The organism is Acinetobacter sp. V89_4 (genome assembly GCF_029967875.1).
GTDB classification, from domain to species: Bacteria; Pseudomonadota; Gammaproteobacteria; order Pseudomonadales; family Moraxellaceae; genus Acinetobacter; species Acinetobacter oleivorans.
Window position 1 is genome coordinate 1 of sequence record NZ_JASCAI010000030.1, and the last position, 57,671, is coordinate 57,671.

Below are 57,671 nucleotides of genomic sequence, written 5' to 3' on the forward strand. Positions count from 1 at the left end.
CGTCGTCATCACGGCTGCGACCTCGGCCTCGTCCGCCTGAACGGCCTCCGCGATCGTCATCATCATCATCGTCATCACGGCTGCGACCTCGGCCTCGACCACCTGAGCGACCACCGCGATCATCATCATCGTCGTCATCACGGCTGCGACCACGACCTCGTCCGCCTGAGCGGCCACCGCGATCGTCATCATCATCGTCATCATCGCGACTACGGCCACGACCTCGTCCGCCTGAGCGGCCACCGCGATCGTCATCATCATCGTCATCATCGCGACTACGGCCACGACCTCGTCCGCCTGAGCGGCCACCGCGATCGTCATCATCATCGTCATCACGGCTGCGGCCACGACCTCGTCCGCCTGAGCGACCACCACGATCATCATCATCGTCATCATCACGGCTGCGGCCACGACCTCGACCACCTGAGCGGCCACCGCGATCGTCATCATCATCGTCATCATCACGGCTACGACCTCGGCCTCGGCCACCTGAACGGCCACCGCGATCGTCATCATCATCGTCGTCATCACGGCTACGACCTCGGCCTCGTCCGCTTGAACGGCCACCGCGATCATCGTCATCATCGTCGTCGTAACGGCTTCGGCCTCGACCACCTGAGCGGCTACCGCGATCGTCATCATCGTCGTCATCATCACGACCGCGGCCACGACCATTACGGCCATCATTTTTATGGCTTAATGCACCCGCTTCACGCGCTTCTTCAGACGTAAATTCATGAGCGTTACCACTTGCATGGGCTGCTCGGCCAGCTTCACGAGCCTCTTCAGAGGTAAACTCATGTGCATTACCACTCGCGTGAGCAGCTCGCCCACCTTTGCTGGCTATTTCTCGTACTCTTTCAGGATCCATACTTGCAAATCCACGATTTGAAGTACCTGTTCTATTGTTATCATCATCTTCATATCTAGTATTAGCCATAGTTATATCTTCCTATATTTAATTATAGTCACTACCGCTTTTAGTTAACGGATTTAATAACAATAGAATATCTATAATATTTTCCCACCCAAGTGATGTATCAATCCTTTTAAATGTATATCAATCAAAAAATGAAATTTCTTATAAACATATTATTTTTAAAATATTTTAAAAATTTTAATTATTAATAATTTTACTCTTTAAATATTGGATATACTCATTATTACCTAAGAGCACACTACAATATATTTTTACAAACACAGTTAAAATATTTTAACTGATAACAAAAAATTTCAAAATGTACAAAACAGTAAACTAACACAACACCAGATCTATTGAGAAAATAACAAGCAAACAATTATTTTAATTAAAAACAATAACATATATCATTACATTTTCAGAATTAATTTACTTGAGAGATTAATATGAATATTTAAAACTAATTTTAATAAGATGGTTTGAGTAACTTAACTATGCAATTAAAAAATCAACAGTCAACTCTACAATATATCCATATTTCTATCCCTGAAATTTTACTAGGACATATTAAGTCCAAAAACTCATGGCAGGACTATGACAAAGAATGGAGCTATAGATTAGATCCTCCGCATGCGAGCCATCCCTTCCAAAGAGATTTACATATTATTAAGTCAAAGAATATAGAGCAAGAAGATATAAAGTTATTGCTTGACAATATCATTATTAAAAATAATAAAGAAACACAAAATATTGAAGGCGCCAAAAAAATTATTAAAGAAATTTTAGACTTATCCAATAATATATCTATTGAAAACTGGTTAGAAGATACTGGAAATAGATCCATTATTGAAAGTATGATTGATAAGAACAAAATCAAATTAATAGATATTATTTAACTTTTAAATATAAAATATTTTTTTTACATCCTTATAAATAAAATAACAAAGACAACTTATTAAAAAATTCATTTTACTCATATTTACGTAGTAACAGCGCACTATTTATAAATTAGATATTTAACCGAGGTATTTGAAGTATGGAAAACACAACAAATCAGTATCCAACATCTGCACCAGCACAAGTTCAATCTCATCAACCAGGCGATCAGGAAAAAATGCATCCTGAACCTGAGATTATAAAAAGCTCCCATAAAGGTAGCGATAAGTTAAAAGATAAAGTTGCCGTTATTAGTGGTGGCGATAGCGGTATAGGTCGTTCTGTCGCAGTATTGTTTGCCCGTGAAGGTGCGGATATTGCCATCCTTTATCTTGAAGAAGATAAGGATGCCGAAATCACTAAACAACTTGTTGAAAGAGAAGGACAACATTGTCTTTTATTAAAAGGTGATATTTCTGACCCAGATGTTGCAAAACTCGATATTGATAAAGTTCTACAACATTATGGAAAAATTAATATTTTAGTGAATAATGCTGGCGTGCAATATCAACAAAAGGAAATTGAAAGTATTAGTAATGAGCAATTAGAAAAAACATTTAAAACTAATATTTTTCCAATGTTTTATCTTACTAAAGAAGCTATTCCATATATGGAAGAAGGCGACAGTATTATTAATACGACCAGTATTACTAGCTATCAAGGCCATGATGAGCTTATTGATTATGCAAGTACCAAAGGTGCGATTACGACTTTTACACGTAGCTTATCGAACAATTTAATGAAACAGAAAAAAGGAATTCGGGTAAATGGTGTTGCACCAGGTCCGATCTGGACCCCATTAATCCCAAGCAGTTTCGATGCAGAAACCGTTAAGGAATTTGGTAAAGACACACCAATGGGAAGAATGGGACAACCAAGTGAAGTTGCACCTGCTTACCTATTCCTTGCCTCAGATGATGCAAGTTATATTACAGGTCAGGTGATTCATGTAAACGGTGGTCAAATCATAAATGGTTAATCACTAAGATATAAAAAAGCCCTGAAAGATAAATCTTTCAGGGCTTTTTTTTGTTTATTAAGCTGGTACCTGAGCGGCTATTTGTTCTCGTGACCAAACACGATGAGCCATAATCAGTTTTTTGAATTTTTCAGCAATAGGCTGGAATTCATCTTCAACTAAAGTACCCTCATCGGCAACTAAACCTAGTGGTTCAAGCAAATCAGATTTATTACCTAAAAACGCAATTGGTTTTAAATGCTTGTAAGCTTCGAGTACATAATGGCGTGCTACGCCATCTTGCAGCACGGCATTTAAGTTATCGCCATCAGGAATAATCACCGCATCATAAGCAATTGAAGGTTCAGCCATTTGCATACCATCAGCCACAATAATGTTGTCTTTATGGTCTTTTACTGGAGCCAAGCTCGGCGCTAGTAAATGAACAACCGCACCTTCTTTAATCGCCCAATTTTTAATAGCTTCAAGTGTATCTGACTTCACAAGGTTATGAATAAGCACAGCAACTTTTCGGCCTTGAATATCTTCTGGTGGGAAAGCCAAGAAAGATAATTTAGCCGATTTTTCAACTGCGGTTTTCTTATAATCTAGAGTCAAATCAGGAACTTCAATTCCTAAGTTAGCACCTACTTGTCGAGCTAAGTCGAGATCGATATTTGCCAAAATTTGTTGAACTTGGCGCTCACGAATGTGTTTTCGTTGCACTTTACTTAATTCAAAAGTATAGGCATCGACCACATGCTTTTGCTCATGAGGGGCAAGGCTCTTGTAGTAAAGGCGCGGTTGTGAAAAATGATCGGAAAAGGTTTCACTTCTTTGACGAAGTTTGTGTCCACTAATTTGTTCAGGATAGCTTTCAAAACCACCATTTGAAGCAGCAGGTGGCGTTTCTGCTGGCCAATCATTATCAATTGAGTTTGGTTGATATGAAGCCTGCCCTTTATGAATCGTATGTTGGTGGATACCATCACGTTGATTGTTATGGAATGGGCATACTGGTTTATTGATCGGAATTTGGTGGAAGTTCGGTCCACCCAAACGACTTAACTGTGTATCGGTGTACGAAAATAAACGTGCTTGTAGAAGTGGGTCATTTGTAAAATCGATCCCTGGCACGATGTGTCCCGGACAGAAAGCCACCTGCTCTGTTTCTGCAAAGAAATTATCTACATTTCTATTTAAAACAAATCGGCCGATTGGAGTCACTGGAACCAACTCTTCAGGAATAATTTTGGTTGGGTCTAATAAATCGAAGTCAAAGTTCATTTCATCTTCTTCTTCGACAATTTGTACACCCAATTCCCATTCAGGATAAACCCCATTCTCAATCGCTTCATAAAGATCTCGACGATGGAAATCTGGGTCTTTACCTGCAAGTTTTTGAGCCTCATCCCACACTAAAGCACTTAAACCTTGTTTAGGGGTCCAGTGGAATTTCACAAAATGAGATTTTCCTTGGGCATTAATAAGACGGAATGTATGAACACCAAAGCCTTGAATTGAGCGTAGATTACGTGGAATAGCACGGTCTGACATTGCCCAAATTACTGCATGAGCTGACTCAGGGACTAAAGACACAAAATCCCAGAAAGTATCATGGGCAGTTGCTCCTGTTGGCATTTCTGTATCTGGTTCAGGTTTTACCGCATGAACAAAATCAGGAAACTTAATACCATCTTGTACAAAAAACACTGGTGCATTGTTGCCGACTAAATCGAAATTACCTTCTTGGGTATAAAATTTAAGCGCAAAACCACGAATATCACGAACGGTGTCAGCAGAGCCACGTGGTCCCTGCACTGTTGAGAAACGTACAAAAATTGGAGTTTGAATGGTTGGGTCAGTCAAAAAACCGGCTTTTGTTAAGCGTTCATTTCCTTCATAAGCCTGAAAGTAACCATGAGCACCCACGCCACGTGCATGCACAATACGCTCAGGAATACGTTCATGGTCAAAATGAGTAATCTTTTCTCGTAAAATAAAATCTTCTAATAGTGTCGAACCGCGAATACCTGCTCTTAAACTATTCTGGTTATCAGCAATTTTAACCCCTTGATTTGTGGTTAATGCTTCATTAGTTGCATCATCTCTGACTGAGTCTAATTGTTCAGTTTTTTGGGTAGTATTGGCTTTATTTGCAGCGTCAGCACCAGCCATTTCACTTGTTTTATTTGTTGATTTAACATTATCAGTCATGTTCATTACCTATGTTTTTAAAGTTAAACGTGGGGTGAATTAAAAAACTTCAAGAGTTAGTTTTGTTAAAGGAACTTAAATATGGAAAAAGGAGTTCGACGTATTTACGAGTACTCCAAAGTCCAATGCTTTTATGATGTGAATCGGGGGCCAAAAACGGAGTTAGCTTGCATATTTTTATGGCAAGATCATGTGATTTCTGAACACGCTCTTGGAGTGCATCCAGTTCGCCATCGGAAATATAGCTAAAGAGATAATCTTGAATACGCTGGCTATTCTTTAATTCCCTGCTATAGGCCAAGAAGTTAGAAGAATGATCACTACCAGCAATCCAATCATGAATAATTTGACGTTCTACAGGGTTAAATACCCCAAACATTTTTCCATTTTCTTCATTAATCATTCGCCAGAACACACTCTGTTCAGGGTCGGTATTAAATTTAATCCACTTGTGATCAATAAGATGTGTAACCAGCCCTTTAACGTCTTCTGGATTTGATAACCATTGGTTAATCGTTTTACATCCAAACTGTCTAGTTTCGTTATGAATGAGCTGCCCCACGAGCGCTTTTCTTTTTAAAATTTTAAGGACTAAATCTTCAAGATTTAAATTTTTAATAATTTTTGAAGACGAAACCCCATGGCCATTAAGCGCAAAACCGCGCTTCAATTTATTAAAGAAAAGTTCTTTATCTCTGTATTTATCGTAAATATTTTCTATAACTTTAATTGCTTTATCTGCATGCCCGTTATCAATGTTATCGATAGTGATGTGCAAATTAAAATATTTAGAATCAATACCCAGTTCAGCAAGCTCATAATTACTAATGAGTAGATGTAGTGGCAGTTGCTCATAACCCAAATTAAAGCCGACAATTTCAGGAATGAACTCAGGTGGAGCATAACCAAGCGCCAGCTGAATCACGGCATTATGATAATATTCATCTTCTAATAGCAGATCAAAACTATCGAGTCCTAAGCTACGTAGCAAGTCATCATAGATACAGACATGGTTTGCTTTCGGCTCACCTAACCCCAGCTCTTCCAAATAAGTAATAATGAGGTCATGAAAAACCGGATCGTTCCAGTAGTGAACTGAACTATATAGCCATGCACCATCTACTTTTTTAGTTGGGGAAACCTTAATTAAAAATTCGAATGCCTGACCAACATTCTTAAAATACTCTCTCTCACCCCCGTTTTGTCTACGGTTTAGGTAAGTCTGAAATAATTCACAATTTTGTTTATTATCGTTTTCACACCATTGTTTAACCGTATTTATAGTTGCAGGAAAATCAATTTTCTTTTGATCTATTTTATCAATTTCTTTATTAAGAAAATCTCGTGCCTTCTTTTCTTTTTCAAAACTAGAAATATCAGGATCAAGGAAAAAAACAAATAATTCGTAATAGTTTTGTTGATTATCTTGTAATAAGTCTAATAATCTTTCTTTCACTACAACAGGCATTTCTATTCTCCTTTAGTGAGATATAAATTACCATACTTCAGCTAAACTATAATCCCAGCCTATCTTTGTTATATTATGTTATTAAGAAATAACCTATAATTTTAAAAGCGTTAAATTTCAATTAGATAAAAAATAACACAAAATTACATTCTCACCTTTAGAATTATTTAAACATCTGTTTTTATAAAAAATATATAAATAATAAATTTTAATTACATTTAAGTTACTTTAAAAATCATAAAGTTTAAAAACTTAACAAAAATAAATTAAAAATAATCTTATAACTAAATTAAAAAGAGTTTTAAGGAGAAAACCAATGTTTAATTCATGTTGCAAATTACTCGCACAAGAAAAAATTAAAATTGCACTTTTTGAAAGTGCTTCTGCGGGCTATTTAGCTTATCGCTTCTCTTTAAGTCCCTATTCAGGTGATATTCTTATTGGAAGCTTAGTCAGCTATGACTTACGTGTCAAAGAAAATACACTTCATATCTCACGTGAACTCATTGAAAAATATACACCTGAATCGATGCAAGTCACTGTGGAGATGATCAAAAAAGGCAAAGAACTCCTACATGCCGATCTTTATATTGCCTGCACAGGCCTCTTAAAAAAAGGAGGTTCTGAGACTAAAGAAAAACCTGTAGGCACCTTTTTTTATTCTATTTATTATAAAAATAATTTTTATAACTTTAGACGGCTATTTAAAGGACCAGCATGCCTTAAAATTAGACAACTTATTTATTGCATTTCTAAAGATATAGAATACATAATATTAGATAATAAAAAATAAATTCATTTTAATAAAAGATAACATATACACATTTAGAAATGACCATTGCATTTATTTAACACCACTTTACTCAAATGTAATTTTGTCTATCTTCATATTAATTATGTTTACTGATAAAAGTTACATTTTATAGAAATCAAGGTTTTATTTATTTTTCAGAGTTACAGTTAAATATAGGGTAACACCCCAAGGCTACACATTAAAAAATTTCATGTTTTAATAAAACTATCTGAAGCTCTCAGATAAAACACACATCATAAATGATATGAGGTAATTAAAGATGAGCACTACTAATAATCAAAGCAATCAACGCGATAATCAACAGCAACAACAACAGCAAAATGACAACCGCAACAATCAGCAACAGCCAAACGGCAATCAACAGCAACAAAACAATCAGCAACAACAGCAAAATGACAATCGCCGCCAACAACAAGGCTCGAATCAAAAAGATTCAGGCCAACAAAACTCAAATAACAATAATCAGCAACGCTAATCCGATGCTGACTTAAATGTCATTTGATGCGGTCATTCATTTTATTTAGGAAGGTGCCCTCACCTTCCTAAATTTACCATAAGCATAAAATTAAATAATAGATGAGGAAAAACTGATGACAGATCAAAATAGCGATCACGCACGACTGCCAGCCGGCGACCATAATTATTCTGACACTTATTGGCGCGAAAGTTACCTTACTCGTCCTTATTATCAAGAAGCTCAGCTTACTACTCCCGATCTCGATTATGACCGAGACTTTTCGACAGCCTATGAATTAGGTCATCGTGCACGTGCTGAATCGGAACAAGGCACTCAGTTTGAAGATGTCGAAGGCGGCTTGGAACAAAAATGGGAAGAACTCAAAGCTGAATCTCGCTTAAAATGGGAACATGCTAAACAAGCAATTAAAGATGCATGGAATGGAAGATAAGTTGTTTTTATAACATTCTCTTTTGGTCCAAAAACTAAGAGCCTATTTCCGATTGGCCCTCGGAAATAGGCTTTTTTATATGCCACTATTTAACTTTCTTTTTTCTTAAAATATTCAATAATTTCTTCTCCATTATTGACTGGTTTTACTGGAGAAGAATGTGTTTCTTCATAGGCGTAGTCAGGTAAAGCAACTTTAGTCTGAATTGGCGGTAATTTTTCTTGTCCACCTGTAGTAATTCTTTCAATAAAACCTGCAAGCCACAGCACAAATTCTTGTGTATTTTTACTCTTTGGAATAAGGCTTAAATCCAATTTAATTTTAGATTCCTGTAAGGGTTTAATCAGTAAGTCAGCAAAATCAATGTAATTGTATAAAAGCTTAAGCTTTGTCCCCTTAAGCTCATGTCTGAGTTCAATCATCAAATTGTTAAGGTCCTCCATAGGCTCATCTGTAAAGCCTTTTTTCTCTTTAACATTTTGATAGATTTTCTCAGCTATTCTTAAGTACTGGGGCATATCCTTACCTTTATAAAACTCTCATCATTAAAATGAATTTTGGATGAATATAAGTAATTTATTGTGTTTATTTTATTAATTTTTTGAAACTATAATTTAATAGCGAAACAATTCAGTAACAACAAATTATTCAAAAGATAATATCAACCTAATTCATTGATTAATTTTATCTTTTTATATAATTATCTTTTTTATTGTGTTACATATTTTATAGAAATTAACGATAAGAAAACTCACGTAAAAGTAAGTTTTCTTTGATGAAATAATTATGAGTTTTTATCCATTTGTTGAGGAACGGTTGGATCATTAGAGCCATGTGTTCCATCATCATCTGTTGAATGTCGATCTTGGCAAGCACTCATACCCATCGCGATTGCAAATACCATACTCACTGCACAAAAAATTCTTAACATTGAGATCACCCTGATTAATCTTAAGATGTAAGCTTATGAATAACATTATCTTCTGTTGCCTACCGCAGTGGTTCTCTTAACTTTTGTAGATTATGCAAGCTTTTGTAAAAATCAAAATTAAATAAATGATCAAAAAATATCATTCTTGCAATTGATATTTTAATTAAATTTTGGCACTAGCTAATTAATTCAGATTGTCATATTCATGAAAGTAAAATTATTCATCCTTTCCGAGTTTGTGTCTTATTAAGTCAATGATTACAAACAATATATAAATTAACAATTAATAAATATTTGATATATAAACATTAAAACTCAATTATAAAGATTAGGTATAATAATTAATCAAACCTTTAAATACCAAATAATCAGTTATTTTATTAATCAGAATTTAAAAATATTAATATTTGTTTATATAAACCAATCTTTTATTTTTGCAATTGACCGGCTTTAACACTCAGCTTATGATGCTCCCGCTGACCTATTTTGTCAGTCGGTTTTAGCAGATCGTCTACCTAAGTGCACTAAAAACACGTTTTTTGGTGTGGAGCCCCTCGTGCCTTTGACGGAGGAACGGGAGTGGGACACCTTCGGGTGTGCTGGTTTCTTAGGTATCAGTCTGCTAACCCTCTTTCGTTTCACCACCATAATTAATAGCAGTGATTGGGCGTAACTTCTTTTATCAAGGAGTCTCTAATGACTATTATTTTATATCATTTTATTTTTCTTAAAATTTATTATCTTATCGTTCAGCTTAAAACACTTTTAAAGAATTCCTACCATCTTTTTACCTATCCAAACTTTTATCTTTATACGGAAAAAATCTCAAGATTTAACGCCAACTAAAGATTAGAACATCTCTATACCAAATCGAACGATAACAACAACCAACTAAGAGCAATTATGATGTTTTTTTTATATCGTATTGTTTTAATGAGCATCCTATTAATAAGTTCTATAAGTTTATTAGGTTGCAGATCTATCAGTAAAAATGAATTTAACAGACATTGTGTGTGGGCAGGACGCGCACTTTCGCAATGCAATTGTATATATAACTCTTTAGAAGAACATTATTCGCCACAATTTGTAGAAAACTTACCTAAAGTAAGCTTACAAAATATTGATGCGGATATGCACTTTGTGGAAACGATGAATGAAACCATGCACCAATGTCAGTTAAGTGCCAGAAAAAACTTAATTAACTAATCTTTGCCTGCTCTACCAAGAAATCTAAAAATGCCCTTACACGTTTAGGGACATATTTGTCATGTCCTATCCAAACAGCATGAAATTCTTCAGAAGCATTGATATTCCAGTCTTCAAGAACTTTAACCAATAGTTTTTGCTCTAGCGCTTTTCTAACTTGGAATTCATTAAGCTGTGCAACCCCAAGACCCGCAAGTGCTAACTGTAAGATTGCTTCTCCATGATTTACTCTCAGCACTTTAGTAGGTGCAAGCGTGATTTCTTGCTCATTTTTTTTAAAAAACCATGTTTTATTCTGACGCTGATAACTTACATCTAAAAGCTGATGTGCATAAAGCTCTTCTGGGTGCTGCGGACAACCATACTTTTCAATATATGCAGGTGAACAGACATAATGTTTCTGTGTGCTTCCGAGTGAGCGAGCAACCAAATTTGAGCTTTTTAAAGGCCCTGTCCGGATTGCAACATCAATCCGTTGCTCAACTAAATTAATGACTTCATCACTCAAATGTGCCTCTAATTCAATTTGTGGATAGCACTCGTTAAATAGAGAAATACAAGGCAATAAAAAATGCGTCCAATATGAAAGACTGGTATGAATTCTAATTCGCCCTTGCGGCATGTGATTTGCAGTAACTGATTGCTCTAGTTCATCTAAGTTATTGAGTATGTGAATGCCTTGCTCATAAAACTGACATCCTTCACTGGTAAGCTGAAACTGGCGTGTTGAACGGTTAAGCAATCTAACGCCAAGTCTTTTTTCCAACCGAGAAATTAACTTACTGACCGCAGACGGCGTAATGTCACAAGCTCTTGCAACGGCAGAGAAACTCCCAAGCTCGACCACTCGAATAAAAATTGCCAACTCGCCAGACCGATTAATATCAAAATATGACATAACAAAAGCTATTTATGAATTTCATTCACAAATCTTATTCCGCTTATGTCGCTATAACAAGCCAGCAATTTGTTTCAAGATAACTTTAATTCGTTTTAAAGAGTTCACGAGATGAAACTTTATCAACCCGCCCTATTCTCTCTCGTTTTATTTACGAGCTTTGCACAAGCAGAAGTACAAAAGAGCCAATGGATTACCACTTGGGCAGCCAGCCCCCAAAAAGTCTGGAATAAAGATTTCGTTTTCCCGACCAATATTCCAGAGCAAATATCTAATCAGACCATCAAACAAATCAGTCAAATTAGTTTAGGTGGTGACGCTGTTAGGCTCATTTTTACCAATCAATATGGGGATCAACCGTTATATATTGATAAAATAACTGTGGGGCTAGTCAAAGGACAAAGTCTAAAAGCTACGAGTGCTTATCCTGTTTATTTTTCTGGGAAACTTAAAGCACAAATTTTACCTGGCAAACAACTGATTAGTGATCCAATCCAGCTACCTGTTCCCGATCATGCGCAGTTAATGGTAAATAGCTTTATTGAAAAGCCCACTACATTTAAAACTTTTCATTGGGATGCGAAACAAACCAGTTGGCTCATTACGGGCAATCAGACCGCGAACTTAAATACGCCTAGCAGTGCCAAAACAACAACTGCACGGTTATTATTATCGGCTATTGAAGTAAAACCGAAGCATAAAGCACATGTTGTTGCAGTCATTGGAGACTCAATTACCGATGGAGCAACTGCAACTTTAGATGCAAATACTCGATGGACCGACTTTTTAGCTAAGCGCTTATCGCCACATCAAGTCGCGGTCATTAATAGTGGAATTTCAGGAAATCGACTACTCACAGACGGTATGGGTGACAGTGCTTTAGATCGTTTGAAAAAAGAAGTATTTCAATATTCAGGTGTGAAAACATTAATTGTTCTGCTTGGTATTAATGATATTTCATGGCCCGGTACTGCTTTTGCACCTAAACAAAAAATACCAACTTTTGAAGCACTCACCCAAGGTTATAAACGTGTTGTAGATGAAGCACACCGCCAAGGTATTCAAGTGATTGGGGCAACTTTACTTCCATTTTCAGGTGCCTTACCCAATACACCGTTAGATAATTATTACCAACCGAATAAAGACCAATTACGTCAGCGCATTAATCACTGGATCAGAACCAGTCATACATTTGATGGAGTACTTGATCTTGAGCAAGGTTTAAAAGACCCTAAACATCCTGATCGATTAAATCCAATTTATGATTCGGGTGATCATTTACATCCGAATGACCGTGGTAATCAACAAATGGCAAATCTGGTTGATGTAAACCAGTTACTCCATAATTAATGTCTAGATACAGGTAGGAATTTGCTTCCTACCCGTATTCATATTGATTAATTACCCTCTAACTCGACATTAAGTTTTGGTGTAATAGGCTGTTTTTCAGCTGCATATCGTCTTAAAACCATGACGGCGAAAAGCGCTAAAATTGCAGGAATTGCGATCATCACAAAGTTCATCTTATGTGGTAACTCTAAACCCAATAACAGGCCCGTTAAGATAGGTCCAACAATAGCCCCAATTCGACCTACACCAGAGGCACAGCCAATCCCAGTAGAACGCACACTTAGTGGATAATATTGTGCAACATAACTATAAAGAAGAATTGAAGTACCAATTGTTGCTGCTCCTGCAACAGTCACTAAACCATATAAAACATAGGCTGGTGAGTTAAAACCTAAACCGACTAAAGCGACAACACCTGCCAGTAGCATTCCCATAATTACAGGTTTTAAATGGAATTTATCAGATAAAATACCGCCACCGATTGAACCGATCATTGCCCCCACATTTAAGGCAAGCAAGAATAAAATACTCTTTCCGAGCGAATAGCCTGCTGCCAGCATGAGTTTTGGTAACCAGCTACTTAAGGCATACACCATGAGTAAGCACATAAAGAATACGAGCCAAAACATGAGTGTATTGAAAGCACGGCCTTGCTGAAATAATCCCTTTACAGAACTACCTGTGGGTACATTATCCTCATTAAGCACTAAGTGCGTAGTGATCGTTAGGTTTTGTTCAGGTGAAATCTTTTGAATAATGCGCTGTGCTTGCTCAGTCTTACCCGTCTTAACTAAAAAGGTTAAAGACTCAGGTAAAAACTTCCAAATGACAGGTAATAAAAATAGTGGGATACCGGCAATTAAAAACATAATTTGCCATCCTTGACTTTCAACCAAATAACTACCAATTAATGCTGAAAGAATCCCGCCAATTGCATAACCACTAAACATACTCCCCACCAGCGTACTTCTTATACGTTTAGGTGCATATTCGGATGTAAGTGCAACTAAATTTGGCATGACCCCACCAATACCTAGTCCCGCCAAGAACCGAAGTACCCCAAACTCAAGTGGGCTTGATGCAAAAGCACCTAAAAAGGTGAAACCACTAAAAAAAGTCACACAGATTAAAATTACCTTTTTACGGCCTATTTTATCTGCCAATGTTCCAAAGAACATCGCCCCAAACATCATTCCGCATAGTGCCGTACTTGCTAACATCCCCGCCTGTACAGCTGTTAACGACCACTCTTGCATTAGCAAAGGCAATACAACGCCATAAATCACCAGATCGTAACCATCAAAAATAATAATTAATAAACACCAAAGTAAAATACTCCAGTGAAAAGGGGTAAATCTGGCCTGATCAATAACTTCATTTACATTTAATTTAGATGTTGTCATTTACTCACCTCCTTTGTGAGATAAATTCATATTCAATTTTTTAAAACGACATATTGCACCCTAAAGAAAAAACAAATTATTCAAGGTCTTATTGAATAAATTAAAAGTCATAACTCGCCATCATATTGAAGCGGTTATCAATCCCGTTACGTCCATCAAAAGTTTCTCGTTCGCCATACACATATTCGACGCCCAAGGTAATGGGTTTGTATGGGTTATACAGTGCATTCACCCAGCCCTGCCAAAGCTCTTTATTTTGAGTGGTGCTATTACGTTGTAATTCAGCAAAACGGTTATCATCTTTGGCTTTCATATAGCCGTAGCCTACAGTCGAGCGAATTTGCGGTGTAAATTGATGAGTAATACCGAAAGAAACAGTATCAAATTCATTGCTATGCATATTGTTTTGATCATCTATTGCATAGCCGCTGTTACTCCATAGTAGGAAACGCCCATCTCCTTTGACATGGTAATAATCGGCTTTGATTAATGTATCAGGTGTAATTTGGTATTTACCGCCCAAGCCTACGCCCCAAGCGACTTCCTCATCATGATTAGTTCTCTTTTCGGCAACAAAACTACGTCCCGATAACATCGATCCATTAGTAAATTTATGATTTAAGCGCCCTACCAAGGCTGGTAAGCGCATTTTATTGTCAGGATCTGAGGTCGCAGTATATTTCGGATCTTCAACCGATATTGCAAAGCTTGTATTTGCCGTTAAGTTATCGCTATAGCGAACTAGCGGTGATCTTAATAATGCACTGCCTACAAATGTGCCCGCATCAATCGTTTCCGGATAATATTCAGGTGCAATAAATGTTGACCACGTTTGACCGATAAGCCATTTATCAAACGTTAAATAAGCATGGCGTATTCGAAACTGATCACGAGTGGCTGCCCCAAAGAAGTCCATTTCTAACTTTCCACCCACATCACCCACAGCAGTTGGGGTTTTAAAATTCAACCCGAAACGTGTCACATTAACCGTACTGTGCAACTGGTCTTTTTGTGCAGATTCTTCTGGCGTGTTCTCAAGTGGAACACCGCTAATATTGTTATACATCGTAGATGCCCCTTTCATTTGATAAGAAGCATCTGCTCGTATATAACCATATAAGTTAAATTCTGCACCAGACTTGGTTAAACCTTGCCGTATTGGTGGTACGGGTACGGCTTGAGAAGTCGCTGAATTTGCTAGTTCCACTCGTCCTTGCGATAAAGATTTTTGCGCCTGCATATTGGCTTGTAACATAGCCCGAAGTTCTTTTACTTCTTGGCGAAGTTGTGCTATTTCAGGATCTGTTTGACCTGCAAAAGCAGAAGACACAAACAGGGTCACAGAAACAGCCAATAGGCTTTTGGGAACCGTTGTATTTAAAACTTTCATCATGAAATTTTCCTTTTGATCTTTAATTCGACTTAAAGATCTCGACATCCTTTTTGTTATGTACCTATCTAAAATAGGTGCTTAAAATTTGCTTTTCTTTCACAAGAAAGACCTTCAATCATATTTTTTAGACAAAACCTCCCTAAAGCGGCCTGAAAACCACTTTTAATTTGTTTTTAAGTAAAGCTAAATCTTCTAATTTTTTTCAGTTTTTATATTCTCTTCCTCATTGAGAATATGCAGGTTTTATATCCGTATTAATGCTTCCTCAAATCCATTATTTTTTCGCAATAAACCCTTGATAGGTCAAAATTTGTGTATAAGGCTGTACACTTTCAAAACCAGTTTTTTCTAAAAGTTTTATATATCCTTCAGTGGTTAGGCTAAAAAAGTCTTGCGCCATACGCTCTAACATTTTTTGACATTGTTCTTCTGTTAAGCCTTGTGCCAAGCATAAATAACGTAAAGCTTGAAGATGCTGTGGATTTACACACGTCATTAAATCGTAGGTCAGCAAAACAGCTTTTTCTTTTAAGCGATCATAAATATCTTTAAAGAAAACAGGTTTTATATCATCTGCAATAAAATGAGCCACAAGAATAGAAAGTGCAGCATCAAAGCAATTCTCAAGAGGTAAAGCTGACGTTTCACCGTGAACAAAGGTGACTTGAGAAGATTTATCTAAAAGTTCAACCTGTTCCTGAGCTTTTTGCAGCATAGTCAAAGATGGATCAACTGCTGTAAATTTCCAGTTCGGATGACGTTTAAGTAAATATTCGAGTTCATACCCCGTGCCACAACCCACAATTAAAATATGAGCATTTGGTGGTAACACTGATTGCAAAATGGCATCCACCTGTTGATGGATCACCTCATAACCCGGAATTAATTTACGAATATGTTCGTCATATCCTTCGACTACCTTTGGGCTATTAAAGTCTTTTGCCATTTTGCTTATCCTCTATTTAAGCTGCCTTTCAACTTATAGTTTGCTGCACTTTGACCAAACTTTTAACCTCTTTAGTCAAAGACATTTCCAGTTAAGTTAAGTTCAGCTCGCATAATTTCCTGCAATTTAAACTTCTGCGCTTTGCCTGAAGCTGTCATTGGAAACTCATTAAAGAATCGGACATAGCGCGGCACTTTATTATGAGAAATATGCTCTTTGCAGAATTGGCGAATGCTGTCTTCATCAATTTGATGATGCTCATGCAAAATAATACAAGCACAGAGTTCTTCGCCATATCTGGCATCTGGCAAGCCAATGACTTGGACATCGCTTACATCTGGATGAGTGTATAAGAAGTCTTCAATTTCTTTTGGAAAGAGATTTTCCCCACCACGAATCACCACATCTTTAATACGGCCTTTAATTTTAATAAAACCGTCTTGATCCATTTCGGCAATATCACCTGTATGCATCCAGCCAGCAGCATCAATCACTTCACGGGTCTTTTCTTCTTCGCCCCAATAACCCGCCATCACTGAATAACCGCGAACGCATAGCTCACCCAAAGTGCCTTGCGGAACAATCTGCCCTTCTAAATCGACAATTTTAATTTCAACATGCGGATGAACATGCCCAACTGTGCTTACTCGTTTATCAATCGAATCATTTACCGAACTTTGTACACTCACTGGCGAGGTTTCAGTCATACCATAACAGATGGTGATTTCAGACATATGCATTCGGTCTATAACACGTTGCATAATTTCTCTTGGACAAGGACTACCTGCCATAATGCCCGTTCTTAAGCTCGACAGGTCAAACTCATTAAACTGTTCATGTTCTAAGGTGGCAATGAACATGGTGGGCACGCCATAAGCTGCCGTACAACGCTCTTGATGAATCGCTTTTAAAGTTTCTAAAGGATTAAATACCGCCGATGGATAGACCATGGTTGAACCATGCGTAACGCAGGCTAAATTCCCCATCACCATGCCAAAACAATGAAACAATGGCACAGAAATACACACTTTATCTTGAGGGGTTAAACGAATGCCTTCACCGACAAAATAGCCATTATTTAAAATATTATGGTGAGTCAACATGGTCCCTTTAGGATTACCAGTCGTACCTGAGGTAAATTGAATATTAATGGTTTCATCAAACTGGAGCTGTCTGGCTAATTGTTTTAATTCTTCTAGCTGTTCAGGAGTTGGTGTAGTGACTAAATCACTAAAGCGATGAATACCCGTATGATGCTGGTCATCAATTTTAATGACAAATTTTAAATGTGGTAGTCGAGCTGAACTCAGCACTTTATCTGGACTGATAGTTAACTCAGGGGCAATTTTTGTAAGTAACTCTTGATAATCAGTCGTTTTGAATTGAGAAGCAATAATCAATCCTTTACATGAGACTTTATTCAACACATATTCAAGTTCATGGCTTTTATAAGCTGTATTTAGATTGACTAAAATAATCCCTGCTTTAAAGGCTGCAAATTGGGTTACTGTCCATTCCACACAATTAGGTGACCAGATCGCTAATCGATCTCCTTTTCTTAATCCCAATTTTAAAAGGCTACAAGCAAAAGCATTTACTTCATCTTGTAAAGCTTTATAGGTTAATCGTCTGTTTTGATGAAAACTAACGATTGCTTCCTTTTCAGCATATTGCCGACAGGCCTGATCAAATTGTTCACCAATGGTCATACCCAATAAGGGCTGTGTGCTTGGTCCCGAGGCGTAGCTTAACCGTTCTTGTTGCATTGAATCATTCTCCTTGATTCTTCTAATTCTCTTCTTACCTGATCTAATTGTTGTTACTGCAACTATTTTTCTAAACCGCCTTCTTTGTGTTGTTTTATCCTTTATATGCTCTATTTCCTCTGCACAGCATCTACACAAAAATCAGCAATCTGTTTTGAAAAATAGTCTTTATGCGCATGATCAAACTTTGTATTTTGAGCTGGGTCTAGAGGTTCAACCACCACATAGGTCATGGCACCGACAACACAGAGTGCTGCTGTATTTAAATCATCCAAGACAAACTCACCACTTGCATTTCCATCCGCAAGTATTTTTTTAATACTTTGTTTAATCAATTGCTTCACACGAAAACGCTCATGTTCAACCGTTGAATCGACAGGTTCAAACATGAGTGAATATGCAAGCTGAGGGCTATTCAGTGCCCGTTTTACAAAGGTTGCCACAGCCTTATGTAATTTCTGCTTTGCCGATAAGTCACTTTCAGTAATCGAATCAATCACCAATAGTTCCGTATTAATGGCTTCGGACAAAACCTCAATCAGCACTTGGCTTTTATTATCAAAGTAGCGATAAACCAGACCACTTGATACGCCCGCTTGCTCTGCAATTGTTTGTATTTGCGCGTCTTTGAACCCTCCCTCTGAAATTAACTTTCTGGCTGAACTCAAAATCGACTTACGATTTTGTTCCATCCGCTCTTGCATTAAAGATGATCGTTTATAGCTCATAATTTATTCTCTAACAAATAAAATGAATTGTAAATCATTTTATGAATCAGTATTCACTTTTTTAAAAAATCATTGTATGGTAATTATCAAATACCCACAAAATATTTTATGGACAACAAATATAACCAATAGGATGAAGATATCATGAACCTACGCAGCTTGAATTTCGGTCTAGATGAAACTTTAATTGCGCTTCAAGATTCGGTAGCCGCATTTTGTGCAAAGGAAATTGCACCAATTGCCCAACAAGTTGATCAAGACAACAAATTCCCTGCACATCTCTGGAAAAAATTCGGAGATATGGGCCTTTTAGGCATGACGGTTTCTGAAGAATATGGCGGTGCCAATATGGGTTATTTAGCTCATATTATTGCTATGCAAGAAATTTCTCGTGCTTCGGCAGCCATTGGCCTTTCTTATGGAGCTCATTCTAATTTATGTGTAAACCAAATTAACCGTAACGGTAACGAGCAGCAAAAACAGAAATATTTACCTAAACTGATTTCCGGTGAATATGTGGGTGCCCTTGCGATGTCTGAACCGAATGCGGGTTCTGATGTCGTCAGCATGAAATTACGTGCCGAACAGAAAGGTGATCACTTCGTTTTAAACGGTTCAAAAATGTGGATCACTAACGGCGGTGATGCAGATGTACTCGTGGTTTACGCTAAAACTGATCCGCAAGCTGGCGCGAAAGGTATGACTGCTTTTTTAATTGAAAAAGGCATGAAAGGCTTTAGTCACGGCAACCATTTAGACAAACTCGGTATGCGTGGCTCTAACACTTACCCACTGTTCTTTGACAATGTAGAAGTCCCTGCTGAAAACGTACTCGGCGGTGTCGGTAACGGTACAAAAGTACTCATGAGTGGTTTGGACTATGAACGTGCAGTTTTAAGTGCCGGACCTTTAGGTATTATGGATGCCTGTTTAGATGTGGTAATTCCATACTTGCACCAACGTGAACAGTTTGGCCAAGCTTTAGGTGAATTCCAGCTTATGCAAGGCAAACTTGCCGATATGTATTCAACATGGTTGGCATGTAAAGCCCTCGTCTACGCTGTTGGTGCTGCGTGTGACAAAGCTGACCATGACCGCAGCCTACGTAAAGATGCTGCAAGTGCCATTTTATATGCTGCTGAAAAAGCAACATGGATGGCTGGAGAAGCAATTCAAAGTTTAGGCGGCAACGGTTATATCAATGAATTCCCAGCTGGCCGTTTATGGCGCGATGCAAAACTTTATGAAATTGGTGCCGGAACTTCTGAAATTCGCCGCATGCTGATTGGTCGCGAACTCTTCAATGAAACCAAATAATAATTATAAATAAGGACACATCTTATGAACCAATTACAAAGCAAGATTAATGTTCGAAGTGAAGACTTCAAAACAAACCAGCAAGCCATGCAAACATTGGTCACAGATCTCAAACAAGTTGCCCAGCGTATTGCTTTAGGCGGCGGTGAAAATGCCCGTCAAAAACATTTGGCTCGAGGCAAGCTTTTACCTCGTGAACGTATTGATCAACTGATTGACGTCGGCACGGCATTTTTAGAAATTGGTCAATTGGCAGCGTACAACGTTTATGAAGATGATGTTCCTGCTGCTGGGGTGATTGCTGGTATTGGTCAGGTCAACGGCATCACTTGCATGATCGTTGCTAACGATGCAACGGTTAAAGGTGGAACGTATTACCCACTTACGGTTAAAAAGCATTTACGCGCACAAGAAATTGCCGAACAAAATCACTTGCCTTGTATTTATTTGGTGGACTCAGGTGGTGCCTATTTACCAATGCAAGATGAAGTCTTCCCAGACCGTGATCACTTCGGACGCATTTTCTATAATCAGGCACGCATGTCGAGCTTAGGTATTGCCCAAATTGCTGTGGTGATGGGTAGCTGCACCGCAGGCGGTGCTTATGTACCAGCCATGTCTGATGAAACCATTATTGTTCGTAATCAAGGTACGATTTTCTTAGGTGGCCCTCCTCTTGTAAAAGCTGCAACGGGCGAAGTGGTGAGCAGTGAAGATTTAGGTGGTGGTGATGTTCACACACGTCTTTCAGGTGTGGCAGACCATTTAGCCGAAAATGATGAACATGCAATTGCGATTGCACGAAACATTGTCGCTAACTTAAATAAAAAGCCAAATGAGTTAAACAAGCAAATTGATGAGCCTCTGTTTGATGCATCGGAACTCTATGGTGTGGTGCCAAGTGATGCGCGTAAACCTTTTGATGTACGTGAAGTGATTGCCCGTATTGTAGACGGCTCGCGTTTTGATGAGTTTAAAGCACGTTTTGGTTCAACATTAATTACGGGTTTTGCTTCACTCTATGGTATGCCAGTCGGCATTATTGCCAATAACGGGATTTTATTTTCCGAGTCTGCACAAAAAGGTGCACACTTTATTGAGCTATGTACTCAGCGCAATATTCCATTGTTATTTCTACAAAACATTACGGGCTTTATGGTTGGTCGCCAGTATGAAAATGAAGGGATTGCAAAAAACGGCGCCAAATTGGTGATGGCAGTTGCCACCGCAAATGTACCTAAACTTACCTTGATTATTGGTGGTTCGTTTGGTGCAGGTAACTACGGTATGTGCGGCCGCGCTTATTCACCACGCTTTTTATGGACTTGGCCGAACTCTCGTATTTCAGTGATGGGCGGCGAACAAGCAGCGAGCGTACTCTCGACTTTAAAACGTGATCAGATTGAGCAAAAAGGTGCCCAGTGGTCAGCACAAGAAGAAGATGAATTTAAACAACCGATTCGTGAACAATATGAACGTCAAGGCCATCCATACTATGCTTCTGCCCGACTTTGGGATGACGGTGTAATCGACCCAGCTCAAACTCGTCAGGTACTTGGTTTAAGTTTGGCTGCGGCAATGAATGCCCCAATCCAGCCAACCAAATTTGGCGTGTTCCGCATGTAAGAGGTGTATATGAGCTATCAATTTTTACAACTCGAACAACAAGGTCAGGTTGCCTACGTTTGGCTGAACCGCCCTGAATTGCACAATGCTTTTAATACAATCGTCATTGAAGAACTACATGCCTGCTTTAAGCAAATTAATACCCGTGATGACATTCGTGTTGTGGTTTTAGCTGGTCGCGGTAAAAGCTTTTCGGCAGGTGCCGACCTCAACTGGATGAAACAGGCAGGTCAGGCATCTTCAGCTGAAAATGAAGCAGATGCATTAAAACTTGCACAAATGTTAGATGCACTTGCAACGCTTAAACAACCGACTATTGCTCGTGTGCATGGCATTGCTTTTGGTGGTGGCATGGGTTTGGCATCGGCATGTGATATTTGTATTGCCAGCACCGACGCCAAGTTTGCAACTTCTGAGGTTCGTTTAGGGCTTGCTCCATCTACCATTAGTCCTTATGTAATTCGTGCGATTGGTGCAAGACAAGCTTCTCGTTACTTCTTAACTGCCGAGCGGATTTCAGCACGTGAAGCCAAACAGATTGGCTTAGCCCACGAAGTGGCAGACGCTGAAGACTTAGACAGAAAAGTTCAAGAAATGATTGATGCGCTATTACTCGGTGGCCCGCACGCTCAAGCGGCATCAAAACAACTCATTCAAATGGTGAGCAACCAGACCATGAGCAATGATTTGCTGCAACAGACAGCACATCATATTGCTCAAGTTCGTCAAGGCAGCGAGGCAAAAGAAGGTCTGAGTGCCTTTTTAAATAAACAGCAGCCTGCTTGGGTTTCTAACTCGAATAACAACAATTAAGGACGATCATCATGTTTGAAAAGATTTTAATTGCGAACCGTGGCGAAATTGCCTGCCGTGTAATTCGTACAGCTAAAAAATTAGGTATTGCAACGGTTGCCGTTTACTCAGATGCAGACGCAAATGCACAACATGTCAAACTTGCAGATGAAGCGGTTTATATTGGTCAGTCCCCTGCAACTCAAAGTTATTTGCAAGCCGACCGCATTATTCAAGCAGCGATTGATACAGGTAGCCAAGCGGTTCACCCAGGCTACGGCTTCCTTTCTGAAAATGACCAGTTTGCACTCGCTTGCCAACAACACAACATTTGCTTTATTGGCCCGCCAGTGGATGCCATTTTAGCGATGGGCTTAAAAGCAACCTCTAAAGCTTTAATGGAAAAAGCAGGCGTTCCTTTAACACCGGGTTATCACGGAACCAACCAAGATGCCGACTTTTTAAAACAACAGGCAGACCGAATTGGCTATCCTGTTTTAATTAAAGCCAGTGCTGGCGGTGGTGGTAAAGGCATGAGTCTGGTGGAACGCAGTGAAGATTTTCTGCATGCCTTAGCCTCTTGTAAACGTGAAGCCAAATCGAGCTTTGGTAATGATGATGTCTTGATTGAGCGTTATGTGATTCAACCTCGCCATATTGAAGTTCAAGTGTTTGGCGATACACATGGCAACTATGTACATTTGTTTGAACGCGACTGTTCTGTACAACGCCGACACCAAAAAGTGTTAGAAGAAGCCCCTGCTCCACAAATGCCAAGCGAAAAGTTAGATGCAATGCGCCAAGCTGCAATTGATGCTGCACGAGCGGTAAATTATGTTGGTGCAGGTACGGTTGAGTTTATTGTGGAACAAGACGGTACGGCGTATTTCATGGAAATGAATACCCGTCTACAAGTCGAGCACCCAGTGACTGAAATGATTACAGGTGAAGACTTGGTCGAGTGGCAACTTCGTGTGGCGTATGGTGAACCTTTACCTAAATTACAAAACCAACTCCAAATTAACGGACATGCGCTCGAAGCACGTATTTACGCCGAAGAACCAGAAAAAGGCTTTTTACCTGCCATTGGTAAAATTGACTATTTGCGTTACCCAACTCAAAACCAATATGTGCGTGTAGACAGCGGTATTATTGAAGGCGATGAAATCACGACCTATTACGACCCAATGATTGCCAAACTCATTGTATGGGGTAAAAACCGTGAAGCTGCGCTCATTCAAATGCGAAATGCTTTAAGCCAATTCCATGTGGATGGCTTAGGCAACAACATTGCTTTTCTTGAAAAAATTGTACGCAGTGAGTCTTTTAAACAAGCCAAGCTTGATACCAACCTGATTCAACGTGAACAAAACTTCTTGTTTAGTCCTGAAGAGATCAAACCTGAACTAATAGTAGCAGCGGCATTTATTGAGTTTCTAAGTAAACTTAATAACAACAGCTCAAGTCAAAAACAGCTTTGGCAGGCTCAACCACTTTGGCGTTTAAATATTGCTTATCAGCACAGTATTAAACTGAATTATTTAAATCAGAATATCCAAATCAAATTTGCCTCAAATGAAGATGGCTTCACCGCAGAATATAACGGTCAAAGCTACCCGATTTCAGGTCAATTGATTGATGCGCATACGGCGTCTGTTCAAATTGGTGGGTCTAAGCAAAAGCTGTCTTTTAACCAAAGTCAGCAAGGCATTACCTTATTCCAAAATGGACAGAGCTATAAGTTTGCTTATATTCGCCAAGACTTTAATCAAGCAGATAGCCAAGCCGATGAAGGCCACCTAAAAGCACCAATGCCGGGTGTGGTCACGCAAGTACTGGTGAGTGCAAATCATAGCGTGAAGAAAGACGATATTTTAATGACGCTTGAAGCAATGAAAATGGAATATACCATCCGCGCCCCTAAAGACGGCGTGATTGTAGACTCCTATTTCCAAGTCGGTGATCAGGTCAAAGCTGGCGATGAGCTTGTGGAATTTCAGCCTGCACAGGAGGAAGTTGCATGAGTGAGTTTGTCAAAATCGTGGAGGTCGGTCCCAGAGATGGCCTGCAAAATGAAAAGCAGGCTTTGACTGTCGAACAACGCTTAAACTTTATTAATGACCTAATTAATGCAGGCCTAAAATCAATTGAAGTGGGTTCATGCGTTTCGGCAAAATGGGTGCCGCAAATGGCTCAAAGTGACGAGCTATTTAAGTTATTACCCCAAACAAGCGATGTGCAATTTAGCTTGCTTACCCCCAATATCAAAGGTTTTGAAACTGCTCAAGCGGTAGGATGCAAAGAAGTTGCGGTATTTACCGCAGCTTCTGAAAGCTTTACACGTAAAAATATTAACTGCTCAATTGATGAAAGCTTTGAAAAATTTAGCGATGTCATGACTGCTGCAAAAACACATAACATCCGTGTACGCGGTTATGTCTCTTGTATTGTCGACTGTCCTTATGAAGGCGCAATTGCCCCTGAACAAGTCGTAAAAGTGGTTAAACGACTCTATGACATGGGCTGCTATGAAGTATCTTTAGGTGAAACTATTGGTACCGCAACGCCTGATCGCGTTCAAAAGGTTTGGCAAGCATGCCTTGCTGAACTCGATAGCAAGGTTTTAGCTGGGCATTTCCACAATACTTACGGCATGGCAATTGCCAATATTTATCAGTCTTTACAGCAAGGTATTCGTGTTTTTGACTCGTCCCTTGCAGGACTTGGTGGTTGCCCTTATGCCAAAGGTGCCTCAGGTAATGTATCGACTGAAGATTTGTTTTATTTGCTGTCACACATGGGCTTTGAAACTGGCATTGACTTAGAGAAACTGATGCAAGCCAGCCAAAATATTAGCAATGTATTAAACCGAAAAAGCTTGTCGAATTATGCAAATGCTTATTGGCAAACCAAGTGTGCCTAGTCATAAATTAAAATAGGTCAGCATCTGGTATAAGGCTTAATACCAGATCATCCTATCTCATCTTTATCTCATTTCATTCAGGAATTGGGACTAAATCCCTCATGCAATTTTTTTAAAATCTATTATTTATCTCTGTATTAAATGCCTCTTTTAAAAGAAGCATTCTCTACCCTATTTTTGTTCTAAATCCGTATTATTCTTCATCCTTTTCTATCTTAGTCCTTAAAAAATTTATCTCATTATTTATAAAAATAAGATGCATCCATTTCAATTCTTGGGGAAATATATTCTTCCACCCAATCTAACCATGCACGTGTTTTGGCATCGATAAAATGGCGTGAAGGCAACAAGGTATAAACTCCGATGTCGGGTGAACGCCACTCAGGCAAGATATGACATAATCTTCCATTTTGAACCGCATCTAAAGCTGAAAACATCGGCAATAATGCGATGCCCATATCCTGTTGCACCACATCTAATAATAACTCAGGATTATCTGCAATGAGTTGTCCGCCAATGTCGATTTGGTAAGACTCACCACTTGTATTTAATAAGTGCCAATCTGGTGTAATAGACGGGTTTACCAAGCGTAAACAGGCATGATCTTTTAAGTCTTCTGGAGACTTCGGCATACCATGCTTTTCTAAATAAGCAGGTGAAGCACATAAAACAGAAAAGATAGTGCCAATTCTGCGTGCGACAAAACGAGAATCTGTTAATGATTCAGTGAGATAAAGACTGACATCGACCCCTTTTGCCAATAGATCTGGAACGTACTGTGAAGTCGTATATTCCACTGTTAATTCGGGATAATGCTTACAAAACTCGGCCATCACTGGAAAAACATAATGATGCCCAAAGCTTCCCATGCTTAATACGCGTAAACGCCCTTTGGGTTTAGATGCCGTTCCTGTGACTTCTGATTCTGCTTCATCCACCATTGAAATGACTTGGCGACAGCGCTCTGCATAAGTCGCACCAATATCGGTCAGTGCCTGCTGGCGCGTTGAGCGTTGTATTAATTTTGTACCTAAGCGTGTTTCTAGCTCGCTGATAAGACGTGAAACCTGTGCTGTGGTCAGATCCATCTGCTCAGCTGCTGCTGTGAAACTCCCGCTATCAATCACTTTCAGGAATGCATGCATTGCATGCAATAGTCCACCATCGAGATTTTTGCGCATAACGTAAATATGTTTTCCTAAATTACGGATTGTTGCACCAGTTTAGTTCAACCACAATGACTAAATGTACATACATTGGCACTAATTCTTTTTAAGAAGAGGAACCGATCTTTTTTTATTTCGTATGTCACTTGCTCCAAATATTCAACTGGATGTTGAAAAAAGAAAGTAGTCCGAGCTACTAAAAATTCTAAGGAGATATAAATGAATATAGCTACAAAAGTCACTCCAAATATTATTGCAACAAAGGATGTGTCACTTGAAGATAAATATGTAAGTGATAACGGTACAGCATATATGACTGGCATTCAGGCACTTGTTCGGTTGCCTCTTGCCCAAACTCGCCGTGACGCGATCAATGGTTATCATACTGCTGGTTTTATTTCTGGTTATCGCGGTTCTCCTGTTGGTAACTATGATAGTTTCCTTTGGCAAGTTCAAGGATTACTTAAATCCCATAATGTTGTATTTCAACCTGGTGTAAACGAAGACTTAGCTGCTACCGCAATTTGGGGTACGCAACAAGTTAACCTTTCAGGCCAAGGCAAATATGATGGAGTGTCTTCATGGTGGTATGGTAAAGGCCCGGGTGTTGACCGTTCAGGCGATGTACTCCGCCATGCTAACTTAGCTGGTACCTCTGAACGTGGTGGTGTCGTTGCTTTATTTGGTGATGACCACTCATGTAAATCTTCTACAATCCCTCACCAGTCTGAACATGTCATGATTGGTTGCGGTATTCCAATTTTCTACCCAACATCCGTTCAACAAATTTTAGACTTTGGTGTTCACGCCATTGCAGTTTCACGTTTTTCTGGCCTTTGGTCTTCAATGAAGCTGGTTAGTGAAATTGTAGAAACTTCTGCTTCTGTACATGTTGACCTAGACCGTGTTACTCCGGTTATACCAGAAGATGTCAATTTCCCAGAGGGTGGCGTCAATATTCGTTGGCCAGATCATGGCATTCAGCAAGAAGAACGCCTTTATAAATATCGCTTACCTGCTGTTTTGGCTTATGCCCGCGCGAATAAAATCAACACCGTTACATGGCCTTGTGAAAATGCCCGTATTGGTATTGCCGCAAGTGGTAAAGGTTATTTAGATACGATTGAAGCCTTACGCATTTTAGGTATTGAAGATGAAACTGCCCAACAACTTGGGCTACGTGTTTATCAAGTTGGTCTGATTTGGCCTTTAGAACCACAAGGTGTTCGTGAGTTTGCCGAAGGTTTACAAGAACTGATCGTTATTGAAGAAAAACGTCCAATTATTGAAACACAAATTAAAGATGAGCTGTACTCACTGCCTGATGGCAAACGCCCACATGTGATTGGTAAAGCAACTGATGGCAAAGGTGAATGGAGTACCTCTATTGAAGAAGCACCGCTCATCGGTCACTATGAGTACCAGCCTGAACCTATTGCAAAAATGCTGGCTGCTCGCTTCTTAAAACTCGATATTCCAGAAAGCTTAAAAACACAAATCCAAAGCAGAATCGACTTACTGCTAAAAGCAGAGCAAGAATCAAAACGTGTTATTGATCTTGCTGAACGTAAACCGTATTTCTGTAGTGGTTGCCCACATAACTCTTCAACAGTCGTTCCTGAAGGTAGCCGTGCATTAGGCGGTATCGGTTGTCACTATATTGCAGTTTCACTTGACCGTGGTACCGAAACATTCTCGCAAATGGGCGGTGAAGGTGTAAGTTGGGTGGGTGCATCACCATTTACCAATGAAAAACATATTTTTGCGAACCTTGGTGACGGAACTTACTTCCACTCTGGTTACTTAGCAATCCGTCAGTCCATCGCTGCAAAAACTAATATTACCTATAAAATCCTCTACAACGATGCCGTCGCTATGACAGGCGGTCAGCATGTAGATGGTCATTTGAGCGTTGCACAGTTAACTCGTCAGCTCGCTGCTGAAGGTATTAAAAAACAAGTCATCGTGACTGATGAAGTTAAATTATTAAATGAAGAAGACGCCATTGCACCAGGTGTAGAAATTCGCCACCGTAATGAGCTCGACGCAGTTCAACGCGAGCTTCGCGAGGTTTCTGGCGTAACCGCTTTAATTTATGTACAAACCTGTGCCAGTGAAAAACGCCGTCGCCGTAAACGTGATGCCTACCCTGATCCAGCTGAGCGTTTATACATTAATAGTGATATCTGTGAAGGCTGTGGCGACTGCTCGAAAAAATCAAACTGCTTATCTATTGAGCCAGTAGAGACAGCTTTAGGTACTAAACGTCAAATTAACCAAAGTAGCTGCAATAAAGACTTCACTTGTGCCGAAGGGTTCTGCCCTAGTTTTGTGACTGTTCATACACGTGATATGAAACGTCCAGCTAAATTTGAAGGAATTGGTGCAGGCTGGCCAACATCACCAATTATTCCTCAGTTATATGATGTTCCAAGTCGTATCATGGTTGGTGGTATTGGCGGTACAGGTGTTGTGACTATTGGTGCACTTCTTGGTATGGCAGCTCACCTAGAAGGTAAGGCAACTCGTGTTATGGACATGGCTGGACTTGCCCAAAAAGGTGGTACGGTTTATTCATATGTACAACTTGCAGCAAGTGATGAACAGATTTCTTCTACCAAAATTCCAGCGGGCCAATGTGAATTACTGATTGGTGCCGATGCGGTAGTCGCTGGTGGTAGCGCTGCTCTATCTCGCTTAAAAGATGATGCTTTAGTTATTGTGAATGAAGACAGCACCCCTACTTCTGAATTTATTAAATCTCGTGATTGGTATGCGCCTATTAGCGATTTAATTGATCGTCTTCGTGGTCGTGTTCGTCAAGGTCAACTGGTTTCTTTGCCAGCAGCTCGTATTGCAACACAACTGTTAGGTGATTCAATTTATACCAACCAGTTATTACTCGGTATGGCATGGCAGTCTGGTCGCATTCCGCTATTACGTGAAAGTATTGAAAAAGCAATTCACTTAAATGGTACTGCTGTTGAAAAGAATATCGAAGCTTTCCGCGTGGGTTGTCATCTTGCAAGTGACCCAACTTTAGCTGCTCGTTTACTTGCAGCAATGCCAAAAACCAAAACTCCGCAAACTTTGGCTGAACTTGTTGAAGACCGTTCTGCTCGTTTAACAGACTACTGGAATGAAGCGTATGCAGCTAAATACCGCACACTTGTAGAACTGGCAGCTAAAAAATTACCTGAAGAGTTAACAGGTACGATTGCAACTCAGCTATACAGAGTCATGGCGTATAAAGATGAATATGAAGTTGCACGTCTTTTAACAGGTAAGAGCTTCAAAGAATCGATTGAAACCCAGTTCGGTAAAGGCTTACGTTTAACGTATCACCTTGCTCCTCCAGCGTTACTTGGTGGCCTGAAAAATGTTCGTAAACGTGCGTTTGGTTACTGGATGCGCTTCCCAATGATGATGCTTGCTCGCTTACAATGGCTTCGTGAAACTTTCCTTGACCCATTTGCACGTCAAGAAGAACGTCAACACGAACAAGCATGGCGTGACCGTTACATCACATTTGTTGAAGCACTTGTTGAAGCACCAGACAATCATAACTTGGCAGTTGCTGAGCAAATTGCAAAATTACCAGCAGAAGTTCGTGGTTATGGTCACATCAAAATGAAAGCAATGGACGCTGCAAAACAACGTTGGGATGAACTTACCCCAACACTGCTCAAAGTCCGTAACTAAAAATTAAATCTCAAAATAAAAAAGTCATCCTTAGGGATGACTTTTTTTAGCTCAAATATTTATTTAGCCATTTTACGTAAAGTCAAAATCTGCTCACTGCGTCCAAATGGACCATACACGTCATGTAAAACCGCACTGGTTAAACCAATACCATCCGAACCATATTGCTGAACGGTTTCCAGCCCCAACCATTTACCTTTCGGATAACGGTGCATGTGAATCTGTAAATCAAGATTTGGAAAACCCCAAGTAAATTCGCCTTCTTGTCTAGGCACAATTCCATTTGCGGTATCTATCATGCCAATCAAATGGGCAAAATCTGTCGTCGACTGCCCTTCAACCATTTCGTTATCATTATTGAGCCAAACAATGCCTTTGCCTGCGCGATGCTGATCATCAGTTTTAGTGACGAGTGTCTGGATAAAACCACCCGGCCATCTTTTCATACCTGTCCATTCTGTAAAGGTATCTGGATGATGAACTGGCTGATCTTCAAGCCCCGCAATCTCGGAACTGTCTTGAGTACACATGCGCCATGCTCTAGCCACAATACAGGTTTTACCTTGTGCTTGCATTTCGGCTTCAATCAATTCAATGGTTTTACCGGCACGAATCACATGTGTCTTAATCGTAAATTCACCAAATGCAATCAATCCAAAAATATCAAAACTAATTCGACCAATTCGCATATCTTGTCGTGGTGAAAATTGCTCTAACTCTGCTGCGATGACACCACTTGCAGGCGCCATGTGTTGTTCATGAGGATTCCAAGCACCTTGCGCATGAACAGTTGAGCAATAATGAGCAATGACTTCACCTTGAGGACCAATTGTTCTATTCAGTAATTGATAATAAGCATTCATGATTTTCTTTCCGTAGTCCTTATCCAACATCAATATTTGATGAAAATTCACGTTTTAATGCTTATGTTAACCCTCTATTTCTTTGGCTCAACTGGTTTTTCCTACCAAAAACTCATGAGTCTAAAATTACAAATTTAATCACTAGGTAAAATTCCGCATATCAATTTCACCCAGTGATTCTAGATATTACGATTCATTAAAATGCAAAAGCATCTTGATCGAGCTCCATCACAGATTCAGCTCCAGACTCAATAGAAGCAGCGTGGCTCTGTGTACGATGTAAAAGCTTTTGATAGAAAAACTTAGCTGTCGTTAACTTCGCTTTATAAAAAGCTTCTTCTTGTGTACCCGGTTCTAATTTTTCATGGGCAACTTGTGCCATTCGAGCCCACAAATAAGCGAACACAACATAACTAGAAAAATAAAGATAATCCACCGAAGCGACCCCTATTTCCTCTGGGTTGTGCTTGGCTTTCTCTGCAATCGTTTTGGTCAGTGACAACCATTGTTGCTTAAGCTCAGCTAATTTTTCTAAATAAGGTTTTAAGACTTCATTTGATTGCTGTTGATTAATAAATTGATCAATTAGATCGGTCATATTTTTTAGAAGTTTACCTTCCGACTTGAGGACTTTACGTGCAAGTAGATCTAAAGACTGGATTTCTGTCGTTCCCTCATACAATGTTGAGATACGCGCATCACGTACAATTTGCTCCATACCATGCTCAACAATGAAGCCATGCCCACCAAATACTTGAATGCCATGCTTTGCAGATTCATTGCCTGATTCTGTTAAAAAAGCTTTAGCAATTGGCGTTAAAAAAGCCAGTAATTCATCAGAGTTTTTTTGATGTTCTTGATCGTTTGAACTTTCCACAATATCGACATGTTGAGCTAAAAAGTAAGCCAATGCACGGCCACCTTCAGAAAAAGCTTTTTGTGTCATTAACATCGAGCGCACAGCGGGATGCACAATAATTGGATCGGCATTTTTCTCAGGATATTGAGGACCTGATAACGATCGCATGGCGAGTCGCTCTTTGGCATAACTTAATGCGCCTTGAAATGAACTCTCAGAAGCAGCGAGCCCTTGTACTGCCGTTCCAATACGTGCGGTATTCATGAAGGTAAACATACAATTGAGCCCGCGATTTTCCGGTCCAATCAAATAGCCTTGAGCACCATCAAAATTAAGTACACAAGTGGCATTGCCATGAATCCCCATTTTATGTTCAATCGCACTACAAACGACTTTATTACGGTCCAGCATCTGACCGTCGTCACTCACATTAAATTTAGGTACAATAAATAAAGAAATACCTTTAGTCCCTGCTGGTGCCTGAGGCAAACGGGCTAAAACAATATGAATAATATTTTCAGAAAGATCATGCTCACCTGCCGAGATAAAAATTTTTTCACCCGTAATTGAGTAACTACCGTCTGGATTTGGTTCTGCTTTAGTTCTAATTAACCCAAGGTCTGAACCCGCATGAGATTCGGTTAAACACATCGTTCCGGTCCAAACACCACTAATGAGTTTAGTCAAAAACTTTTGTTTTTGTTGCTCAGTACCATGGTGCTCAATGGTTCTCATCGCCCCATGAGACAAACCCGGATACATTGCCCACGCCCAATTAGAACCACATAACATTTCAGAAATGGCAATCCGCAACAATGTCGGTAAGTCTTGCCCACCATATTCCGGATCGGCCGTTAAAGATGTAAATCCAAGCTCAGCATATTTTTGGTAGGCTTCTTTAAAACCTTTCGGGGTTGTGACTACGCCTTGATTTAAATGACAGCCTTCCTGATCACCATTTTGGTTAATCGGTGCCAACTCATTTTCACAAAAATCTGCTGCTGCCTCTAAGTATTGATCAATTAATTCTCGATTTACGCTTTCCTGATATTTGCTTAAACCTTGATAGTTCTGTTCTGTTTGAAGCATTTCATGCAGTACAAATTGCATATCGCGTAATGGAGCTTTGTATAAAGGCATAGTTTTTTTCCTTTAACCTCTCTGCCTGTGTCATGGGCAGATATCGTTTTTCCTTGAAATGGACTTTTATTGTTTCAATCTCACCAAAATATCAAAAAATTTCTTATAGCAAAATATATTTTCACTAATTTAATAAAATTATCGTAACTCATGAGTGGAGATAAAACATAAATGCATGTTTTAAATATAAATATAGAATAAAAAGTAATTAGCACTGCTTAATCAGAATAAATTTATATTTTGTATTGCAAAATTTTATTCCGTAAAAATTTAATTTATAGTATCGTGATTAAGACTGCTTAATCATGCAAGGACGATTTATGGAAAGCCCGAAATACACAGGTCTTGAGTTTTTAACCGCTTTAAAAAATGGTGAAGTTTCTCCATCACCTATGGCTCACACCATACCAATGGAACTCGTTGAAGTTTCCGAAGGTAAAGCAACTTATAAAGTTACCCCTCGCAAAGAACATAGAAATATACAAGGCGGTGTACACGGTGGCTTTTGCGCCACAGCTTTAGATACGGCAACTGGCAGCGCAGCTCATACATTACTTGAACATGGCGTTGGCTATGGAACCATTGATTTAAATGTAAAAATGATCCGCCCCATGCAGGTTGATACGTCTTACTATGCGACAGCCGAGTTGATTAATGCGGGCCGTAATATAATTAGTACCGAAGGAAAAATCGTGGATGAGAACGGCAAAGTGTATGCTTTTGCTTCGGCAACCTTAATGATTATTCGCAAATAATAAAATTTTAAAGCTCCTGTTTATGGAGCTTTTTCTTGCTTTGCAATCTTATTCATTTCATAAAAATCTAAACGATCAATCGTAAAACTCACCAATGCCATCACTAAACCTAAAGCGGCACACGCTTCCCACCCCCAGTGTTTCCATGCATACACCGCAATAAAAGAACCCAAGGCGGCTCCACCAAAATATAAGGTCATATAAATTGAATTAATACGAGACCGCGCCTCGGCCGAAATTCGATAGACCAGATTTTGGTTAAGTACATGAAATGCCGATAAACCAAAGTATGCCATAACAACCCCTACAGCGTAGGCCACCAGAGACTGCTGTGCAAAAAATAGCGGTATCCATGCACTGATTAATAAGCCCATACAAATCACTGCAATTTTATTCTCAAGCCCTGCCGCAATTTTCTTACCTGCCCAAGGGGTCGCAAACACACCTGCCAGTCCAACAATCCCAAATAAACCAATCTGGAAATCGTTAAAGTTATAAGGCTCATTCGCCAAAATAAAAGTCATGGTAGTAAAAATCAGAGCCAAAATACCAAAGCCAATTCCCCCTGCCAAACCACGGCGCAGTAAATGAGGCTGGTGAGCTGCTAATGAAAATAATGAACCATAGATTTGTAGAATATTGAGTTGGTGAGACTTACGCGCAACTGGCAACTTCACCCACATTACCCAAGCAAACACCAAAATGACAATTCCGCTAATTAAATAAACCGCATGCCAAGACCAAACTGTAGAAAGTAAGCCTGCAATAGAACGCGCCAACAATATTCCCAAAAACAAACCACTCATGAGAGTGCCTACAACTTGAGGGCTTTTTTTAGGACTAGCTAAACCTGCGGCGAAAGGAACTAAAACTTGAGTCGCAATCGAAAAGAATGTGGCTAAAAAGGTAAAGCCATATAAAGCTGGCAAGGTTTGACTTAAGGATAGTCCTACTTGGGCAAGGCCTGTACAACACATGAGCAAGCAAATATAACTTCGCTTTTCAAAGAAGTCGCCTAAAGGAACTAATATAAAAAGGCCAACTGCATATGACAGTTGGCTAATAACAATAGTTAAAGCAACTTGATCAGCATTAACTTTTAATGCTTCAGCAATGGAGTAAATTAAGGGCTGGTTATAATAGTTTGAACCCGCACAAATTCCACATGTCATTGCCATGATAAAAATAAAGCTTTTTGACAGTATATTTTCTGCATTGGGCTCAACTATTTTTTCCATTTTTAATTACGTCCCATTTTAGAATTTATACATCGATACAAAGTTTACGCGTGATACATCAGCGGTTCTGCCATCAAATACTTCTCGTTTGCCTTGATGATATTCCATACCAATATCCATTTGCTCAATCGGTGAATAGAAAACGTTAGCTGCGTAGTCCGTTAAGCGTTTGTTGGCATCTGGGTTGAGTTTGGCATAAGCCGTGTCGTCATCATAATCAAACATTGAAGCCGATAAGTTTGCACGCCATTGCTCATTGAATTTATATGAATAACCGATATTGATGCTATTCAACTTATTCATAACCAAATCTGTTTTGTCTTCGTTTAAAGAGAAATCACCCGCGGCATTTAAAGTTGCTGAATTTGCCAATCCACTTTGGGTGGTGTACGGCATAAATTTTTGATCACCAACAATATATTGATAATTTGCTTGTACCGACTGCTGAGGGGTGAGTTGATATTTTAAGCCGCCTCCAGCGCCCCAGCTTACTTTTTTCACCGTGGCAGTTGCGACATCAGTAGATTTTTCATTAATAAAGCCTTGAGCAAGTGCCGTTAAAGGCCCTTGTTTAAAGCTATAGCGTCCCGTTAAAGTTGGAAATGCCGAGACTCTCGAACCTGTATATTCCAAGGCTACTTTTAAATCATTATTGGCATCAATTTTCCAGTCATAGCGAATTTGAGGAGTACGCGTATACGAGGTTCCCACAAATTGCGTGTAATCGACAGCTTCGGTACGCGTTTCCATGTTAGACATGAGTGACCATGTTTGACCAAAGGTCCAGTCTTTATAGGTAAAAAATGCATGGCGAATACGGAATTTACCATCGCCCGTTCCCATGTTAGAGCTATCAAAGAAATCGGCTTCAATATTTCCAGTCACAGCTTTATTAGGGCTATTAAAATAAACACCTAATCGGCTTGCATTAATCATGGCATCGGAACGTGCATGGTTTGAACGTTTTTCACTTTCAAAAGGGGTTCGATACAGGCTGCTGGTCGTTCTACCGCCCGAGTCTGGTGATGATTTAAAATCGACCGCTGCATCAATACGGGCAATACCGTAAACCTTCACGTTATCCGTCCAAGTGACCCACGAAGGAGCAACAGGCTTCTCTGTTACAGTCGCTTTAGTTTTTTCAATGTTCTCTTCGATCTTTACCTGTTTGACCTGTAAATTATTTTGAGTTTGTTTCTGAGCAGCAAGTTCTGCTTTTAATTTTTGCAGCTCGGTTTCTAGCAAATTGATTCTTTGTTCTGTGGTATCTGAAGAATTTGCAAAAATAGTCCCTGAAGCCGCAGCGCAAGCTGCAGCTAAAATTAATTTTTTCATCTTTTAATCCTTAAAGAAGCGTTTTTTCCGTGTGTAATTTAGGCTACACGTGCATCTATCAATTCACAGTCTGTAACTGCCTGTAATTCTTCGAAACTTAAGCCTTCGACTATTTCCGTGACGTAAGCTTTTTGGTCTTTGAGTTCAATAATGCATAAATCTGTATAAATACGATTAACACACTGCTCACCCGTCATTGGATATGTAATTTCCTTTACAATTTTGGGCTCACCTTTTTTGGTGACATGCTCCATATAGACATAAATCGTTTTTGCGCCGACTGCCAAATCCATAGCACCGCCAACTGCGGGTACATCATCTGCTTTACCAGTATGCCAGTTTGCTAAATCTCCATTTACCGCAACTTGGAATGCCCCAATTACGCAAATGTCCAGATGGCCGCCACGCATAATGTCAAATGAGTCACCATGATGCATAAAACATCCACCATCTAATAAAGTGACAAGTTCTTTTCCGGCATTTACTAAGTCTTCATCTTCCTCACCAGGTTGTGGTGGTGGACCAAAAGCCAAGACACCATTTTCCGAATGTAAAAAGATTTCTTTGTCTTTTGGCAAAAATTTAGCAACGTTGGTCGGCAAGCCAATCCCTAAATTGACATAAGAACCTTCTGGAATGTCATTGGCGATGAGTTTGGCAATATCTTCACGAGAACGCTTTTGAACTGACATTAGATATCTCCTACTTTTACAACGTGCTGAACAAAAATTCCCGGTGTAATAATGCACTCTGGGTCAAGCGTTCCTAGCTCTACGGTATCATTCACTTGAACAATGGTGGTCTTGGCAGCTTTTGCCATGATCGGCCCAAAATTGCGGGCTGCTTTGCGGTAAGTTAAATTACCCCAGCGGTCAGCTTTATCGGCATAAATCAGTGCAAAATCAGCTTCGAGTGGATATTCAAGTACATAGTTTTTACCGTTAATGGTACGAGTTTCTTTGCCCTCGGCAACTTTGGTGCCATAACCAGTCGGAGTAAAAATAGCACCTAGACCCGCACCTGCTGCCTGAATACGACAAGCCAAATTACCTTGCGGAACCAGTTCTAACTCAATTTTTCCTGCGCGGTATAAGTCTTGAAAAACGGTTGATCCAGCAGATTTTGGAAATGAACAAATCATTTTTTTAACGCAACCGGCAATAATCAGATTTGTTAAACCACGATCACCAGAAGCCGCATTGTTATTTACAATGGTCAGTTCTTTTTTCCCTAAATCGATTAAGGCTTCAATTAATTCAGCAGGTTGCCCCGTCACACCGAACCCGCCTGTCATGATGGTTGCTCCATCAGGAATAGCTTTTAAAATCGGTTCAATGTCACTGGTGATTTTATTTATCATCTCACTTGTCCCTTTTCATCCTTAATTTAAGGTGACAGATTGATCTGTCACTCTGCCTTTTGCGGGTTAAATAGTCGGTCTTTAATAAATAACAATGGAATTACCCCGCAGATAAAATAAGCCGCAGCCATCACCAAAAGCCCTAAGCCAATAGAACCGTTTTGCGATAGAAAACCAATTGTTAATGGAGAGAAAATAGAAAGTACTTTACCAATGTTATACGCACCACCCACTGCCGAACCTCGAATTGAAGTCGGGAAACTTTCCGTCATATAGGTGGCATTAATTGCGTATGGAATACCGTAAAGGAAACCGAAGAACAGCATCATCCATAAAATGTTGGTTGGTGTATTTAAATAGACAATGACCGGAATAAATAAAGCTGTACCAATGGTTCCGAAAGCGAATACAGCGCGGCGCCCTAATTTATCGGCAACGATCCCTGCAATTACTTTGGCAAACATCATAATCAGGAAAGTACCGACCATATACATGGCCATTTCTTTAAATTTGATGCCAAGATCAGACTCTAAATAAGCTGGTAACCAGTTACTTACGCCGTAATAACCAAACTGCAATGCACCTGTACTAATAATCCAAAGAACAAACATGGTGCCATGTTTCTTATCTCTTAAAATTTCAAGATATGGGTTTTGACGTTTTTTAGGTTGGTTACTTTGAGCGACCTCTAGCGCTTTTAATTGACGTGCTTTTTTCCAAGACTCAGGTTCAGGTACACAAAAGTGCATTAAAATTGACAACACTACAGGCGTAATTGCAATCCAGTATAGGAAACGCCAGCCATGTTCAGGAATAATATGTCCGGCCAATAAGGTCGCTAGCAAGGAACCCAGTGTATAACCCGTCATGAGAGTAGCCAAAACAGTCGAGCGATGTTTTGTTGGCACCATTTCTGACATTAAAATATTACAAGCAATATAGAGCGCACCTAAACCCATCGCTCCAAAAGTTCTTAAAACTGCAAATTGCATATAAGAATCAGTAAAACCCAGTGCGCTGGTTAAAACTGAAGAATAAGCAATAAAGAACACGATAATGCGGACCCGCCCAAAACGGTCACAAGCCCAACCACCAATCAGGCCACCAATTGCTGAACCTAAAAGTGTTAAACTGCCTAATGTTCCAGCTTGTACACCCGTTAAATGAAATTCTGTTTTAAGACTGGTCAGGCTTAATGCCAAAAAACCTAAGTCTGCCCCATCACACAACAATGTTAAAAAAGCGAATATAAATGCGGTAATCCAAATCTTTTTGGGTGTCTGGATAGCTTCACTGCTAGCCGTATTTTGTGCAACTGTTTCTGTTGTCATGTCCATATCCTCAGAAGGAACATGAGGCATCCAATGCCTCATGGCATTTGATTTTTTATTAGGCTGTAGCTTCCCTAATCATGTTTTTAGCAATAATAATTTGTTGAACTTGCGTAGTTCCTTCATATAAACGGAACAAACGCACATCGCGATAAAAACGCTCAATGGCATATTCACTGATATAGCCTGCGCCACCATGAATCTGTACACAGCGGTCAGCAACGCGTCCGCACATTTCGGTTGCAAACATTTTTGCGCAAGACGCTTCTGTACTAATGTTTTCGCCATTATCACGGCGGCGAGCTGCATCTAGGACCATACATTTAGCTGCATAAATCTCGGCCTTTGAGTCAGCAAGCATCGCTTGAATCAACTGGAAGTTTGCAATAGGCTGACCAAACTGTTTACGCTCAATTGCATATTGCAATGCGTCATTTAACATACGCTCAGAAACACCCACACTATATGCACCAATGTGTAAGCGTCCTTTATCCAGTACTTTCATGGCCGTTTTAAAACCGACACCTTCTACCCCACCGATGAGTGCAGAAGCAGGCACACGGCAATTTTCAAAAATCACATCACAAGTGTGCGAGCCCTTTTGCCCCATTTTTTGGTCAATTTTGCCTAACGTAATACCCGGTGTATTGGCCTCAACTAAAAAAGCTGAAATGCCACCAGACCCTTTAATTTCAGGATTGGTTCGAGCCATTACAGTGAAAGTTGCAGCATGGGGCGCATTGGTAATAAAACGTTTGGTACCGTTTAACACATAAAAATCACCATCTTTTACTGCACTGGTTTTTAAAGAGGCAGCATCAGAACCAGATTCAGGCTCGGTTAAACAAAATGAACCAATAATTTCGCCACTTGCATAACGCGGTAAATATTTTTGCTTTTGCTCTTCTGTGCCATCAATCAAAATTGCACTTGAGCCAATACCGTTATTGGTTCCAATGAGAGAGCGAAAAGCTGGTGAAGTTTGCCCAAGTTCAAATGCAACTCTGACTTCTTCTTCCATGGTGATGCCTAGGCCGCCATACTCTTCGGGAATTGTGAGGCCGAACAAACCAAGCTCACGCATTTGCTGCACAATGTCATCTGGAATTTTGTCTTTCTCTACCACTTCGTTTTCACGAGGGATCAATTCATTTTTTACAAAATCTCGAATTGTTGAAAGTAACTGCTCCAACATCCCTTCATCACGGATCATCTGTGATCTCCCTTTTTATGTATTTCCATCGCACCCATCAGCCATCTCCAGCTTGTCTGGATACCATGTTTTAAATCTTGTTTACTGCGGATGTGTTTCATAGTACGAGAACGAAAATACAAATTTCAAGCTTTTTTGAAAATTAATTTCGTTAAACGAAATTTAAAAATACACCATTACGTAATATCAAACACTTAGCTTATTTAATAAATCATAATTGCTCTAATGGCCTAAATAAGACTTGAAATAAATTCCAAAATAAGCATCATAAAAGGAATATAGTTTTGTTGTGCGAAACAAGGAATTCAAAAATGAGTGTATCGATAGGGAATAATTTCGTAGAAGTCGACTTTTCTATTCAAAAAATAGCGGTTGTTAAAATTAACCGACCTGAAGCAAAAAATGCACTGAATACAGAGGTTCGCAAACAACTATCACAAGCTTTTACCGAACTAAGTTTTAACGATGAGATCAATGCGGTTGTGCTCACAGGTGGTGAAGAAGTCTTTGCCGCAGGTGCAGATCTAAAAGAAATGGCAACCGCAACTTCAACTGAAATGTTATTGCGTCATACCGAACGTTATTGGAACGCGATTGCTCAGTGCCCTAAACCTGTGATTGCTGCTGTAAATGGTTATGCATTGGGTGGTGGCTGCGAACTTGCAATGCACGCTGACATTATTATTGCAGGTAAAGGCGCAACCTTTGGCCAACCGGAAATTAAAGTCGGTTTAATGCCAGGTGCTGGTGGTACACAACGTTTGTTCCGCGCTGTGGGTAAATTTCATGCCATGCGCATGATTATGACGGGTGCCATGGTGAAAGCCGAAGAAGCTTATATCATTGGTCTTGTTTCACAAGTCACAGAAGATGACCAAACTATTCCAACAGCCATCCAAATGGCGCAAAGCCTTGCAAAAATGCCTCCTATTGCCCTGCAACAAATTAAAGAAGTTGCGCTGATGAGCGAAGACGTTCCATTAAATGCAGGCTTAACGCTAGAACGTAAAGCATTCCAGTTACTGTTTTCGACCGAAGATAAAAATGAAGGCGTTCAAGCTTTTATCGAGAAGCGTAAACCATCTTATCAAGGTAAATAATTTAAAAAGATAATAACAAAGGAATGAAAATGGCCAGAAAAGTATTGATTAGTGCAGGTGGTTCAGGGATTGGACGATGCATTGCCGAAGCATTTTTAAACAATCAGGATGAAGTTTTTGTTTGTGATATCAATGCTAAAAGCCTAGAACAGTTTCAGAAAGATTATCCAAAGCTACATATACATGCCTGTGATTTAGCTGATCATGAACAAATTAAACTGATGTTTAGCCAAGCAATTTCGAAACTTAGCGGTATTGATATTTTAGTCAATAACACAGGTATTTCAGGCCCAACGATTGCCGCAGATGAGCTAAGTTTTGAAGACTGGAATACAGTTATTAATTTAAACCTGAATAGCACTTTTTTAATTACCCAGTTAGCAATTCCCTATTTAAAGCAAGCGGAAACAGGCGTGATCATTAATATGTCATCTATTGCCGGCCGCTTAGGCTATCCATATCGACTGGCCTATTCCACTTCCAAATGGGGGATGATCGGTTTTACCAAAACGCTCTCTATGGAACTGGGTGCAGATAACATTCGGGTTAACGCTATTCTTCCTGGAGCGGTAGATGGTGATCGAGTTCAACGCGTATTACAGGCCCGTGCCGATGTAGCCCATACCTCACTTGAAGAAGTGACTCAAAACGCACTGAAAAATCAGTCGCTCAAATATTTTGTCAATCCAAAGCATATTGCAGATTTGTGCCTATTTTTAGCGTCAGATAGTGGTCGCTCTATTTCAGGTCAAATCTTACCGATTGATGGTGATAAACAATGCTTAAGCTAAATCACCCAACCCAATTTTTCCGTTTAATTTCAAATATAGATTAATCATCAGGATGATCGACATGACTTATGATATTAAAAGCATGGCTGTGATTGGTGTCGGTATTATGGGCAGCGGCATTGCTCAAATTGCTGCACAGTCAGGTCATACCACTTATTTATATGATGCCAAAGCAGGTGCAGCAGAACAGGCCAAAGAAAAACTGGCTGCCACATTTCAAAAGTTAGTCGACAAAAATAAGATTACGTCTGAGCAAGCAGCTCTGGCAAATAGCCATTTAATTGTTGCTCATCAAATTGAAGATTTAAAAAATTGCGACCTCATTGTAGAAGCAATTGTTGAACGCCTCGATATTAAACAAAGCTTGATGCAGCAGCTTGAAGACGTTGTTTCAGAAAATGCCATTTTAGCCTCAAACACCTCTTCTCTTTCTATTACAGCGATTGCTGCAAACTGCAAAAAACCTGAACGTGTTGTAGGCTATCACTTCTTTAATCCCGTTCCACTCATGAAAGTGGTCGAGGTGATTCGTGGTTTAAAAACTGATCCACTTATTATTGATGCTTTAAATGATCTGTCTCGTGCATTTGGTCATCGTCCTGTTGTAGCAAAGGACACCCCTGGATTTATTATTAATCACGCGGGCCGAGCTTATGGAACCGAAGCGCTCAAAATTTTAAATGAAAACGTTTGTGACATTAGTGAAATTGACCGAATTTTACGTGACGGCGTTGGTTTTAGAATGGGTCCTTTTGAATTACTCGATTTAACTGGCCTTGATGTTTCTCATCCAGTTATGGAGTCGATTTATCACCAATACTATGAAGAAGCCCGCTACAAACCGAACCCGCTGACCAAACAGATGCTAGATGCCAAGCAACTTGGACGTAAGGTTAATCAAGGTTTTTATAATTATGAAACTGGCTCAAAAACAGGTGAACAACCTGCTCAGTTTGTAGAGCGTTTAGCGCAATATCCAAAAGTTTGGATTGCGGCCGATTTCTTAGATGATAAAAAAATGCTTGAAGATTATTTAACTGAGCAAAATATTGCCTTAGACACTCATCTTGAACCACAAACAGATAGCTTATGTTTACTCGCTTGTTATGGTGAAGATACTACTCAAGCGGCTACTCGCCTTGGAGTTAATCCAGAACAAGCTGTTGCTATAGACATGCTTTATGGCATTGCAAAGCATCGAACCTTAATGCCTTCACTCATTACCAAGTCTGAATACCGACAAGCCGCTCACTCTATTTTTAATCTAGATGGAAATCTGGTCAGTATGATTAATGAAAGTATTGGCTTTGTTGCGCAGCGCGTTTTAGCAATGGTCATTAATTTGGGCTGTGATATTGCCCAGCAAAATGTTGCCACTGTAGATGATATTAATGCCGCGGTACGTCTTGGCTTAGGCTATCCATTGGGTCCAATTGAATGGGGCGATCAAGTCGGCAGTGAAAAAATCTTACTCATTCTGAACCGTATAACAGCACTTACGCATGACCCGCGTTACCGCCCTAGCCCGTGGTTACAGCGTCGTGTCGCACTTCATTTACCTCTTACTTTTACTCACGAGTCTTGAAAAGGAATTTCTCAATGTTAAATGCATATATCTATGATGGTTTGCGTAGCCCATTTGGCCGCCATGCAGGTGAACTTGCCTCAATTCGCCCTGATGATTTAGCAGCAACGGTCATTCAAAAACTATTAGAAAAAACTGGTGTTCCAGGTGCTGATATTGAAGATGTGATTTTAGGCGACACCAACCAAGCGGGTGAAGATAGCCGTAATGTGGCACGAAATGCACTATTACTTGCGGGTTTACCAGTCACTGTACCGGGCCAAACAGTAAACCGCCTATGTGCTAGTGGTCTAGGTGCTGTCATTGACTCAGCACGTGCTATTACTTGTGGTGAAGGCGACCTCTATATCGCAGGTGGTGTAGAAAGTATGTCACGCGCACCCTTTGTAATGGGTAAAGCGGAAAGTGCCTATAGCCGTGATGCAAAAATTTATGACACCACCATTGGCTCTCGTTTTCCAAATAAAAAAATTATTGCGCAGTACGGCGGTCATTCAATGCCTGAAACAGGCGATAACGTTGCAGCCGATTTTGGTATTAGTCGTGAGCAAGCAGACTTATTTGCAGCCCAATCACAAGCCAAATATCAAAAAGCTAAAGAAGAAGGTTTCTTTGCCGATGAAATTACCCCAATTGAGGTTTTTCAAGGCAAAAAATTGCCACCTAAACTCGTTTCCGAAGATGAACACCCTCGCCCAAGCTCAACTGTTGAAGCGCTCACAAAGTTAAAACCCCTCTTTGAAGGTGGCGTGGTCACTGCTGGTAATGCCTCAGGTATTAATGATGGTGCAGCAGCCCTATTGATTGGTTCAGAAGCAGCAGGTCAAAAATATGGCCTAAAACCAATGGCAAAAATCTTGTCAGCCGCCGCCGCCGGTATTGAGCCACGCATTATGGGTGCAGGCCCGATTGAAGCCATTAAAAAAGCAGTTGCGCGTGCAGAGCTTACTTTAGATGACATGGATATTATCGAAATTAATGAAGCCTTTGCTTCACAGGTTTTATCTTGTTTAAAAGGCTTAAATGTTGATTTTAATGACCCACGTGTGAACCCGAACGGTGGTGCAATTGCCGTTGGTCATCCACTTGGTGCCTCTGGCGCTCGTCTTAGCTTAACAGTAGCTCGTGAGTTAATTCGCCGTAAAAAGAAATATGCCGTGGTGAGCCTATGTATTGGTGTAGGTCAAGGTCTTGCGATGGTGATTGAAAACCTTTCATAACCATTGAACTAGATATCCATTCATCACAACAGCGCAGTGATGAATGGATTTATTTTGCAGAGCGAAATATAATGGCAAAACTATTGCTTTAATTATATTTGAGGATCGAATGTCTCAAAACACGGAAACTGAAAAACCAATAAATTTTGATGAGATACGTTTAGATCCTATTTCGCATATACATCGGGAAAATAACCCGCAATTTATTGCTTCTTTAGCGCGCGGTTTAGAACTATTAAGATGCTTTTCTGCAAATAATCAGGTGCTTGGTAACCAAGAATTAGCAAAAATGACAGGTTTACCTAAACCGACCATTGCACGTATTACCAATACCCTTGTGTCATTAGGTTATTTAAAACAATTGCCTAACTCGACCAAATACACACTAGATATTGGTGTCTTATCTTTAGGATACGCAGCACTATCTAACATCTCGATTCGTAATATTGCTCATCAATATATGGATGAATTGAGTCAGTACGTCCAAGCTCCTGTAGCGATGGCAACACGTGACCGATTAAATATGGTGTATATCGATGTTGTGCAAATTGAAACTGCATTAAATATGCGCCGTCCAATTGGCTCAACCTTACCACTTCATAGTAGTTCAATGGGACGAGCTTGTTTGGCTGCAACTCCTGAACGTGAGCGCAACTTTCTACTCGATGCACTGAAACAAAAGAACCCCGAAAACTGGCCAGCCATAAAACGCTCTTTAGAACGAGCTTTCCGTGATTACCAAGATTATGGATATTGTTTGTCTTTAGGCGAATGGCATAAAGAAGTGAACTCGGTGGCTGTACCTTTGGTCAGCTCCAAACATGGTCTTTATGTTTTTAACTGTGGCGCGCCAAGTTTTCATTTAAATCCAGAAAAACTTGAAGGTGAAATTGGACCACGTTTAATCCACATGGTGCACAATATTCAAGATGCCTTGAATGAAACGCACTAATAACCATACTTAAAAGAGTCATGGTTGTGCTGATTAAAGTTCCACTTTCATTGTGACTATAGGCATAATGAAAAACGCACTCTATACCCCAACCATTATTTTAATGGCAATTGCAGCAGGCATTTGTACAGGCGGAAATTATTTTAGTCAGCCACTCATTCATTCAATTAGTGTAAGCCTAAATTTAACTGAAACAACTACAGCGTGGGTGCCGACTCTAGCCCAAATCACCTACGCATGTGGTTTACTCTTTTTAATGCCGTTGGGAGACATAATAGAAAAGCGCAAGCTACTATTTATCTTTATGTTATTGGCTTCAAGTGGATTAATTATTAGCGGGTTTTCGCACAATATTTATCTTTTACTGCTTGGCACCGTCATTACTGGTCTATTTTCTAGTTCAGCCCAACTGTTATTACCGCTTGCTGCAAGTCTGGTTCCGATTCAACAAAGCGGCCGTGTGGTCGGCTTTTTACTGAGCGGACTGATGATGGGGGTTTTACTCGCCCGGTCCCTTTCAGGGCTGATGTCTACGCTTTTCGCTTGGAATATTATTTATCTGGTCAGTGGTTTTCTATTACTTGTTATTGCCTTTATTTTGCATCGTAATATTGGGTTATTTCCACCGACTAAATCTGAAAACTATGCAAAAACTATTCGCTCTCTTCCACAGATTTTTATTCAAAATCGACGGTTAAGAACCAGAACTTATATTGGTGGTTTTACATTTGCTTGTGTAAGTTTAACCTTTACCACCATGTCTTTGCTTCTGGCTCCAGCACCCTATTTTTTTAGTGACTTTACCATTGGCCTTTTCGGTTTTGTTGGCGTGTTAGGAACTTTCGTTGCCAATTTTTCAGGCAAATTTATTGACCAAGGCTATATTCATAAAATTTCAATTTATTGCGGCGTTGGCCTTATTTTAAGTTGGGTTCTGTTTTCACTTTTACCCTACCATTTCACTTTTTACATTATTGCCTTACTCATTCTCTACGCTTCTCTTTCTGCGGTACATGTCACCAACCAAAGTATTGTATTTAAACTTAATCAAGAATTACGCTCACGGTTTAATGCGATTTATATGACAGGTTACTTTGCTGGCGGCGCTTTAGGCACAACGGCAGGAAGCTACGCTTGGAAACACTTCGGATGGACAGGTGTCTGCATTTTAGGCTTAATTTTTTCCGCTTTATGTCTTTATTATTGTGTGAGGGATGCAAAAAATCAGCACAGTTAAAACTTGTGCTGATTTTATATGAACCGTGCTCTATATTAATGAAACTAGATTAAGTCCTATAAAAGCCCTAATAATCGACCACGAATAATGTCTTCTGCATCTCTAACAATTCGATTAACCAGTTCATCACATGTCGGAATATCATGAATCAAACTTGCGACTAAACCGCATGACCATGCACCTGCATTAACATCGCCATCAATCATGACTTTTGGATAGACGCCAGCGACTTCTTCAATAATATCTTCAAACTTAATGTTATCGCCGAGTGCTTTTTCTTTTGCCACGATTTTTTCTACGGCCGCATTATTCATGACACGTTCTGTATTTCGCAAAGCACGCATAATTAAACGCGTATCTCGTTCGGTTGCATTTAAAATCGCCTGCTTCACATTTGCATGTACGGGAGCTTCCTGAGTCGCAATAAAGCGCGTTCCCATATTAATTCCATCGGCTCCCATCGCTAAAGCAGCCGCGAGTGAGCGTCCATCTGCCATACCACCTGAGGCAACAAACGGGATGTCTAATGCATCGGCTGCTAAGGGCAATAAAATCATATTTGGCACGTCATCCTCACCGGGGTGACCACCGCACTCAAAACCATCTACAGAAACTGCATCACATCCAATTTGCTGAGCTTTTAAGCTATGTCGAACCGAAGTACATTTGTGAATTACTTTAATACCAGCAGCCTTTAAATATGGCATCACCTGTTCAGGATTACGCCCTGCTGTTTCTACAACCTTGACTCCACCTTTAATGATTGCCTCTACAAAACCCGGATAATCAGGGGTATTCACCGTAGGTAAAAAGGTTAAATTTACCCCAAAAGGCTTATCAGTCATTTCACGGCAACGTGCAATTTCTTTTGCTAGATTTTCAGGTGTACGCTGAGTTAAGCCAGTAATAATACCTAAACCGCCTGCATTAGAAACCGCAGCAGCAAGCTCTGCAAAACCAACATAATGCATACCACCTTGAATAATTGGATGCTCGATTTCAAATAGTTCTGTAATTTTGGTCTTCATATTCTTTCCACTCACTGTTCTATAGCTAGCTTCTCATTTCCTTAGCAGAGCTAGATGCTTATTTACTCATAAATCCTATCAGCATTTAAAGTAGTTTAAGTTAAAAATTTCACAATACAAAATTATATACCACAATATAAAACAAAATAATTGATAACGGAATTATTTTTCGATAGCATTATTTTAATGAGTTTAATTTTTAGACAGAAAGTTATTTAAAGGAATGAATGATGGAGCAGGACAATAAAACTCAAAATGAGCTAAAAACAGGCACAATCCATGAGTGTTTAGATAAACATATACTAACGCTTACCATGAGCAACCCTAGCAAAAAGAATGCAATTAATTATGAAATGTATGCGGCCCTAAGTCAGGCATTAGATCAAGCTGCAACTAATCAAGAGGTTCATGTCGTTGTGCTTGCTGGTGAAGGTTCTTCGTTTACCAGTGGTAATGATGTCAATGCATTTGAAAAACGCGACGCATCAAGTTCAGAACCACCCGCTTCGATTGTTTTCTTAAAAAGCTTAGCAACGTTTCCAAAACCGATTATTGCTAAAGTAAATGGTGTGGCAATTGGTATTGGCAGTACAATGCTTCTACATTGTGACCTTGTGTATGCAAGCCAAGGCTCTATTTTTCAGTTTCCCTTTGTGAATTTGGGACTTGTACCTGAAGCGGGTTCAAGTTACATCTTGCCAAGATTATTGGGCTTTGCTCGAGCTTCGGAAATTATTTTATTAGGTGAAAAATTTTCGGCAGACCAAGCAAAAAATTATGGCTTGGTGAATGAAATATTTGAAGCAACTGAGCTAGATCAAGTAGTTGAAGATGTGGCAATTAAACTTGCTCATAAACCAAGTCAAGCCTTACAACTGAGTAAAAAGTTGCTAAGAGATATGCCTATTGATGATCTACTCAATCGTATTGACCATGAGTCGACTATTTTCTCACACTGTTTACAGGGTTCCGAGTTTAAAGAAGCATTAAGTGCTTTCAAAGAAAAAAGAAAACCGAACTTTCACAGCCAAACAGTCTAGATACACCCACTAAAAAGCCAGCATTGAAAATCAAAGCTGGCTTTTTTAAGTGAATCAGATAAGTTTAGCTAATCTCGGTACGAATATTATTCACCATGTGTAAAAGACGCGGTGCAATATCTTCTTCGAGTTTTTCACGGTTCATAATAAAACTTGGACCGCCACAGTTAAATACCAGTAAACCATGTTGTTCATGGATGAGTGGTACTGCAACTGAATTTACATCTTTATGCCATTCACCGATTGAAAAACAGTATCCAAAATCTTGGTAGTCTTTAAAGGCTTTGTCTAGATCACGATTAATTTTGATCCAGTCTTCTTTGTGCTTGCTACGAATGGCATCAAGTAAAAACTCTCGTTCATCTTCAGGCATCGCGGCTAAACACGCACGTCCCATCGAACTTAAATGAATCGGTAAATAGGTTCCAACTTGACGGCGCATAGTCATATTGCCTTTACCCTGTACCACATCAAGATAAATCATATTCAGTCGATCACGTGTTGCCATTGCAACAGCAGCGCCCGCATAGTCTGCCAAATTTTTCATATATGGATGAGCAATAGAGCGAATCGACACGTTAGACAGCATGGAATAACCAAATGCAAGAACACCCACTGAAAGCTGGAATTTGCTTGAGTTAGGTACTTGTTTGATATAGCCCAAACGCGACAAGGTATGTGTAAGGCGAGTAATGGTTGGTTTTGGCAAACCTGTCATCTGAGCAAGCTCTTGGTTGCCCAAATGCTGATGCTTCGGCGTAAAACAACGTAATAGCTCTAAACCACGTGCTAATGCAGTAATAAATTGGCGATCATTTTCATCCTGCATGTCTTCAATCGGATGTAATAATTCATGCCTTAATGGCGCTAATAATTTTTCTGTCGGTTCTGCATCAACTGCATCGTTCATTGTCATACCAATCCATATTTTGTTTCGCACTGCGAAAATTATAATCTATTTTTTCTATAAATAGCAAAAGAGCAAACATCCGAGTCTGCATCTAAAAGATAACTTCATTTAACTCATTAAAGCGAAAGATTAAATATTTTATTTTCTGATTTTAAATATAATTTTAACCTTCCGCTTTTAAGCCACTTATCCAATTACACCCTTTTCTTTAAGCTCAGCTAGTTTTTCCGAAGAAACCACTCGACCTAAAACCGCCTGCGTATGTTCACCCAACAACGGAGGAGCTGTTTTGTATTCAACTGGCGTTCTAGAAAGTTTGATTGGTGACCCAATTACCTTCAATTTTTCACGTTGAGGATGGTTCATCTCGACTAACATTTCTCGGGCAATGACTTGCGGCTCTTGAAAAGCTTGTTCCAAGTTATTAATCACACCTACCGGAACTTTAGCTGCATAGATTGCATCTACCCATTCATCAGCCGTTTTAGTTAAAAAGTGTGTTTGTAAAATTCCGATAATTTCATCACGATGCTTGATTCGGTCCGCATTTCGGGCAAAACGCGCATCATTTGGTAAATCGGGTAAACCTATACTTCGACAGAGTTGAATAAACTGAGTGTCATTTCCACATGCAATAATAAAATCACGGTCAGAAGCTTTGAACACTTGATAAGGCACAATATTGGCATGTGCATTGCCATAACGTTTAGGGATATTACCCGATGAAAGATAGTTCATTCCCTGATTTGCCATTGTGGCAATTTGAACATCAAGCAAAGCCATATCAATGTATTGGCCTAAACCCGTCACATGGCGGTTGAGTAAAGCAGCCTGTATGGCAATCGTAGAATAAAGACCCGTGGCTAAATCGGAAAATGCAACGCCTACTTTTTGTGGTCCACCGCCGGGCAAATCATCACGCTCACCAGTGACCGACATGAGTCCGCCCATACCCTGAATAATAAAGTCATAACCAGGCTCTTCTGCTCTTGGGCCATTTTGACCAAAACCTGTAATTGAGCAATAAACCAGTTTAGGGTTAATCTCAGATAAAGACTCATAGTCCAAACCGTACTTTTTCAAAGAACCCGCTTTGTAGTTTTCAATCACGACATCGGTGTTTTGAATGAGGGCTTTAATCAATTCTTGGCCATCAGGACTGGCAATATCAATGGCTACCGATAGTTTATTGCGGTTGGTGGACTGATAATAAGCAGCTTCTTGAGTGTCTTGGCCTGAGTCATCTTTCATCCAAGGTGGCCCCCAAGAACGGGTGTCATCACCGACTTTCGGTCGTTCAATCTTGATTACTTCTGCACCCAAATCGGCAAGAATCTGTCCACACCAAGGCCCAGCCAATACCCGACTTAAGTCAAGTACCCGAATTCCATTTAAAGCACCCATCTTCATCCCACTATATTTTGTGACTTATTTCCTATAAGAAAACTTATCCATTTAAAATTTCGCATAGCGATATATATTTTTAATATACACAGCTCTTTTGAAAAATCAAACTATAATTTTCCACTAAAAATAATGATTTTTTATAAGAAAATATAGCTTAAATAAATCAATAAATTAGCCAAACATAAATCAACAACAAAGTATCGCATTGCGAAATTAGTTTTCAAAATATATTGTTTTGCGTTCATCCTTTGATTACTATCGCTTCAAATATTGGTGATTTTACGAACATCACATTGATGTTTTCTGCATGTAGTAAAAGGACGAGACTATGATTCGAGATCAGGAAACCTTAGATCAACTTGTTGATATGATTCGACAAATTGTTGAAGGTGTATTAATTCCTCATGAGAATGAAGTCGCTGAAACGGATGAAATTCCACAAGATATTGTTGAGCAAATGAAAGCTCTCGGTTTATTTGGTTTAACCATTCCTGAAGAGTACGAAGGTCTTGGACTGACAATGGAAGAAGAGGTCTATGTGGCTTTTGAATTAGGTCGTACCTCTCCTGCTTTTCGCTCTCTCATTGGAACCAATAATGGCATTGGCTCAAGTGGCCTGATTATTGATGGTACTGAGACACAAAAATCATTTTTCTTGCCGCGTTTAGCACGTGGTGAAGTGATTAGTTCTTTTTGCTTAACCGAACCGGACGCGGGTTCTGACGCTGCTTCTTTAAAAACCAGCGCTATAAAAGATGGTGACTTTTATATTTTAAATGGCACCAAACGCTTTATTACTAATGCTCCTCACGCTGGTGTATTTACAGTCATGGCACGTACAAACCCTGATATTAAAGGCGCTGGTGGCATTTCTGCTTTTATTGTCGATAGCCAAACTCCGGGCATTTTTCTTGGCAAACTCGATAAAAAAATGGGACAAAAAGGTGCCCATACCTGTGATGTGATTTTTGAAAATTGTCGCATTCCAGCCTCAGCGCTCATTGGTGGTGTTGAAGGTGTTGGTTTTAAAACGGCCATGAAAGTACTCGATAAAGGCCGTTTGCATATAGCTGCCTTGAGCGTCGGTGCAGCAACCCGAATGCTAGATGATTCTTTAAATTACGCCATCGAACGCAAGCAATTTGGACAACCAATTGCTGAATTCCAACTCATTCAAGCCATGCTTGCTGACTCAAAAGCCGAAATTTATGCCGCTAAATGTATGGTCTTAGACGCTGCACGCCTACGTGATGCAGGACAAAACGTTAGCACTGAAGCCTCATGCGCAAAAATGTTTGCAACCGAAATGTGTGGCCGTGTCGCTGATCGCTGCGTACAAATTCACGGCGGTGCGGGCTATATCAGTGAATATGCGATTGAACGTTTTTATCGAGATGTCCGGTTGTTCCGTCTCTATGAAGGCACGACCCAAATTCAACAAATGATTATTGCCCGAAACATGATTCGCGCTGCGTCTTAATCAAATTTTAAGCACTTCAAAACGACTTGAAGTGCTTTCAATCAAATGTAGGTAATGGATTATGGCTACAAATTACAAAGAAGGTTTTTCTCGTATACAACCTCATACGTGGAAAATAGCATTTATTTTTGCATTTCTAGCACTATTGGTAGATGGAGCAGATTTGATGCTGCTGTCTTATAGCTTAAATAGTATTAAGGCAGATTTTGGATTAAGTTCAGTACAAGCAGGTATGCTTGGCAGTTTTACACTGGCGGGTATGGCTGTTGGTGGAATTTTTGGGGGATGGGCGTGCGATAAATTTGGTCGCGTCCGCATTGTTGTTATTTCTATTTTAATTTTCTCACTCCTCACCTGTGGCTTAGGTTTTACTCAAAGCTTTCTCCAATTTGGTATTTTAAGATTTTTTGCATCTCTTGGTTTGGGTTCACTTTATATTGCCTGCAATACCCTCATGGCCGAATATGTACCAACACGTTTCCGCACCACTGTACTAGGCACGCTACAAGCGGGCTGGACCGTAGGCTATATTGTTGCGACTTTGCTTGCAGGTTGGATTATTCCTGATCATGGCTGGCGCATGCTGTTTTATATTGCGATTATTCCCGTCATTATTGCTATTCTCATGCATATTTTAGTACCCGAACCAGAAGCATGGCAAAAGTCTCGACTTGAACAACCTATTTTGGCTCAAAACGCATCGAAAACTTCGGCATTTAAGCTTATTTTCCAAGATAAACGAAACCGCAATATGTTTATCTTATGGGCTTTAACAGCAGGCTTTTTACAGTTTGGCTACTATGGCGTAAATAACTGGATGCCGTCATACCTTGAAAGTGAACTCGGTATGAAGTTTAAAGAAATGACTGCCTATATGGTAGGTACATATACCGCCATGATTTTAGGTAAAGTTCTTGCGGGCATGATGGCTGATAAATTAGGACGTCGTTTTACCTATGCTTTTGGTGCAATCGGTACTGCTATTTTCCTACCTCTAATTGTTTTTTATAACTCACCAAGCAACATTCTATATTTATTGGTCACCTTTGGTTTCCTATACGGCATCCCTTATGGCGTAAATGCAACCTATATGACCGAAAGCTTTGCAACTGCCATTCGCGGTACAGCCATTGGTGGAGCTTATAATGTCGGACGTTTAGGCGCTGCGTTAGCCCCTGCAACGATTGGATTCTTAGCCTCTGGCGGGTCTATTGGTTTAGGTTTTGTCGTCATGGGTGCAGCTTATCTGATTTGTGGTGTGATACCAGCCCTATTTATTAAAGAAAAATTATATGACCCTCAAAAGTCATAAAAAGATCTATCACATAGGTCATAGGCCTATATGGTTGATGGTGCTAACCATTTAAACAAGTGTTTTAGATGGTTAGCAGGAAATAAGGAATCTACTCGTTTAAGTTACTTCTTATTTCCATATATGTAGAGTTTATCTACTCTTCATTTTAATTTTTTAGGTAAGCTTAGCTCCCAAGGGAGCTAAGCTTAAAAATATATTGGCCTAGACTTGGTTTAAGGTCGTTCCCCTTGCCCTAAGCGGCGTTCAATATCATCTAAAACATTTGGCAAGTCAGCGACACTATCAATCACATAGTGAGCGCCCGACGCATTCATTTTTTGGTATGCCTTATCTTTTAGAATGATCTGCTCATCAGCCGATAATGCACTCCACTCTTCAAAGCTTAAACCGACTTCGTTACCACTAATTGCAAGCCCGACTGTCCAGCATCCAGCATTTAAACCTTCATCGATACCCACCACGGTATCATCTACTTTGACAACAGTTTTGATATCAGATACGTCGAGTTGAATTAAGTTTTTCCATAACATTTCAGGATATGGACGACCAAATTTCACATCACTTGCCGTAACAATACAGTCTGGATGGTAGCCTTGATCGGCAGCATCTCTAATCAATCGCCCAATCATCATTGATGCATAGCCCGTGTTACTACCAATTTTTGCGCCACGCTTTTTAATATTTTCAAAAGTCGCCAATGCACCCGGAATTAAAGCCGAACATGTTGGAATCGAATCTAATTGATACGGAATAAAGTCTTTATATAAACGGTCAATATCCGCTTCAGTTGCAGCTTGCCCATAAACTTCATGCCATGCAGCTGCCACACGTGGCATTTTTAAAACAGCAGCAATATGGTCACGTTTTTCTAAACCCATTGGGGCACGCGCTTCTTCAACCGTAATTTCAATTTTATTGTCTTTAAATAAAGCCATAAAAGCTAAAATTGGTGCACGTGAGCCAAAATCTACAGTTGTGCCAGCCCAGTCAAAAACAACAGCCTGAATTTGTGTATTGTTGGTTGTCATGATGTGTTCCCTTTAATTTAATAAAAATTATGCTGTTACAGCTTGATTTAGATGGCTTTTGCAGTAACTCGCAATCGCAGTAAGAAGTCCTTCAATGTCTTGAATATAAACTTCGCCAATATTGCCAATACGGAAACAGTTAAGATCTGTGACTTTGCCCGGATAAATCACATAGCCTGATTTTTTTAGCGTTTCATAAAATGACTGAAAGCTAAATGTTTCAGCTGTCGGGTAAAGGAATGTGGTGATAATTGGTGATTGTGGACACTGCTCCCCGAGTACCAACTCAAAACCCAGTTGTTGCATACCTTTAGATAAGGTTTGTTGGTTTTGTAAATAACGTTGATAACGTGCAGCAACTCCACCTTCGACTTCAAGCTCAAGCAATGCTTGATAAAATGCACGTACCACATGGGTTGGAGAGGTAAAACGCCATTTACCGTTATGCTGCTCCATTGTGTTCCACTGATCATACAAATCGAGGCTGACCGAACGTGCCAAGCCTTTACATGCTTCTAGGCAATCACGCTTTGCCAAAATGAAACCAAAGCCCGGAACACCTTGAATACATTTATTTGCACTTGAAATCAGGAAATCAATTTCAAGCTCAGCAATATCCATTGGCACACCACCAAATGAACTCATGGCATCCACAATCCAGATTTTTCCTGCTGCTTTCACCAAACGGCCAATGTCTTGAATCGGGTTTAAAATTCCTGTGGTGGTTTCACAATGCACACAGGCAACGTGACTAATGGTTTTATCTTGTAAAACACGCTCAATCTCTTGTAAATCTGGTGTCTGGGTTTCTAAATAATTCAGCTCTACAACTTCAATATTTAGGCAGCGTGCCATTTGCACCATACGTGCACCGTATGCGCCATTATTAATAATCAAGATTTTGCCATCACGCGGAATAGCTGACCCAAGCACAGACTCCACAGCAAAACTTCCACTGCCTTGCATTAGCACAGCCGTATATTTTTCAGGTTGGCTGGTTGCCAAGTTGACGAGACGAGAGCGGATATCTTGTACAAGCGAATTATATTCTTGGTCCCAAGTACACCAGTCTTTTTGCATGGCACGGCGTACTGTCGCCGATGTTGATAACGGACCTGGCGTTAGAAGCAAATATTTGTTCTCTAAGTCCATATCGAGTTGTGGTTGCATGTTCATAATGTTGCTCATCTTGTTCGCGTTAATTTCAATATACATCAATCTGGTTTAAACCAGATGACAAACTAATAAATATTTTGTGTTAAAACTTCTTTCATAAATCCGGCCCCTGTGGTCATGCCTTTACCGGCAATCGCACTCACCAGAAAGATGTTTTTCTCAGCTTCAGTGACGCATGCCAAATCATGTTCATGAGTCAAGTAATAACCATTCCAACGTTTTTGAATTGGAGGTAAATTCAGCCCTAGTTTTTCGTGGCAGTAAGCTTGAATAAATTCATTAATCTCTTCACGCTGCTCAAACTGAGGCGCTTCATTAATCGGATGGTATTCGTGACTATCGCCCACGATCAGTTCACCAAATTCGTTTTGTTTAATCAGAATATGAATACCGAATTCTTTAATGAAACCTAGTTGTGACGCTTTAACCAACTCAGTATGACTTGGGCAAATTTCAAAAGCCGGATAACGTGAGATAGATAAGCCTGAATAAAGAGAAGCATTTAATTTTTGATGAAATGGTTGAGTCAGGGCCATTTGTAAGCCACAACGTTTCAAGTTCAAACTTTGTAAGAGATCTGGATATAAAACATCGATCACTTCACCGTGACAGATCAAAACTTTATTTGCCCGATATGCCTCACCATTTGCCAAACTAACCCGACAACTTTCCTGCTGATATTGAGTTTGAACAACACAAGCATTGGTATAAATTTCTACACCTTTTCTTTCAGCATATGCCAGTAGTTGCTGCCCAATCACATGTGGTTCGACCGAATAATCTTCTTCAAAAACCAAACCACCTTGAAACTGCTGCTCGGGGTTCAAATAGGAAAATTGGGTGACCAGCTCATCATGGCTTCGTAAATGAACTGGAATTTGGTAATTATTTGCACGCTCGGCAAACTCATTTAAAACCTGCCATTCAAGTGCAGTGTTTGC

49 protein-coding genes (1 of these 49 running past the window's edge) are annotated in these 57,671 nt (G+C 39.7%); 23 read left to right on the plus strand and 26 right to left on the minus strand.

From position 1 onward, the window contains the following. Positions 1–940 (minus strand): KGG domain-containing protein (locus tag QLG01_RS17445; protein WP_282497031.1); only part of this gene is annotated, 940 nt, incomplete at its 3' end. A gap of 473 nt (positions 941–1,413) precedes the next feature. Here QLG01_RS17445 and QLG01_RS17450 point away from each other — a divergent pair. Together QLG01_RS17450 and QLG01_RS17455 are read left to right on the plus strand one after the other, a co-directional pair. Next, positions 1,414–1,815 carry a DUF6367 family protein gene (locus tag QLG01_RS17450; protein WP_282497032.1) on the plus strand — a complete coding sequence of 134 codons (402 nt, stop codon included), beginning with the start codon at positions 1,414–1,416 and terminating at the stop codon, positions 1,813–1,815. 140 nt (positions 1,816–1,955) lie between these two features. Then, the gene (locus QLG01_RS17455) at positions 1,956–2,834 is read left to right on the plus strand and encodes an SDR family oxidoreductase (protein ID WP_282497033.1); all 879 of its coding nucleotides are present in this window, start codon (positions 1,956–1,958) and stop codon (positions 2,832–2,834) included. Between the two features lie 57 nt (positions 2,835–2,891). On the opposite strand, the gene katE is transcribed toward QLG01_RS17455, so the two are convergent. Beyond that, on the minus strand, positions 2,892–5,036 hold the full coding sequence (katE, locus tag QLG01_RS17460) for a catalase HPII (protein WP_282497034.1): 2,145 nt from the start codon (positions 5,034–5,036) through the stop codon (positions 2,892–2,894). Between the two features lie 43 nt (positions 5,037–5,079). After that, on the minus strand, positions 5,080–6,498 hold the full coding sequence (locus QLG01_RS17465; protein WP_282497035.1) for an iron-containing redox enzyme family protein: 1,419 nt from the start codon (positions 6,496–6,498) through the stop codon (positions 5,080–5,082). A gap of 316 nt (positions 6,499–6,814) precedes the next feature. Here QLG01_RS17465 and QLG01_RS17470 point away from each other — a divergent pair, with 316 nt between their 5' ends. The 3 genes from QLG01_RS17470 (at position 6,815) to QLG01_RS17480 (ending at position 8,220) form a co-directional block, all read left to right on the plus strand. Next, positions 6,815–7,291, plus strand: coding sequence for a CinA family protein (locus tag QLG01_RS17470; RefSeq protein ID WP_282497036.1), 477 nt, complete (start codon positions 6,815–6,817; stop codon positions 7,289–7,291). Positions 7,292–7,571: 280 nt separating this feature from the next. After that, a complete protein-coding gene (locus QLG01_RS17475; RefSeq protein ID WP_005304252.1) occupies positions 7,572–7,787 on the plus strand; it encodes a hypothetical protein in 216 nt (71 codons plus the stop codon). A gap of 115 nt (positions 7,788–7,902) precedes the next feature. Next, the gene (locus QLG01_RS17480; RefSeq protein WP_004793048.1) at positions 7,903–8,220 is read left to right on the plus strand and encodes a hypothetical protein; all 318 of its coding nucleotides are present in this window, start codon (positions 7,903–7,905) and stop codon (positions 8,218–8,220) included. 89 nt (positions 8,221–8,309) lie between these two features. Here QLG01_RS17480 and QLG01_RS17485 read toward each other — a convergent pair whose 3' ends face one another. Both QLG01_RS17485 and QLG01_RS17490 read right to left on the minus strand, forming a co-directional pair. After that, a complete protein-coding gene (locus QLG01_RS17485) occupies positions 8,310–8,738 on the minus strand; it encodes a hypothetical protein (RefSeq protein WP_032052224.1) in 429 nt (142 codons plus the stop codon). A gap of 266 nt (positions 8,739–9,004) precedes the next feature. Next, the gene (locus QLG01_RS17490; protein ID WP_005304246.1) at positions 9,005–9,151 is read right to left on the minus strand and encodes a hypothetical protein; all 147 of its coding nucleotides are present in this window, start codon (positions 9,149–9,151) and stop codon (positions 9,005–9,007) included. Positions 9,152–10,054: 903 nt separating this feature from the next. On the opposite strand from QLG01_RS17490, the gene QLG01_RS17495 reads away from it, so the two are divergent. Further along, positions 10,055–10,357 carry a hypothetical protein gene (locus QLG01_RS17495; RefSeq protein ID WP_005304244.1) on the plus strand — a complete coding sequence of 101 codons (303 nt, stop codon included), beginning with the start codon at positions 10,055–10,057 and terminating at the stop codon, positions 10,355–10,357. Here QLG01_RS17495 and QLG01_RS17500 read toward each other — a convergent pair. Then, positions 10,350–11,255 (minus strand): LysR family transcriptional regulator, encoded by a 906-nt coding sequence (locus tag QLG01_RS17500; protein WP_282497037.1) that lies wholly within the window; start codon positions 11,253–11,255, stop codon positions 10,350–10,352. The two genes, QLG01_RS17495 and QLG01_RS17500, sit on opposite strands and share 8 nt — an antisense overlap. Positions 11,256–11,366: 111 nt before the next feature. Here QLG01_RS17500 and QLG01_RS17505 point away from each other — a divergent pair, with 111 nt between their 5' ends. Next, on the plus strand, positions 11,367–12,605 hold the full coding sequence (locus tag QLG01_RS17505) for an SGNH/GDSL hydrolase family protein (protein WP_282497038.1): 1,239 nt from the start codon (positions 11,367–11,369) through the stop codon (positions 12,603–12,605). A 47-nt stretch (positions 12,606–12,652) separates the two neighbouring features. Here the strand turns inward: QLG01_RS17505 and QLG01_RS17510 are convergent, their stop codons facing one another. The 5 genes from QLG01_RS17510 to QLG01_RS17530 form a co-directional block, all read right to left on the minus strand. After that, positions 12,653–14,008, minus strand: coding sequence for an MFS transporter (locus QLG01_RS17510; RefSeq protein ID WP_086266178.1), 1,356 nt, complete (start codon positions 14,006–14,008; stop codon positions 12,653–12,655). Positions 14,009–14,108: 100 nt separating this feature from the next. After that, complete coding sequence (locus QLG01_RS17515; RefSeq protein WP_282497178.1) at positions 14,109–15,398, minus strand: DcaP family trimeric outer membrane transporter; 1,290 nt, start codon at positions 15,396–15,398, stop codon at positions 14,109–14,111. Between the two features lie 277 nt (positions 15,399–15,675). Next, positions 15,676–16,347, minus strand: a complete 672-nt coding sequence (locus QLG01_RS17520; protein WP_238517570.1) for a class I SAM-dependent methyltransferase — start codon at positions 16,345–16,347, stop codon at positions 15,676–15,678. Positions 16,348–16,418: 71 nt separating this feature from the next. Continuing rightward, the gene (locus QLG01_RS17525; RefSeq protein WP_282497039.1) at positions 16,419–18,113 is read right to left on the minus strand and encodes an AMP-binding protein; all 1,695 of its coding nucleotides are present in this window, start codon (positions 18,111–18,113) and stop codon (positions 16,419–16,421) included. A gap of 110 nt (positions 18,114–18,223) precedes the next feature. Further along, the gene (locus QLG01_RS17530; protein WP_002114305.1) at positions 18,224–18,841 is read right to left on the minus strand and encodes a TetR/AcrR family transcriptional regulator; all 618 of its coding nucleotides are present in this window, start codon (positions 18,839–18,841) and stop codon (positions 18,224–18,226) included. A gap of 144 nt (positions 18,842–18,985) precedes the next feature. On the opposite strand from QLG01_RS17530, the gene QLG01_RS17535 reads away from it, so the two are divergent. From QLG01_RS17535 to QLG01_RS17555, 5 genes are read left to right on the plus strand one after another with little or no spacing between them, the layout of a single operon-like run. Then, positions 18,986–20,158: an isovaleryl-CoA dehydrogenase gene (locus tag QLG01_RS17535; protein WP_005076583.1), complete on the plus strand. Its 1,173-nt coding sequence runs from the start codon at positions 18,986–18,988 to the stop codon at positions 20,156–20,158. Between the two features lie 24 nt (positions 20,159–20,182). Next, positions 20,183–21,784 carry a carboxyl transferase domain-containing protein gene (locus QLG01_RS17540; RefSeq protein WP_039765714.1) on the plus strand — a complete coding sequence of 534 codons (1,602 nt, stop codon included), beginning with the start codon at positions 20,183–20,185 and terminating at the stop codon, positions 21,782–21,784. 9 nt (positions 21,785–21,793) lie between these two features. Beyond that, on the plus strand, positions 21,794–22,597 hold the full coding sequence (locus QLG01_RS17545) for an enoyl-CoA hydratase/isomerase family protein (protein ID WP_282497040.1): 804 nt from the start codon (positions 21,794–21,796) through the stop codon (positions 22,595–22,597). 11 nt (positions 22,598–22,608) lie between these two features. Beyond that, positions 22,609–24,600 (plus strand): acetyl/propionyl/methylcrotonyl-CoA carboxylase subunit alpha, encoded by a 1,992-nt coding sequence (locus QLG01_RS17550; protein WP_282497041.1) that lies wholly within the window; start codon positions 22,609–22,611, stop codon positions 24,598–24,600. Then, positions 24,597–25,499 (plus strand): hydroxymethylglutaryl-CoA lyase, encoded by a 903-nt coding sequence (locus QLG01_RS17555; protein WP_282497042.1) that lies wholly within the window; start codon positions 24,597–24,599, stop codon positions 25,497–25,499. Before QLG01_RS17550 ends, QLG01_RS17555 begins: the two co-directional genes overlap by 4 nt. Before the next feature lie 239 nt (positions 25,500–25,738). Here the strand turns inward: QLG01_RS17555 and QLG01_RS17560 are convergent, their stop codons facing one another. Then, positions 25,739–26,680 carry a LysR family transcriptional regulator gene (locus QLG01_RS17560; RefSeq protein ID WP_002114430.1) on the minus strand — a complete coding sequence of 314 codons (942 nt, stop codon included), beginning with the start codon at positions 26,678–26,680 and terminating at the stop codon, positions 25,739–25,741. A 204-nt stretch (positions 26,681–26,884) separates the two neighbouring features. Between QLG01_RS17560 and QLG01_RS17565 the strand changes: the two genes are divergently transcribed. Further along, positions 26,885–30,367, plus strand: a complete 3,483-nt coding sequence (locus QLG01_RS17565) for an indolepyruvate ferredoxin oxidoreductase family protein (protein ID WP_282497043.1) — start codon at positions 26,885–26,887, stop codon at positions 30,365–30,367. A 59-nt stretch (positions 30,368–30,426) separates the two neighbouring features. Here QLG01_RS17565 and QLG01_RS17570 read toward each other — a convergent pair whose 3' ends face one another. Both QLG01_RS17570 and QLG01_RS17575 read right to left on the minus strand, forming a co-directional pair. Next, positions 30,427–31,230, minus strand: coding sequence for a thioesterase family protein (locus tag QLG01_RS17570; RefSeq protein ID WP_282497044.1), 804 nt, complete (start codon positions 31,228–31,230; stop codon positions 30,427–30,429). Between the two features lie 196 nt (positions 31,231–31,426). Continuing rightward, positions 31,427–33,229: an acyl-CoA dehydrogenase C-terminal domain-containing protein gene (locus tag QLG01_RS17575; protein WP_282497045.1), complete on the minus strand. Its 1,803-nt coding sequence runs from the start codon at positions 33,227–33,229 to the stop codon at positions 31,427–31,429. Between the two features lie 305 nt (positions 33,230–33,534). On the opposite strand from QLG01_RS17575, the gene QLG01_RS17580 reads away from it, so the two are divergent. Further along, a complete protein-coding gene (locus QLG01_RS17580; RefSeq protein ID WP_079284144.1) occupies positions 33,535–33,984 on the plus strand; it encodes a PaaI family thioesterase in 450 nt (149 codons plus the stop codon). 20 nt (positions 33,985–34,004) lie between these two features. On the opposite strand, the gene QLG01_RS17585 is transcribed toward QLG01_RS17580, so the two are convergent. Genes QLG01_RS17585 through QLG01_RS17610 form a run of 6 tightly spaced genes read right to left on the minus strand, consistent with a single transcriptional unit; the run spans position 34,005 to position 40,461 of the window. After that, complete coding sequence (locus QLG01_RS17585; RefSeq protein ID WP_282497046.1) at positions 34,005–35,222, minus strand: MFS transporter; 1,218 nt, start codon at positions 35,220–35,222, stop codon at positions 34,005–34,007. An 18-nt stretch (positions 35,223–35,240) separates the two neighbouring features. Then, positions 35,241–36,557 (minus strand): outer membrane trimeric porin-like protein DcaP, encoded by a 1,317-nt coding sequence (gene dcaP, locus QLG01_RS17590; protein ID WP_271650026.1) that lies wholly within the window; start codon positions 36,555–36,557, stop codon positions 35,241–35,243. A gap of 38 nt (positions 36,558–36,595) precedes the next feature. Further along, a complete protein-coding gene (locus tag QLG01_RS17595) occupies positions 36,596–37,249 on the minus strand; it encodes a 3-oxoacid CoA-transferase subunit B (protein WP_282497047.1) in 654 nt (217 codons plus the stop codon). Beyond that, entirely contained in the window at positions 37,249–37,917 is a 669-nt protein-coding gene (locus tag QLG01_RS17600; protein WP_000608703.1) for a 3-oxoacid CoA-transferase subunit A, read from the minus strand. Before QLG01_RS17600 ends, QLG01_RS17595 begins: the two co-directional genes overlap by 1 nt. A 47-nt stretch (positions 37,918–37,964) precedes the next feature. Next, positions 37,965–39,248, minus strand: coding sequence for an MFS transporter (locus tag QLG01_RS17605; protein WP_013198238.1), 1,284 nt, complete (start codon positions 39,246–39,248; stop codon positions 37,965–37,967). Between the two features lie 58 nt (positions 39,249–39,306). Next, positions 39,307–40,461: an acyl-CoA dehydrogenase family protein gene (locus QLG01_RS17610; RefSeq protein ID WP_267530167.1), complete on the minus strand. Its 1,155-nt coding sequence runs from the start codon at positions 40,459–40,461 to the stop codon at positions 39,307–39,309. 311 nt (positions 40,462–40,772) lie between these two features. On the opposite strand from QLG01_RS17610, the gene QLG01_RS17615 reads away from it, so the two are divergent. From QLG01_RS17615 to QLG01_RS17640, 6 genes are all read left to right on the plus strand, one after another. Continuing rightward, complete coding sequence (locus tag QLG01_RS17615) at positions 40,773–41,561, plus strand: enoyl-CoA hydratase (RefSeq protein ID WP_282497048.1); 789 nt, start codon at positions 40,773–40,775, stop codon at positions 41,559–41,561. Between the two features lie 29 nt (positions 41,562–41,590). Beyond that, entirely contained in the window at positions 41,591–42,352 is a 762-nt protein-coding gene (locus QLG01_RS17620) for an SDR family oxidoreductase (protein WP_282497049.1), read from the plus strand. A 61-nt stretch (positions 42,353–42,413) separates the two neighbouring features. Then, positions 42,414–43,937, plus strand: coding sequence for a 3-hydroxyacyl-CoA dehydrogenase (locus QLG01_RS17625; RefSeq protein ID WP_282497050.1), 1,524 nt, complete (start codon positions 42,414–42,416; stop codon positions 43,935–43,937). A 14-nt stretch (positions 43,938–43,951) separates the two neighbouring features. Then, on the plus strand, positions 43,952–45,157 hold the full coding sequence (locus QLG01_RS17630) for a 3-oxoadipyl-CoA thiolase (RefSeq protein WP_282497051.1): 1,206 nt from the start codon (positions 43,952–43,954) through the stop codon (positions 45,155–45,157). 109 nt (positions 45,158–45,266) lie between these two features. After that, positions 45,267–46,109, plus strand: coding sequence for an IclR family transcriptional regulator (locus QLG01_RS17635; protein WP_005304170.1), 843 nt, complete (start codon positions 45,267–45,269; stop codon positions 46,107–46,109). 64 nt (positions 46,110–46,173) lie between these two features. Then, the gene (locus QLG01_RS17640) at positions 46,174–47,346 is read left to right on the plus strand and encodes an MFS transporter (protein WP_282497179.1); all 1,173 of its coding nucleotides are present in this window, start codon (positions 46,174–46,176) and stop codon (positions 47,344–47,346) included. A gap of 56 nt (positions 47,347–47,402) precedes the next feature. Here the strand turns inward: QLG01_RS17640 and QLG01_RS17645 are convergent, their stop codons facing one another. Further along, positions 47,403–48,374, minus strand: a complete 972-nt coding sequence (locus QLG01_RS17645) for a nitronate monooxygenase family protein (protein WP_151821744.1) — start codon at positions 48,372–48,374, stop codon at positions 47,403–47,405. Between the two features lie 230 nt (positions 48,375–48,604). Here QLG01_RS17645 and QLG01_RS17650 point away from each other — a divergent pair, with 230 nt between their 5' ends. Beyond that, entirely contained in the window at positions 48,605–49,414 is an 810-nt protein-coding gene (locus QLG01_RS17650; RefSeq protein WP_282497052.1) for an enoyl-CoA hydratase, read from the plus strand. A 64-nt stretch (positions 49,415–49,478) separates the two neighbouring features. Here the strand turns inward: QLG01_RS17650 and QLG01_RS17655 are convergent, their stop codons facing one another. Both QLG01_RS17655 and QLG01_RS17660 read right to left on the minus strand, forming a co-directional pair. Then, positions 49,479–50,324, minus strand: coding sequence for an IclR family transcriptional regulator (locus tag QLG01_RS17655; RefSeq protein WP_013198245.1), 846 nt, complete (start codon positions 50,322–50,324; stop codon positions 49,479–49,481). 186 nt (positions 50,325–50,510) lie between these two features. Next, entirely contained in the window at positions 50,511–51,728 is a 1,218-nt protein-coding gene (locus QLG01_RS17660; RefSeq protein WP_282497053.1) for a CaiB/BaiF CoA-transferase family protein, read from the minus strand. Positions 51,729–52,059: 331 nt separating this feature from the next. On the opposite strand from QLG01_RS17660, the gene QLG01_RS17665 reads away from it, so the two are divergent. Next, positions 52,060–53,211, plus strand: a complete 1,152-nt coding sequence (locus tag QLG01_RS17665; RefSeq protein WP_282497054.1) for an acyl-CoA dehydrogenase family protein — start codon at positions 52,060–52,062, stop codon at positions 53,209–53,211. Positions 53,212–53,272: 61 nt separating this feature from the next. After that, positions 53,273–54,523 carry an MFS transporter gene (locus QLG01_RS17670; RefSeq protein WP_282497055.1) on the plus strand — a complete coding sequence of 417 codons (1,251 nt, stop codon included), beginning with the start codon at positions 53,273–53,275 and terminating at the stop codon, positions 54,521–54,523. A 215-nt stretch (positions 54,524–54,738) separates the two neighbouring features. Here QLG01_RS17670 and phnX read toward each other — a convergent pair whose 3' ends face one another. The 3 genes in view from phnX to QLG01_RS17685 are tightly spaced (at most 27 nt apart) and all read right to left on the minus strand, a layout consistent with a single transcriptional unit that may run on beyond the window. Next, a complete protein-coding gene (gene phnX, locus QLG01_RS17675; protein ID WP_151987715.1) occupies positions 54,739–55,554 on the minus strand; it encodes a phosphonoacetaldehyde hydrolase in 816 nt (271 codons plus the stop codon). A gap of 27 nt (positions 55,555–55,581) precedes the next feature. Further along, positions 55,582–56,769, minus strand: coding sequence for a 2-aminoethylphosphonate--pyruvate transaminase (gene phnW / locus QLG01_RS17680; RefSeq protein WP_282497056.1), 1,188 nt, complete (start codon positions 56,767–56,769; stop codon positions 55,582–55,584). Positions 56,770–56,795: 26 nt separating this feature from the next. Next, on the minus strand, positions 56,796–57,671 hold the 3' portion of the coding sequence (locus QLG01_RS17685; RefSeq protein ID WP_282497057.1) for a TIGR03364 family FAD-dependent oxidoreductase. The gene runs 279 nt beyond the window's last position; only the last 876 of its 1,155 coding nucleotides appear in the window; its start codon lies off the right edge, out of view; the stop codon is at positions 56,796–56,798.

Excerpts from the sequence above, each read along its gene's own strand:
- QLG01_RS17535 (WP_005076583.1), top strand. The coding sequence starts at position 18,986 with ATGAACCTACGCAGCTTGAATTTCGGTCTAGATGAAACTTTAATTGCG.
- QLG01_RS17570 (WP_282497044.1), bottom strand. The coding sequence starts at position 31,230 with ATGAATGCTTATTATCAATTACTGAATAGAACAATTGGTCCTCAAGGT.
- QLG01_RS17510 (WP_086266178.1), bottom strand. The coding sequence starts at position 14,008 with ATGACAACATCTAAATTAAATGTAAATGAAGTTATTGATCAGGCCAGA.
- QLG01_RS17630 (WP_282497051.1), top strand. The coding sequence starts at position 43,952 with ATGTTAAATGCATATATCTATGATGGTTTGCGTAGCCCATTTGGCCGC.
- QLG01_RS17665 (WP_282497054.1), top strand. The coding sequence starts at position 52,060 with ATGATTCGAGATCAGGAAACCTTAGATCAACTTGTTGATATGATTCGA.
- QLG01_RS17530 (WP_002114305.1), bottom strand. The coding sequence starts at position 18,841 with ATGAGCTATAAACGATCATCTTTAATGCAAGAGCGGATGGAACAAAAT.
- QLG01_RS17625 (WP_282497050.1), top strand. The coding sequence starts at position 42,414 with ATGACTTATGATATTAAAAGCATGGCTGTGATTGGTGTCGGTATTATG.
- QLG01_RS17660 (WP_282497053.1), bottom strand. The coding sequence starts at position 51,728 with ATGGGTGCTTTAAATGGAATTCGGGTACTTGACTTAAGTCGGGTATTG.
- QLG01_RS17520 (WP_238517570.1), bottom strand. The coding sequence starts at position 16,347 with ATGGCAAAAGACTTTAATAGCCCAAAGGTAGTCGAAGGATATGACGAA.
- QLG01_RS17505 (WP_282497038.1), top strand. The coding sequence starts at position 11,367 with ATGAAACTTTATCAACCCGCCCTATTCTCTCTCGTTTTATTTACGAGC.
- QLG01_RS17560 (WP_002114430.1), bottom strand. The coding sequence starts at position 26,680 with ATGCGCAAAAATCTCGATGGTGGACTATTGCATGCAATGCATGCATTC.
- QLG01_RS17450 (WP_282497032.1), top strand. The coding sequence starts at position 1,414 with ATGCAATTAAAAAATCAACAGTCAACTCTACAATATATCCATATTTCT.
- QLG01_RS17555 (WP_282497042.1), top strand. The coding sequence starts at position 24,597 with ATGAGTGAGTTTGTCAAAATCGTGGAGGTCGGTCCCAGAGATGGCCTG.
- QLG01_RS17580 (WP_079284144.1), top strand. The coding sequence starts at position 33,535 with ATGCAAGGACGATTTATGGAAAGCCCGAAATACACAGGTCTTGAGTTT.
- QLG01_RS17495 (WP_005304244.1), top strand. The coding sequence starts at position 10,055 with ATGATGTTTTTTTTATATCGTATTGTTTTAATGAGCATCCTATTAATA.
- QLG01_RS17605 (WP_013198238.1), bottom strand. The coding sequence starts at position 39,248 with ATGACAACAGAAACAGTTGCACAAAATACGGCTAGCAGTGAAGCTATC.
- QLG01_RS17585 (WP_282497046.1), bottom strand. The coding sequence starts at position 35,222 with ATGGAAAAAATAGTTGAGCCCAATGCAGAAAATATACTGTCAAAAAGC.
- QLG01_RS17575 (WP_282497045.1), bottom strand. The coding sequence starts at position 33,229 with ATGCCTTTATACAAAGCTCCATTACGCGATATGCAATTTGTACTGCAT.
- QLG01_RS17610 (WP_267530167.1), bottom strand. The coding sequence starts at position 40,461 with ATGATCCGTGATGAAGGGATGTTGGAGCAGTTACTTTCAACAATTCGA.
- QLG01_RS17655 (WP_013198245.1), bottom strand. The coding sequence starts at position 50,324 with ATGAACGATGCAGTTGATGCAGAACCGACAGAAAAATTATTAGCGCCA.
- QLG01_RS17600 (WP_000608703.1), bottom strand. The coding sequence starts at position 37,917 with ATGATAAATAAAATCACCAGTGACATTGAACCGATTTTAAAAGCTATT.
- QLG01_RS17500 (WP_282497037.1), bottom strand. The coding sequence starts at position 11,255 with ATGTCATATTTTGATATTAATCGGTCTGGCGAGTTGGCAATTTTTATT.
- QLG01_RS17515 (WP_282497178.1), bottom strand. The coding sequence starts at position 15,398 with ATGAAAGTTTTAAATACAACGGTTCCCAAAAGCCTATTGGCTGTTTCT.
- QLG01_RS17485 (WP_032052224.1), bottom strand. The coding sequence starts at position 8,738 with ATGCCCCAGTACTTAAGAATAGCTGAGAAAATCTATCAAAATGTTAAA.
- QLG01_RS17635 (WP_005304170.1), top strand. The coding sequence starts at position 45,267 with ATGTCTCAAAACACGGAAACTGAAAAACCAATAAATTTTGATGAGATA.
- QLG01_RS17525 (WP_282497039.1), bottom strand. The coding sequence starts at position 18,113 with ATGCAACAAGAACGGTTAAGCTACGCCTCGGGACCAAGCACACAGCCC.
- QLG01_RS17490 (WP_005304246.1), bottom strand. The coding sequence starts at position 9,151 with ATGTTAAGAATTTTTTGTGCAGTGAGTATGGTATTTGCAATCGCGATG.
- dcaP (WP_271650026.1), bottom strand. The coding sequence starts at position 36,557 with ATGAAAAAATTAATTTTAGCTGCAGCTTGCGCTGCGGCTTCAGGGACT.
- QLG01_RS17475 (WP_005304252.1), top strand. The coding sequence starts at position 7,572 with ATGAGCACTACTAATAATCAAAGCAATCAACGCGATAATCAACAGCAA.
- QLG01_RS17480 (WP_004793048.1), top strand. The coding sequence starts at position 7,903 with ATGACAGATCAAAATAGCGATCACGCACGACTGCCAGCCGGCGACCAT.
- QLG01_RS17550 (WP_282497041.1), top strand. The coding sequence starts at position 22,609 with ATGTTTGAAAAGATTTTAATTGCGAACCGTGGCGAAATTGCCTGCCGT.
- QLG01_RS17565 (WP_282497043.1), top strand. The coding sequence starts at position 26,885 with ATGAATATAGCTACAAAAGTCACTCCAAATATTATTGCAACAAAGGAT.
- QLG01_RS17465 (WP_282497035.1), bottom strand. The coding sequence starts at position 6,498 with ATGCCTGTTGTAGTGAAAGAAAGATTATTAGACTTATTACAAGATAAT.
- QLG01_RS17455 (WP_282497033.1), top strand. The coding sequence starts at position 1,956 with ATGGAAAACACAACAAATCAGTATCCAACATCTGCACCAGCACAAGTT.
- QLG01_RS17615 (WP_282497048.1), top strand. The coding sequence starts at position 40,773 with ATGAGTGTATCGATAGGGAATAATTTCGTAGAAGTCGACTTTTCTATT.
- QLG01_RS17470 (WP_282497036.1), top strand. The coding sequence starts at position 6,815 with ATGTTTAATTCATGTTGCAAATTACTCGCACAAGAAAAAATTAAAATT.
- QLG01_RS17620 (WP_282497049.1), top strand. The coding sequence starts at position 41,591 with ATGGCCAGAAAAGTATTGATTAGTGCAGGTGGTTCAGGGATTGGACGA.
- phnW (WP_282497056.1), bottom strand. The coding sequence starts at position 56,769 with ATGTATATTGAAATTAACGCGAACAAGATGAGCAACATTATGAACATG.
- katE (WP_282497034.1), bottom strand. The coding sequence starts at position 5,036 with ATGAACATGACTGATAATGTTAAATCAACAAATAAAACAAGTGAAATG.
- QLG01_RS17650 (WP_282497052.1), top strand. The coding sequence starts at position 48,605 with ATGGAGCAGGACAATAAAACTCAAAATGAGCTAAAAACAGGCACAATC.
- QLG01_RS17645 (WP_151821744.1), bottom strand. The coding sequence starts at position 48,374 with ATGAAGACCAAAATTACAGAACTATTTGAAATCGAGCATCCAATTATT.
- QLG01_RS17595 (WP_282497047.1), bottom strand. The coding sequence starts at position 37,249 with ATGTCAGTTCAAAAGCGTTCTCGTGAAGATATTGCCAAACTCATCGCC.
- QLG01_RS17540 (WP_039765714.1), top strand. The coding sequence starts at position 20,183 with ATGAACCAATTACAAAGCAAGATTAATGTTCGAAGTGAAGACTTCAAA.
- phnX (WP_151987715.1), bottom strand. The coding sequence starts at position 55,554 with ATGACAACCAACAATACACAAATTCAGGCTGTTGTTTTTGACTGGGCT.
- QLG01_RS17670 (WP_282497055.1), top strand. The coding sequence starts at position 53,273 with ATGGCTACAAATTACAAAGAAGGTTTTTCTCGTATACAACCTCATACG.
- QLG01_RS17545 (WP_282497040.1), top strand. The coding sequence starts at position 21,794 with ATGAGCTATCAATTTTTACAACTCGAACAACAAGGTCAGGTTGCCTAC.